Here is a 48645-nt window from a genome sequence, read left to right as displayed (position 1 = left end):
GCGTTCATCCTGAGCCAGGATCAAACTCTCCAATAAAGTTTGTCTAGCATCATAAATAAAAATTGACGTTTCACGTTGTTTGTTTCGTTCAGTTTTCAAAGAACTCGTTTGCCGCAGAAGCGACTTTACTAATATAACATTTCGTTACATTTTCGTCAACAACTTTTTTTATTTAAAAGTTGTTTTCTTTTTTGTTTCTTGCGTTGTCTCTCGTGACAACGAATATAAATATACCAGTTCGGTTATTAAAATGCAATAGTTTTTTTAATAAAATTTTTAACCTAATAAAAAAGTATGAAATCAATACTAATCCACTATATAAAAATACCTTTCTCATAAAGTGAAACTTGAATCATTCCCCTCTATCTTCTTCGTTTTTTTAAATCTTAAGATAAGAGATCTTGCTCACTATAAATAGTAGGATTAAAAAAAGCTTTGGAGAAATCTCCAAAGCTTAGTCTTGTTTATGACGCATTGTAGGGAATAACAATACATCACGGATAGATGGTGCATTTGTTAATAACATAACAAGGCGATCAATACCGATACCTAATCCACCAGTAGGAGGCATACCATATTCAAGAGCTTCGATATAATCATCGTCCATCATATGCGCCTCATCATTTCCTTGTTCACGCTCTTTTAATTGAGCTTCAAAACGTTCTTTCTGATCGATTGGGTCATTTAATTCAGTAAATGCATTTGCATGTTCGCGAGCAACAATGAATAGTTCAAAACGATCTGTAAATCGTGAATCCTCATCGTTCTTTTTCGCAAGAGGCGAAATTTCTACTGGATGACCGTAGATAAATGTAGGTTGAATTAACTTTTCTTCTACTTTTTGTTCAAAGAATTCGTTAATAATATGACCAACTTCCATTGTATCTTTAATTTCTACATCATGTTCTTTCGCTAATGCACGTGCTTCTTCCACGCTCATTGGTTTCCAGAAGTCCACTCCACAATATTGTTTAATTGCATCCACCATATGAAGACGTGTCCATTCTGGCTCTAAATTAATTTCATGTTCACCATATTGAATTGTTGTTGTACCCAACACTTGTTTCGCAATATGAGCAATCATATTTTCTGTTAGTTTCATAATGTCTTTATAGTCAGCATACGCTTCATATAATTCAATCATTGTAAATTCCGGATTATGACGTGTTGATACACCTTCATTACGGAAAACACGGCCAATTTCATATACTTTTTCTAGGCCACCTACAATAAGACGTTTTAAATGCAACTCAATTGCAATACGCATATATAATTCCATATCTAATGCATTATGATGCGTAATGAACGGACGAGCAGATGCACCACCTGCAATTGCATGCATCATTGGTGTTTCCACTTCAAGATAGCCATTATCATCTAAGTATCTTCTCATTTCACGGATGATTTTACTGCGAGTAACAAATGTTTCGCGACTCTCCATACTTGTGATTAAATCTAAGTAACGTTGACGATAACGTTGCTCAATATCTTTCAATCCATGGTATTTATCCGGAAGTGGACGAAGAGATTTCGTTAATAATGTAAATGATGTTGCTTTTACAGAAAGTTCTCCAACATTTGTTTTGAAAACTTTCCCTTCGACTCCTACTAAGTCACCTAAGTCAGCTGTTTTAAACAATTCATATTCTTCATCTCCAACAGCATCCTTACGAACGTAAATTTGAACTTGTCCATGTAAATCTTGAATATGTGCAAAACCAGCTTTCCCTTTACCGCGTTTTGTCATAATGCGCCCAGCGATAGAAACAGAAATTGCTTTTTCCTCTAATTCTTCTTTAGAGAACTCTTCATACAAGCTCAGTAACTCTTTTGATGAATGTGTACGTTCAAAACGTTTACCAAATGGATCGATACCTTGCTCACGTAAGTTATGTAGTTTCTCACGACGAACAAGTAATTGGTCGTTTAATTCTTCGTGGTTCATGTTATCCATGGTATTGATATCACTCCAGCTCTATTTAATTTTACAATATATACAGTATATCATTTTCTATCCAACTAGAAAAACTGCCAGTAAGTAACTGACAGTTCTTCTTTCTTTCACGTAATTATAGGAAGCAAAAGAAAGAATGTCAATCATTCCCTCTCGCTTCTTAACCGATCTGAATATTTTCTTGTTTCGCTTCTACTTCTTCTACAAATGCACCTAATAGCGAAGCAAGATCTTCACGAGTATTACAAGCATTGATCCCATTGCGCACTCTCGCATTTCCGCGAACACCTTTTAAATACCAAGCTGCATGCTTCCTCATCTCACGTACTGCAATATGCTCATTCTTTAATTCGATGAGACGATCTAAGTGCAGCATACATACATCAATTTTCTCACGCGCTGTTGGTTCTGGCATTAATTCCCCAGTTTCTAAATACTTCACAGTGCGATAAATCATCCAAGGATTTCCAAGTGCCGCACGACCGATCATAACTCCATCTACACCAACTTCATCTAGCATACGCTTAGCATCTTGCGGAGTTTCCACATCACCATTACCGATAACAGGAATATTCACCGCTTGTTTCACTTGTTTAATAATATCCCAATCTGCTTTACCCTCGTACATTTGAACACGCGTGCGTCCATGAACAGCTACAGCTTGACCTCCTGCCCGTTCAACCGCTCTAGCATTTTCAATTGCGAAGATATGATCTTCATCCCAACCAATACGCATTTTAACCGTAACTGGTTTTTCCACCGCATCAACAACTGCTGCTACCATTTCATATATTTTATTTGGGTCTAAAAGCCATTTTGCTCCCGCATCACATTTTGTAATTTTCGGAACAGGACACCCCATATTAATATCAATAATATCCGCTGTTGTATTTTGATCTACATATTTTGCGGCATCAACAAGCGTCTCTTTCTCGCCGCCGAAAATTTGTAGACTTAACGGCTTTTCTCTCTCATCAATATATAACATATCTAATGTTCTTTTGTTATTAAATAAAATAGCCTTATCACTTACCATTTCAGCACATACTAATCCCGCACCAAATTCCTTAACTGTTAAACGGAATGCAGAATTACATACTCCCGCCATCGGTGCTAGTACCACTGGGTTCTTCATCTCAATGTTTGCAATCTTTAACACTCGACTAGCCCCTTTCTTTATCCTTACTTCGGCATTAACTCATCTATTGAAATGTTCAATGTCTTTGCAACTTCTATAACAAAATCTTGAGAAGGTGATCTATTTCCTCTCTCAACTTCTCCTAAAACTGATACAGATACCCCTAATTCCTTCGCAAAACGTTCTTGCGTATAACCTTTCAACTTCCGAAAAGCGCGAATGCGTCTTCCCCATTTTTCTGCTTCCATATCGTTACTCCCTCTCGCCTTTTCATTTCTTCTACTTGTGAACGTGAAATATTTTGTTCTATATCTTGATTAATTTCTAACAACGGAACGATAACAAAAGCTCTTTCAAACATCCGCGGATGCGGAACAATAAGATTCTCTGCTTCAATATTGTCTTGATTATAAAGTAGAATGTCAAGGTCGATAGTCCTTGGACCCCACCTTATTTCCCTTTTTCTTCCTAATTCAATCTCAATCTTTTGTGTTACTGTTAATAGTTCTTGCGGCAATAAATTGGTAGAAATTTTTATGACTAAATTTAAAAAGCGATTTTGATCTGTATATCCCACTGGGTCTGTTTCATAAACTGAAGAAACATCTTCCACTTGAATATTAGAATTCTTATCCAATAAATTAATTGCTTGTGTTAAGTACGTATAGCGATCACCCATATTTGATCCTAAAGCAATATAAACTGTATTTTTCATGTTCTTTCTCTCGTTATCTCTACTGCTACAGAACGATAATGTCCTGGTATAGGAGGATCAGGTTTGATAACCTTTACTGTGCAACGCATCACACTTCCATACTGTTCCAATATATTTGCAGCTATATTTTCCGCTATACTTTCCACAAGTTTATATGTTCGTTCTTCTACAATCTGTCTACACAGTTCAAACAGCTCCCCATAATTGACAGAATGCTCTAAGTCGTCACTTTCACCAGCTTTTTTTAAATCTAGCTCTACCGTTAAATCCACCTTAAATCTTTGTCCTAATTTATTCTCTTCCGGGAATACCCCGTGATAGCCGTAAAATTCCATGTCATGGATATAAATTTTATCCAATCACTTTCCCCCCTTACCAATCATTGCATCCATCATCTTTGCCATACGGGCCATTTCTTTCACATCATGAACGCGAATCATTTCACAACCTTTAGCAATCCCAAGACAAATTGATGCTCCTGTTCCTTCAACACGCTCTTCTACCGGTAAATCTAAAACATATCCGATAAAAGACTTCCTTGAAGTTGCAAGAAGAATCGGATACCCTAGTACATTCAATTGCTCTAAATTGCGCATAACTTCTAAATTTTGTTCAGGTGTTTTAGCAAAACCAATACCTGGATCTAAAATAATATTTTCATCGCGTACACCTGCATTTTTCGCAATCTTAACACTCTCATATAAATCTGCAATCATATCAGACATTACATTACGATAATTTGTATGATCACGATTATGCATTAAAATAATCGGTACATCATAGTGAGCTGCTACTTCTGCAATTTTCGGCTCCGCTTTCGCTCCCCAAACATCATTAATAATGTGAGCTCCAGCTTCAATAGCTTGCTTTGCTACTTCCGCTTTATAAGTATCAATAGAAATAGGCACATTCGCTTCCTTCGAAACAGCTTGTATAACGGGTAATACACGCGCTAATTCCTCTTCTACTGAAACTTTTGCAAAACCTGGACGCGTTGATTCTCCACCTATATCAATTAAATCCGCACCAGAAATCACCATTTCCTTCGCATGGCGAACAGCTGTTTCTAATTCATTATAACTTCCGCCATCAGAGAATGAATCTGGTGTTACATTCAAAATCCCCATGACTAATGTTTTTTCATTTAAATTTAATGTATATTCACCACAGCGCAAATCATAGTTCCATTTCAAGTTCTATATCTCCCCTCTATAATTCGTTTCGGCTCCAAAGATTCTCTCTATGCATCTCATATGCACCAATTAATTTTTTTGTAATCTCTCCCTCTTTCCCTGGGAAATCTCTTCCTTCCATATGGAGAAGTGGCACAATTTCTTGAATCGAATTTGTTACAAACACTTCTTCCGCTGTAAGTAATTCCTCTTTTGTAAACAAACCTTCTTTTACTTTTATATTTAGCGTTTGAGCAACCTTTATAATAAATGCACGAGTAATTCCATTTAGAATTCCTGTATGAAGAGAAGGTGTATATAAAGCACCTTCTTTTACAAAGAAAATATTTGACACAATCCCTTCTGCTACGTAACCTTCCTTCGTAAAGAAGATCCCTTCTCTATTCACTGCATTTCCAATTTCACGTTTTCCTAAAATATTATTTAAATAATGATGCGATTTCAAACGAAAATTCCCCTCGGGTGTATTTCGCACCTGTTTTAAAATAACCCCTTCCTTTTCTACTACTATGTCTTTAGGAGTTAAAGGTTTGATAAATACAATGACAGATGGATTTTTGTATACATCTGTTTGTAATCCTATTTCATCTATCCCAGCTGATACATTAAAACGAATATATGCATGCTTGCATCCGTTCCTTAAGAGCAACTCTTTAAGGATAGCAAGTATATCTTCTTTCGTCATATCCCATTCGATTTGCAAAGAAGCAAGAGCACCCATTAAACGTTCATAATGATCATCTAGTAAAAACGGGTGCCCATTATAAATACGAAATGTCTCAAAAACACCAAGCCCATACAAATATCCGTGATCATAAGGAGAGATTTTCGCTTCCATATCTTCTACATATGTACCATTCACATAAATTAACATGACAATGCACTCGAGCTATACTTCTGAATAAAGTTTTCCAATAGCTCTTTCCCATGAGAAGTCATTATCGATTCTGGATGAAACTGCACGCCTTCAATCGGCAATGTCTTGTGGCGAAGCGCCATAATCTCCCCTTCTTCTGTCCAAGAAGTTACTTCTAAACATTCAGGCAATGTCTCTTTCTTTACAATTAAGGAATGATAACGAGTTGCTGTAAACGGATTGGGAATTTCAGAAAAGATCGTTTTTTCATCATGATACATTTGTGAGGTTTTCCCATGCATGAAACGTTCCGCACGAACTACTTCTCCTCCAAATACTTGTGCAATTGATTGATGTCCTAAACACACACCGAAAATAGGAATCTTCCCAGCAAAATGTTTAATAACCGCCATGCTAATACCAGCTTCATTCGGACTACAAGGACCAGGTGAAATCATTAAAAAATCAGGTCTCATATTTTCAATATCCGCAATGGTAATTTCATCATTACGCTTTACGACAAGTTCTTGTCCAAGCTCCCCAAGAAACTGTACTAAATTAAATGTAAAAGAATCATAATTATCGATCATCAATATCATTTCTCTCACCTAACCGTTCCTTCGCTACGTTCTTTCGCACGCCATAAAGCGATTGCTTTTTTCAATGATTCTTTATACTCATTCTTCGGATTTGAATCAATGACAATTCCCGCTCCAGCTTGCACATATGCTTGACCATCTTTTGCAAGCAACGTTCGAATCACAATATTTAATTCCATATCTCCGGAGTACCCGATCCAACCTATTGATCCTGTATAAATACCGCGTCTTACAGGTTCTAATTCTTCTATAATTTCCATCGTACGTATTTTAGGTGCTCCCGTAATGGTACCACCAGGAAATACAGCTCTTACTAAATCAAAAGCATCCTTATCTTCGCTAACTATACCGCGAACATTCGAAACAATGTGCATAACATGCGAGTATTTTTCGATTACCATAAATTCATCGACTTCAACTGTCCCATACTCACAAACTCTTCCTAAATCATTCCGCTCTAAGTCAACAAGCATTACATGTTCGGCACGTTCTTTTTCATTTTCAATTAGCTCCTTCGCTAATCTTTCATCTTCTTGTTCATTTTCCCCGCGAGAACGAGTTCCTGCAATCGGTCTTGTACTCACCTTATTTCCTTGTTTTTTAATTAATAATTCCGGTGATCCGCTCACAATTTGAAAATCCCCAAGTTCTAAGTACCCCATGTATGGGGATGGATTGATTTCCCTTAAGCTTGTATAAATTTCAAAAGGATGTGTTTGTAATGTTTTTTCTTGTCTTGTAGAAAGGTTCACTTGAAACACATCTCCAGCTCCAATATACTCTTGAATCCGCTCAACAGCATGTATAAATCCTTCTTCTGTGAAAGCTACAACTTCTTTTTCGTTCGCCTGGATTTCAAATGGAATTTTCACTTGAGGGGCTTCCTTCATCCAACGTTCTTCCCAGTCTCTCAAGCGTTGTTCTGCAGTTTCACGTTCCTCTACATAATGCGTAATAATCCATAATACTTTTTCATCATGATCATATACAAACACATCATCAAATAATAGAAAGAATATGTCAGGTATATCCACATCATCCTTTGCAATTGAAGGCAATTTCTCAATGTAACGAATACAATCATAACTAAAATATCCGATTGCTCCCCCTTGAAATGGCGGATAATCCGGATTGTGATCTGTTTTCCATTGCTCCATATATTTTTGCATTAAATTTAATGGATTACCGTATTCTATTGTTTCCTTACCATTTTCACTTATATGTAACGTTTCATTCTTCCCACGAATTACCGCTACAGGATCGAGCCCTACAATACTATAGCGACCTCCGCGCCCACTTTCTAACAAAATATGTTGTGCCTTATACTGAGAGAGAAACTTATATTGCTTAAAGAAATCAAAATGATATGGAATAGAAAGTGCTAAAGATTTTCTTTGCTGCATATCAACACCCCATCTTCTTTTATCCCACTCCCCTAGTCTAATCATCTCAAATCACCAACAACTGATATGAAACACTCATCCTTGAGAGCCAATGAAAATAAATTAACTTTACTACTTATTTTACATGAAGTTTTCTAGTCATTCACTCTTTTCCTATTTCCAAAAGAAAAAAGCACCCCCTTTCAGGAATGCTTTTTTCTAGCGACACAAATTATGATTCAAATTGGTAAAGGGGAGTGCTTAAATAACGTTCACCGTTACTTGGAATGATTACAAGAACCTTTTTCCCTTTGCCAAGTTTTTTTGCAACTTCTGTTGCAGCATAGATAACAGCACCTGAAGAAATACCAACTAAAATACCTTCTTCACGAGCTACTTTTCTTGCATATTCAAATGCTTGTTCTGTCTTCACTTGAATGATTTCATCATATATTTCTACGTCCAATGTTTCTGGAACAAATCCAGCTCCAATTCCTTGGATTTTATGTGGACCTGGTTTTCCGCCCGATAGTACAGGAGAGTCTGCTGGCTCTACTGCATAAATTTTAATGTCTTTATACGTCTCTTTTAATACTTCCCCAGCACCTGTAATTGTACCACCAGTACCAATTCCTGCGATAAATGCATCTAATTGGTCACCCATCTGCTCAACAATTTCTGGACCTGTTGTTAAACGATGAACTTCTGGGTTTGCTGGATTTTGGAATTGTTGTGGCATGAAATAACCGTTCTCTTTCGCTAATTCAGTCGCCTTACGAATTGCGCCACCCATTCCTTCTGGACCTGGAGTCAATACCAATTCAGCCCCGTAAGCACGAAGTAAATTACGGCGTTCCATACTCATTGTTTCCGGCATTACTAAAATTGCTTTATATCCTTTTGCAGCTGCCACCATCGCTAAGCCAATCCCTGTGTTACCACTTGTTGGCTCAATGATTGTATCGCCTTCTTTTAATGAACCTTTCTTCTCAGCAGCTTCGATCATAGATAATGCAATACGATCTTTCACGCTGCTTCCAGGGTTCATAAATTCTAATTTTAAATATATATCTGCACTGTCTTGCTCTACGATGCGGTTCAACTTAACGATCGGCGTTTTCCCGATTAATTCTGAAACTGATTGTGCCACTCGCATTCCTGTCACTCCTAACACCGAGTATTTTTATTGGTTTTCTCTATATTAATATCTTGTCAGAAAATTCTTCATTTGTCAATCTATTTGAACAACATGTTATCCATATATATTACTTATATTATAGTGTTTCAATTAACTGCTTAATATCATCTTTAGAAAATTTATATCGCTCATTGCAAAAATGACAATGTACTTCCGTTTCCTCTTCTTCCTCACGTATTTGTTCTAATTCTGCCTTACCTAAACTAATGAGTACACTTTCAATACGCTCTCGTGAACATGTACAATTAAATTGTACATCCATTGTTTCTAACACTTTTACGTTTTCTTCTCCTAACACTTCATTTAAAATCCCTTCAGGAGAAAGCCCTTTTTCAATCATTGTTGAAACAGGAGGAATTTTTTGTAGACGCTCTTCAATAAATGAAATTGTCTCTTCTTGCGCTCCTGGCATAATTTGCAAAATGAAACCGCCCGCTGCTAATATACTATCATCACCATTCACAAGAACGCCAACTCCTACTGAAGAAGGAGTTTGTTCAGAGACAGCAAAATAATACGTAAAATCTTCTCCTAGTTCACCTGATACAATCGGAGACTGTCCAATAAACGGTTCACGCATACCGATATCTTTAATTACTGTCACATTTCCTTCTGTACCTACAGCTTGATATACTCTCAATTTCCCTTGTTCTGTGGATTCAAAATCAACATGCGGATTTGTTACATATCCGCGCACATCACCATTCGCATGCGCATCGATGACAATCGGGCCAATCGGGCCATTCCCCTCTACTTTAATTGTTAGCTTTTGCTCCCCTTTTAGCATAGCCCCCATCATCGCACCAGCTGTTAAAGAACGCCCAAGTGCAGCAGAAGCTGTTCTCCATGTATCATGTCGTCTTTGCGCTTCACTGACTATATTTGTTGTACGCACACTATATGCACGAACTTCTCCATCAAACGCTAACGCTTTTACTAAATAATCTTTCATCATTTATTCACCTTTCTCATGTTGTAAATTTGCATTACGTTCATATAACATGTATAAACCTTTTAATGTTAAAAACGGATCGACAATATCAATTACATTAGATTCTTCGGCAATCAATTTTGCTAATCCTCCTGTAGCAATTACGGTAGGTTCTTGTTTAGCTTCTTCTTTCATACGCTTCACAATACCTTCTACTTGTCCAACATACCCATAAAGAATTCCCGCTTGCATTGCACTTACAGTATTTTTACCAACAATGCTGCTTGGTTTTGTTATTTCAATACGGGGAAGCTTGGCAGCTCGGCTATATAAAGCTTCTGCAGAAATCATAATTCCAGGTGTAATAACACCACCCATATAATGTTTCTCTTCGTTAATATAGCAATATGTAGTAGCCGTACCAAAATCAACAATAATAAGTGGGCTTCCGTATAATTGAATACCGGCTACAGCATTTACAATGCGATCCGCTCCAACTTCACGTGGGTTCTCATATTTTATATTTAAACCTGTTTTGATTCCCGGACCTACTACAAGCGGTTTGATTTTAAAATACTTCTCACACATACGCTCTAAAGCAAACATAATCGGTGGTACAACAGAAGAAACAATAATCCCTTTTATATCTCCAAAAGAAAGGCCTTCATGCTCAAGAAGTTGCTTTACCAGCATGCCATATTCATCTTCTGTTTTATGACGGTCTGTTTCCATACGCCAATGCTGCCGAAGTTTCCCTTCCTCAAACACACCAAGTACCGCATTTGTATTCCCTACATCCAATACAAAAATCATATTCTCACCACTTATCTTATTTAATCTATATTTGTGTAGTATGTACAAAACTTATAATGCCATCATATCACACATACCCGTATAGTCGGCTTCTCCATCTTCCCCATTTTACAAAAAGATTGTTCATCATTTCAATTTTTAATATAAGCAATTTTAAAATATATGCACCTGTATGGTCACATATCCAAAATAAAAAGGAGTGACAATTGTCACTCCTTCGTTTCACCTTTATCCTCTGCATTTTCATCATCTTTTTTCATCGTAATGTTTACCTTTACATCACTTTCAGATGATTTTTTACGCTCAGGTAAAGTGCCATGTTCATATAAATGATTGATTTGCTCTGCATCTAACGTTTCTACTTCAAGTAACGTTTTAGCGATAATATCAAGCTTATCTCGTTTTTCAGTCAGGATTTGTTTTGCACGAGCATAACATTCTTTCATAATGCTTTGCATTTCCATATCAATTTGATGTGCAATTGCATCACTATAGTTTTGCTCAGAATGGAAGTCTCTTCCTAAGAATACTTGACCACCCTGCGAACTACCAAATTGCATTGGGCCTAACTTATCACTCATACCAAATTCTGTTACCATACGTCTAGCAATACCAGTTGCACGTTGGAAATCGTTATGAGCTCCTGTACTTACTTCACCAAATACAATTTCCTCGGCAACTCGACCACCAAGTAAACCAGTAATCTTATCAAGCAATTCTGGTTTTGTCATGAAGTAACGATCTTCTTTTGGAAGCATTACTGCGTATCCACCAGCTTGACCGCGAGGAACAATTGTTACTTTATGAACGATATCTGCCTCATCAAGCACAACACCAATGACAGTGTGTCCTGCTTCGTGGAAGGCAACGATATTTCGTTCTTTCTCAGAAATAACACGACTTTTCTTAGCCGGACCTGCAATAACTCGATCCGTTGCTTCATCAATATCAGACATGTCAATTTTCTTCTTATTTTGACGCGCAGCCACTAATGCCGCTTCGTTTAATAAGTTTTCAAGATCTGCACCAGAGAAACCTGGCGTACGAGTTGCAATTGCTCTTAAGTTGATATCTTCATCAAGCGGTTTATTACGAGCATGTACTTTCAATACTGCTTCACGTCCATTCACATCTGGACGATCCACTGTAATTTGACGGTCAAAACGTCCTGGACGTAATAACGCTGGATCAAGAATATCTGGACGGTTTGTCGCAGCGATGATAATAATACCTTCATTCGCACCGAATCCATCCATTTCTACAAGAAGTTGGTTTAACGTTTGTTCACGCTCATCATGACCACCGCCAAGACCTGCGCCACGTTGACGACCTACTGCATCAATTTCATCGATGAAAATAATACAAGGTGCATTTTTCTTTGCATTTTCAAATAAGTCACGTACACGAGAAGCACCGACACCAACGAACATCTCTACGAAATCAGAACCACTAATAGAGAAGAACGGCACGCCAGCTTCACCTGCAACGGCACGCGCAAGCAATGTTTTACCAGTACCTGGAGGTCCAACTAATAGAACCCCTTTCGGAATGCGAGCACCTACTTCAGCGAACTTACGAGGATCTTTCAAGAATTCAACAACCTCAACAAGTTCTTGCTTTTCTTCGTCAGCTCCAGCTACATCTCTGAAGCGTACTTTTTTCTTTTCGTCATTGTATAACTTCGCCTTACTTTTACCGAAGTTCATAACACGACTACCGCCGCCCTGCGCTTGGTTTAGTAAGAAGAAGAATAAAATGAAGAGAATAACAAACGGAATGATTGAAGTAAAGAACGTCACCCAAGCACTTGTTTCTTCTGCTGGTTGATACTTCACTTCTACCCCTTTCACCTTCTCATTAATTTTCTTTTGTAATTCCTCAGTATTCGGTGCATAAGTAACGAATTGTTCACCTTGACTAGAGTTAGCGAATTGTCCTTTTACTTCAAATACACCATTTTTTGGTTGAAGTTGCACATTACGCACTTCACCTTGTTCAAGTCTAGCAATGAATTTGTCGTAGCTAACTGAAGTCGTTTTTTGCGTTGAACCATTGAAGTAGCTCACGATTCCAATTACTACTAAGAATATCAGTAAATAAAAGATGGTATTACGGAAGATACGATTCATTCCTAACCTCCTCTCACGGCATAAACACTATAGTAAATCGTAACATAGAAAAACTTTCCTATACAATTATAACGCCTGTATTTGATTAATTTGAGTAAACGCTTGGTTTTAATACTCCTACATAAGGCAGATTACGATATTGCTCTTTATAATCTAAACCGTAGCCTACAACAAATTCATGCGGAACAGTAAATCCAACATAATCCGCTTTAAGGTCTACTTTTCGACCAGTTGGCTTATCTAGAAGCGTAATAATTTTTACAGATTTTGCTTTGCGATATTTGAATAAATCTACTAAGTAGCTTAATGTCAGACCGCTATCAATAATATCTTCAACGATTAAAATATCGCGACCTTCTACAGAAGTATCAAGGTCTTTCAAAATCTTCACTTCACCTGTTGAAACTGTAGAATGACCGTAACTAGATACAGCCATAAAATCCATTTCAAGATATGTATCTGTTCTCTTTAATAGATCTGCCATAAAAGGCATTGCCCCTTTTAATACACCAATTGCAAGAGGTACTGTATTCTTATACTCCTCCGCAATGATCGCACCTAGTTCGCGCACCTTTTCCTGTATTTGCTCCTCAGAAATTAATACTTTTTCAATATCTTGATTCATCATTTCATTATCCTCCCGGAAGACTCCTTGCTTTTGTAGTGAATAATTATATATTTATCCTTGTTTGCTACTTTTTGCGAAATAGCAAATGCAGATCGTTTCAACAAGGGAACCCAAATAATGTTTCCACTTGCATCACAAACAATCGGCCACTCTTCTCTTTTTTCCTTTGGTACTTTCGCTTCGATAAAGATAGTTTTTATCTTTTTTGTACCGCTCATACCTTGTATTGACATGCGATCTCCATTTTCTCGAGAGCGAATCAAAAGAGGATATGATATATCATTATACTTAGCGACAAATATCATTTCATTCATGTCACTCGGTATTTCCTCTATTACTTCTGCTATAAGCTTATCTCCATTCGCTAATGTAACTGCACCAGGTACGGATAAAACTTCGGAAAAAGGGGTAACAAATTCTTGTTTAAATCGGAAACTGCATTCTTCATATGCACGAACAATTTTTAAACCTTCTGGAAAATCTAGTGACCCTGATGGTTGTATTCGTTTGAAAAACGCAATTACTTTGTCAATATGTATAGAAGAAAGCGAAGATGGAATCTTATATTCATAAAGATAGTTTAATATTAGTTGAATCCCTCTCCTTTGTAAAGGCATAGACAAGGATTCAAAGGCAGGAATTGATAAGACAAGATATTTATCACTTTTTTTTGTAATTACTTTATTCATCTTTTCAAAAGCTAATTCCTGCAAATAGGCCTCATCCTCTTGCATAAGCTGACTAAATTTTTGAAATCGCTCATGCACCTGAGGATTTTCTTCTTTTAAATAAGGCAAAACATACTTACGTAGTCGATTTCTTGTATATACTTCTTTTTTATTACTTGGATCTATACGCGGTATAATGCCTAACTTGTCGCAGTAATCCAAAATTTCTTCCTTTGTCACTGCCAATAAAGGCCTAATTAAATATCCATTATGAAAAGGGCGTTTCACAGCAATACCAGCATATCCTTGCGGAGTACTCCCGCGCACGAGACGCATCAGAATCGTTTCTACTTGATCATCTCCATGATGACCAAGCGCTACATACCCTGCATCATATTTCCTCATTATTCTTTCCAAAAATGCATATCGACATTCCCTTGCAGCTACCTGCGCATTCTTTCCATATTGCTGTTGATATTGCGAAACATTAATTCTTATCGTTTCACAAAGAATCCCAAGCTCATGGCAAAGATTTTCTACAAATTGTAAATCTTCGTAGGATTCATCTCCTCTAAACATATGATCTACATGCGCGACTACAATTGTTAAATTCTTTGCTTCTCTTTTTTCTAACAAATAATATAGTAGAGCTAAAGAGTCGGGCCCTCCTGAAACTCCTACAACAATGGTCGAATGTTCCTCTAATACATCATGCTGCTTTGCAAATCTATCCACTTTTTCAACAAATGAATTTTTCAACTTCGCATTCACCCTTCATTAAAACCAAACAATAACATACTTTACCTTGATTATAATGGTACAACTTTTACAAACTTTGTGCAAAAAAAAGATGTACAAAATTCATATTTTTATCTTACATCCTTTATTATAATAAAAACCAGATTTCTCTCATACAAAAAGGCCTAGAGCTTCTAGGCCTTACGATAATTTACTATTGCGCCTGCATACCTACAATGGGGATTGTAGCCCATTTTGGCATATTTTTCTTCACCTTTGCAACTACAATCGTCATATCATCATGAATATACCCATCACCCGAGCGAATGACTTCTTCCATAATAATGTCAGCAATCTCTTGTGGGTCATCTGTTTGTAACTCTTTAATTTTACGCTTCATCCATACTTCATGATTTTCAACATGTTGCGCCCCTTCGAAAATCCCATCGCTCATCATAATGAGAATATCCCCTGTTTTTAGTTGTTCACCTACAACATCTACTTCAACATCCTCAATAATCCCCATCGGTAAATTACTTGCTTCTATTTTTATAATATTATTTCCACGCTTCACAAAGCTTGGTGTTGAACCAATTTTTAAAAACTTAGCGCTCGCATCTCGCAAATCTACCATAGCTAAATCAAGCGTCGTAAACATTTCTTCAGTTGTTCTTAAAGAAAGAATCGAATTAATAGATTTAATTGCAATCTCCTCATCAATACCAGATTGCAATATTTTGTGTAGTAGTTTTACCGTCTCCTTACTTTCCAGATGAGCTCTTTGTCCATTCCCCATTCCATCGCTTATCGCTAAAGCATATTTCCCTACACTTAAATCCATCATTGCATAAGAGTCTCCAGATACAAATCCTCCCCCCTTAGCTGCTGTGGCAAGTCCTGTATCAAGCGAAAATGTTTTTGCAGATCCAAATGAGATAAGACTATGACCATTTGGATAAGCAGATCGATCTTCATGTTTAACAATAATATTCTCTTTTAAAATATCAGAAAGCATCGGTGCAACTAATTTTTCACATTCACCATGCTCGTTAGACATAGCTGGAATCATCATTTCAATATCGATACTCCCCCTATCTAAACAATAAATATCTACGTGCTCTATCTCAACACCAAAATCTCGTAATGCTTGTAAAATTTGTTCCTCTTGTGCTTGATGATTCTCTCTTTCTTTCTGAATTTCTTTTGCAAAGTCCTCCATGACCTTTGAAACACCTAGTAGCTGCTCCGCAACAATTCTACGATTTTCCTTCATTTGTCTTCGTAATTTTTGTCCTTCATAAAAATGATCTAATTCACTCGCTACTAAATCCGTCACTTTCTTTCCTCTTACACAATACTTGTCCCACCCACGAACTAATTTACGGTTATGTTGAAGTGTCCCAGCCTCGGTTTCATCCATAATCTGTTTCATATAATCATACGTCTTATCAAAATTCACAACCCAACATTGATCTTTTTTAAAGCAAGTTTGACATGTTTTTGCAGTAATGGTACTTAAAAACAAATCCGCTTCTGCTTCTTTATCTTCTTCTTCTACATATCCATACACCGAAAAACTATTTGACAATGCGGAAAATACATTTGCAAACTGATTAATTTTATTTGCTGTAACGTCACGCATTCTCCGTAAATATTGCTGCTGATCCTGTGAATGTTCTTGTGTCCCTGGCATAAACTTAGCAATTCGATCTATAATTGTTTTTGGCGTTAACATAAACAATGCAATTGCTATACCGGATTCTATTAAAGTTGTAATAATACTTGTTTGTTTATCTACATACAATGTAATTAAGCTTGTACCAATTAATAATCCTAAACTTACTCCAATTCGCTTTCCTTCTCTTAATAATCCTCCAAGCAGTCCCGAAAAGGCTAATAAACTCAGTTGGGATAAGCTGGCTACATTGGCCAAACTTAATATCAATCCAGTTACAACACCCACTGTTGAACCAGTCGCTGCTCCTGCAACGAAAGCAAACAATAACACTAAATATCTCGTAAAAATATGCTGAATAGAAGCATCATAAATAAACCAATCTGTTGTACCTGTAAGTACAGACGCCAATAATATAATCAAGCAAACAATTTCTTCGGTTTCTAGAGCTTGTTGCTTTCCCCTTCTTTCTGTTAACAACGGAACACTTTGTAAAAAAATCATTGTCAATACAAAACTAAGTCCTGCTTCTATTGTACTTACAAGCAAATCATACATGGTAACTGTTTGTTGCGCGAAATAAACAACAATAAGATGTGCGGTTAATGCGGAGATAAAAACTTGAAACGGTACAAGTCCAACGGTTTTGCGTGTAAATCGCTTAAAGAAGATATTATAAATGAAGAAAGTAAAAATAGATGCAAAAGTAAAAAGGAAATTATCGATTGAAACAGAAAGCGCTCCACCCATAAGAGCTAAAAACGCAAGTGCCATCTTATCCCGTTTCATTACATATACGGCAGCAAAAAATGGTAATGCGAATGGTAAAATATTCGTTAATATATATGCTCGTCCTAAAAGAAAACCGATTAAAACGATTACAAACCCCCATCTAAAAAAAACATGCTCCAACTTCATCCTTATCTTACTTGTCCATCCTGTTGTACTAAGCTGACCATCACCCATTGCTAATACACTTGTATTCATTGTATTCCTTCCTGCTTTAGGCATATTTTTAACACCACCTGCATAGTTTAATTATTGTCATTATAAAAGATGATGTTCAGGATTTTTGTCAAAACAACAGATATTCCCCTCAAAATCGTTCGACTTTTTATTCAAAATAAATCTATATATATACAAATAGTCGGAAAAATAAAATAGGAAATAATAATTTTTCTGAAATTAAATGGTGTTTTTGTAGAATTATCGAATATATTTATAAAAAAAAGATCATGCTAATTTGCATGATCTTTTTTGAGATGACCCGTACGGGATTCGAACCCGTGTTACCGCCGTGAAAGGGCGGTGTCTTAACCACTTGACCAACGGGCCGTTAAATTAAAATATAGCGGCGGAGGGGATCGAACCCCCGACCTCACGGGTATGAACCGTACGCTCTAGCCAGCTGAGCTACACCGCCATGTCGTCTTATTTAACGGACAATTAGTATCTTATATCAAATCCATTTCAAAGTCAACATATTTGAAAAAGTTTTTTATTCTTTTTTTAACAAATATATTCATATAAAAAAGCGCCCTGAGTAAATGACTCCGGGCACCTCTCTATATGTTAGAAATAAAATGGTTTTATCCGCGACGAGCGCCTCGGCCACCACGTTTAGATTCTGTATTACGCTTCAAAGAAGTTAATCGATCTTCACTATCTTTTAAAAAGCGTGCCATTTTTTGCTCAAACGTTTCTTTCTGGTTGCGGCTATCATTACCACGGTTATCTCTGTTAAAAGAGCGATTACGTTGTGGACGTCCAGAACGTTGTTCACCGCGTGGACGATCGCCCTCAGTTTTTTCACGTTCTTTAGCTTTCTTTATAGACAGGCCAATTTTCCCATCTTTTTCAACATTAATAACTTTTACTTCTACTTCGTCGCCAACTTTTAAATGGTCATTAATATCTTTCACATAATTATCAGCAACTTCACTAATATGAACAAGACCCGTTAAGCCTTCTGGCAGCTCCACAAAAGCCCCAAAATTTGTAATACCTGTTACTTTACCCTGTAACTTGCTGCCTACCTCAATTGACATAAAAAAAATGCTCCTCCTTAGTGGTTAAAAAGTCAAATTTTACTTTATTATATATAATCCTAAAATATAGTGTCAATAAGACATACTCTACTTAGAAACAGGAAAAATTATCTCTCCTTTTCCAGAGAAGAAATAATCCCTTCTAGCAATCTTTAAAACGTACTCTTCATCATTCAACTTTTGAATATCACCTTTTAATTTTTTTTCTTCTTTCGTTAATGCTTCCAATTCCTTCTTCATGTCTTCAACCTTTGCTTCTCGCGCTTTAATAGAACTATTTTGCTGATAAAATGTTACACTAACACTTACAACAATTGTAAAAGCGAAGACAAGAAAAACCGTTAAACGGCGATAAAGTCGCTTCCTGTTGTCATTTGTTTGTATTATATGTCCCTTTACAGAATTTGGATTCTTTTTTTCAATCACTCTTTGTTTCAGTTCCCTCATTTCCGAGGTCCCCCTAACTTCTGTTTTAGCCGCCTCCATACCTTGAAAATATATTCTTTCCATTTCTTCACATATTCTAGGAGTCCCGCATATTTCTCTATAAAAAGTTTAACACGGTTAGGGAGAAGTTTCCATATGAGTGACGCAATAAATCGAAAAGGCCAGAAAAAAACTTTCCACACAAAAAGTACGATTAAAGTCAAGAACTTCCATAAAACATGTCCAACAGAAAGTAGCATACGAAATAAAAATAACATAAGTGCAATCATAAGCTGCATTATAACAACAACCGGCTTGATCAGGAGTTGTTTCATCATTTGAATAGCAAATTGGATTATTTGCATAGAAATATAAATGAGAAAGTTCAATACTTTCATGTACAATGATTTCAGTAGACCTTGATATGCAGCAAAACCACATAGTAACGCAACAAATACATACACACGCAGTTCTGCTTCATTTACAAGTAATAATACATAAAAGACAAATAGTGCTTGGACAATCCAAAATAGTATATCATTCATAAATACAGTCCATCGTTTACGCTGTGGGCGTTTTAAAAAACGTTGGTATGTATCTAAAGATGCGCCAATCCAAGCGCCCATCCCAATCATCGAAAGCATTGTATACAATTGCACCGTTAGACTCATTTAAACAACTTACTAAAGAAGCCTTTAGCTTTCTCCCCTTGATTCTCATCAATATAAAGCATCTCATGAATCTTACCTTTAATGGATACAATCCCTTTTTCAACATCTAAATTTTTCATCTGCAAATTTTGACCGCGAATCGTTAAAAACCCCATGACAGTCTCTAACAAAAATTCTTCACTATCAAAACTCTCTACTTGTTTTACGCCGGTAATGTCAATTACACGTCTCCCACGCATAATAATATCATGCTCTACAGACCCGTTTTGCTGGTTAGAAGATATAGTTGAATAACTATTATTCACGAAGAATCCCCCCATAGCTTGATATTAGCTAATAGTAATGTATGAGGGGAGAAATAAATTTAGAACAAGCCTTCTTCAGCTTTTACTTTTTCTTCACGAATGACAGTATACATATTAGCAGCATCTTCTTTTTTCGTCGTTTCTTTTAACTCATTTATTTTCACAGTTACTACTTTTTGACCAAATCGAATTGTAAGTTCATCTTCAACCTTTACAACTGAACTTGCTTTTGCAACTTGTCCATTAATTGAAATTCGTCCTTGATCTGCTACTTCTTTTGCTAACGTTCTTCTCTTAATTAAACGTGATACTTTTAAAAATTTATCTAATCGCATCTCATTTCCCCCTATTTATTCTCTACTTGTTTTGCTTCCTCCCACAAAACGTCTAATTGTTCTAATGTGAATTGTTGTATTTCTTTATTCATCTCACCTATTTTTGCTTCCATATATAAAAAGCGGCGCATAAATTTTTCATTTGTGACATGAAGCGCTTCTTCTGGATTTAAATTATAATAGCGAGCTATATTAACAAATGCAAACAATACATCACCAAACTCACCTAACATTTTTTCTCGATCCATTTTCTCTACTTCTTGTTGAAACTCTTCCCATTCCTCTAATGCTTTCTCTTTCATCGGCTGAACATCAGCCCAATCAAACCCAACTTTCCCTGCCTTCTTTTGGATTTCATAAGCACGCATTAGTTGCGGTAAACTTTTCGGTATACCTGCTAAAACAGACTCTCTTACATTTCCTTTTTCTTGCTTCTTAATTTCTTCCCAATTCGAAAGAACGTCCTCTGCATCTTTAACCTCTACTTCACCAAATACATGCGGATGACGACGCACCATTTTCTCAGATAGTGTTTGAATGATGTCATCGATAGAGAACCAACCTTCATCTTCTCCAATTTGAGCATGAAGCATAACTTGTAATAATACATCACCAAGCTCTTCAACTAAGTGATCATCGTCCTCTTCATCAATCGCCTCTAATACTTCATATGCTTCTTCTATTAAGTATTTCTTTAAGGATTGATGCGTTTGTTTTTTATCCCAAGGGCAACCATTTGGCCCGCGAAGCTCCGCAATAATTTCGCGTAGCACATCGAATTGTTGATACAACACTTTCCGTTCTTTCACTGGAGGTACATACACACTCGTTAAATTGTTCAGCTTTGTTTCATGATCTAACATATATAACGGTACTTTTTTCACTTCTTCAAAAGATGTCCCTGCCGCTGTTACAATATATACCTCATATTCATCAGGTAACATTTCCATTAATGTCAATTTTACGTCCGATGCGACGAATGCATCATATACTTGACAAAAAATCAAATGGTGTCGCAATTCCAATTGTCCACGTTCAAAAGATGTAGCATCAACAAATTGAAATCCTTCAATCGGATCAATTTTCAGGCTAGAAAACATCGGATCGAGAAAGCTTTGTCCACCTTCAATCCGAATTTCAACTTGTTCTTGTTTTCCCTTTTCTAACAGTAATTGAACGGTTCTTTCCGCAACAAGCGGATGTCCAGGCACAGCATAAATAATTTCCGTATTTTGCGCTTTTTCTAGCAGGACATTTACAATTGTTTCATATACAATTTCAAATGTATCATGCGCTTCATATATATGATCAAAAGCTGTGTACTGAATTCCTTCTTTTTCTAATTCCTCAATAACAGGATGTTCTTTTGTGCGTACATACATATGCGACGCTTCTTTTATCTTTTTATATACACCCATTGTTAGCTGGTCTAACTCACCAGCTCCTAATCCTAACACTGTAATTACTCCACTCACAGAAGTCACCTCTATCCACTCTTCTTCAAGGAATCTTTTATTTTATCTTGCTTCATAAAAGCTCCAAGTTCTTCTTTTGTAAAAACAGACATTTTCAAAATGAAAAATCCGTATATCAAAACACCAATTCCTACTCCTAATAAAGCCTCAATTGATGCAAAAATTCGGCTCATACGACCTAAGCTTTCAAATATATTTATAAAAACCATCAATATAACAGCCATACCTACACCGCTAATCACGACTTTCGTCAATTGCTGCTTTTCAATAATTGCTTCTTCTACAACTCGAACAAGTAAACCACCGTTTAACAACGCGATACTAAGAAGTGCTAATAAAGTTGCAATCGCAGCCCCTGCTATCCCTATATATGGCATCAATATATAGTTAAGTACTAACTTTAAACAACTTCCTAGTACAACAAAAAGCGCTGGCTTTAACGTTTGTCCTAATCCTTGTAAAATAGAAGCCGTTGTAATAGATAATGAACTAAATAAAATGGATATAGCTAAAATCGCTAATACGCCTGACCCATTACTATTCTCAAATAACATCGTATTGGTTGGCTTTATAATGCAAGCTAGTCCAACTGCTGCTGCTAGTCCAATGACAATCGTTATTTTTATCGCCAACTTTACCTTTTCTCTAATAAATACGTAATCTCCTCTTTCTCTCGCCGCTGTAATAAGCGGGATAAGTGAAAGCGAGAACGATGTCGTTACAACTGTCCCAAGCTGCATTAACGGAATACTTCTATCATAAACCCCTTTTAACATTTTAGCGATTTCTGCTGGTTCTCCAGCATGAATAAGCAAAGTATAAAAAGAGAGGGAATCTGCCATTTGAATAAAAATTAAAACTAAATTACTTACGCAAATACCAATTCCTTGCCAAAAGAGCATACGAATAATGGCTTTTTTATTTCGAAGCCTTTTCCACCTTTGCAAGAAAATTGATTTGAAATCTTGGCGCATATATAGAAACAGTACAATCATACCAATCAGCCCACCAGCAACTGATCCAAACATCGCTCCAGCCCCAACTGTATATAAATCAAATCCATGAGCCATAAGAAATAATGATAACAATACAATAATGGATACACGAACGCTTTGTTCCATTACCTGCGAAACAGCTGTCGGCATCATCTCATTAAACCCTTGAAAATATCCTCTTGCTACAGATAAAAAAGGCATTAATAAAAACGAAAACGAAATAACTCTCAGCAATTTATATAGTTGTATATCACCCATCACTAACGCAATAGTATGGGCACCAAAAAATAAGGTAAAAAAGCCAATGCTACCAATTCCTAATAAGAACCAAAAAGAAACACAAATGATTTCTTCTGCTTCCTTTCGCCTACCTTGTTCCAAACGTTCCGCTACCATCTTAGAAATAATGATTGGAAAACCATACGTAGCTAGGATTAGGCAAAATCCATAAAAGGGATAAATCTGCTGATAAATATAAAACCCAATATCCCCTGCTATATTTTGATATGGAATACGGTAAAAGGCGCTTAACACTTTTGTAACAAAACTGGCAACCGTCAATATAATTGCCCCGCGCCAAAAGGCTTGATACTTCTTCGCTTCCATACGAGAAAACTCCTTTTCTATTCTCATCTTCCGTATTATATCACAAAGAAAAAAGCAGAATTCTATTTGAAACAATCTCATCCTGATCGAATAAAAAATAATAAATATACCAGGAATATAAAAAAAGGTAGCAAAAGTAGCTACCTTTTTTTATATTATTTATCTTCACGCAACAGTTACATTTTCTAATAAGGAAAAATGATAATTAGGAAAGGTTGTTATTTATAAATGATTGTATTTCTTATTGCTCCATTTGCTTAGCTAAAAAGCTTGCAGCAGTATCTACAGCTTTATGCTCTACCTCAGTTATAACTGTATCCTTCGAGAAAATGATAACAGCTCCAATCGGATCTCCATTGGCGACAATAGGGCCAACCGTATAAGAATGAGCCTTTTCCGTTACCCCTTCAATAATTGAAATTTCACTTTCATCTGTCATAATAACAGACTTTCTTTCTTCCATTATCTTTTCAACTAAATCCCCAATACTTTTATTTAAGTATTCTTTTTTAGATGCCCCCGCTACAGCAATAATGGAATCTCGATCACAGACGAGTACATTATGTCCTAAGCTATCATATAAAGCATCTGCATATTCTTTTGCGAAGTCACCTAATTCACTAATTGGTGAATATTTTTTTAAAATCACTTCTCCATCGCGATCGACAAATATTTCTAGTGGATCTCCCTCGCGAATACGTAAAGTTCTACGAATTTCTTTTGGAATTACTACCCTGCCTAAATCATCAATTCGACGTACGATTCCAGTTGCTTTCATTCTAATGCTGCCTCTCTTTCTACTGATGATGAAAGTGGTGAAATTACCTGTTCATGTAAAAATCACCAACTGTTAAACATAGTATTTTACACATTAGTTCTTCTATGCACGCCGAATTGCATTTTTTATTTTATTTTAAGCATTTATTGCCTCTTTCTTCACGTCTGGTAAGCCTTTTAATAAATTTTCAGCAATCGTTAACCATTTTGATGTTTCTAATCCATTTATTTTCATACTAACTTTCAAATGTGGCCCTTCCATTCCAAGTCCAATCATACGTCCAAATTTATTTCCAAGCATAAATAGTTTTCCACCATCAATATTTTGACTTGCTTGTTCCGAGAATAAGAAAGTCACTTCAAACTTCGTTTGTTTAATTAATTCAATCTGTTCTTTCATTGCCAACACTTTAATATTTGCAATTTGTAATAAATATCCTACCTCTTGCGGATAATCACCAAATCGATCAATCATTTCTTCTTGTAATTCTTCAATATCTTCCAGTGTAGAAACACCTCTAAATTGTTTGTACATCATAATCTTTTGTTTACTATCCGATATATAGCTATCCGGTAAATATGCATCTACTTCTAAATCAATTTCAACATCAATTGTATTTTCAATGCCCTGTTTTCCTCTTCTTTGTTCAATGGCATCTTTTAACATTTGAGAATATAGATCAAATCCTACTGAATCAATAAATCCATGTTGTTCCGCTCCTAATAAATTCCCTGCACCACGAATAGATAAATCTCGCATTGCAATTTTGAAGCCTGATCCAAGCTCTGTAAATTCCTTAATTGCTTGCAGGCGCTTCTCAGCAACTTCAGATAACACTTTGTCGCGCTTATATGCAAAATATGCATAAGCAACACGATTTGAACGCCCAACTCGGCCACGAAGCTGATACAGCTGCGATAATCCCATACGATCTGCATCATACACGATTAATGTATTTACATTTGGAATATCAACGCCCGTTTCAATAATTGTCGTACTTACCAGAACATCGTGTTGTCCCTCTAAAAATGACAGCATGACAGATTCAAGTTCACTTTCATTCATCTTCCCATGCGCATATGTTACACGAGCATCTGGAACTAACATAGAAATTTCATCTGCTTTTCTTTCAATATCCTCTACACGATTATATAAGAAGTAAACTTGACCACCTCGGGCAAGTTCTCTTTCTATCGCTTCTCGAATTAGCGCCGGGTTATATTCCACCACATACGTTTGTACTGGAAAACGATTTTCTGGCGGTGTTTCAATAACCGATAAATCCCGCACTCCAAGCATGGACATATGAAGTGTACGTGGAATTGGAGTTGCTGTTAACGTTAAAACATCAATATTCGCCTTCAATTGTTTAATTTTTTCCTTATGTGTAACACCAAATCGTTGTTCTTCATCAATAATAAGAAGGCCTAAGTCTTTATATGTTACATCTTTCGATAAGATACGATGTGTCCCAATAACAATATCGACAGTCCCATCTTTCAACCCTTTAATCGTTTCATTTTGTTCTTTACGAGTACGGAAACGACTTAATAACCCGATGTTAATCGGATAGTCTTGAAAACGCTCTCGAATTGTTTCATAGTGCTGTTGTGCAAGAATGGTTGTCGGTACTAAAATGGCAACCTGTTTTTCATCCATAATCGCTTTAAATGCCGCCCTAATAGCTACTTCTGTCTTTCCATAACCAACATCACCACAAAGAAGACGATCCATTGGTCGACTGCGTTCCATATCTTTTTTAATCTCTTCAATGGAGCGCAATTGATCTTCTGTCTCTTGATACGGGAAAGAAGATTCAAACTCCTGCTGTTCTGCAGTATCTGGTGTAAATGCATATCCTTTTGACGCTTCACGTTCTGCATATAATTTAATTAAATCATCTGCAATATCTTGTACAGATCTTTCTACCTTTGTTTTCACCTTTTTCCAATCATTACCACCAAGTTTATAAACTTTCGGGTCTTTACCTTCCGACCCTACATATTTTTGAACTTGATCAATTTGTTCAATTGGAACATATAATTTATCATTTCCTTGATATTTAATATTTAAATAATCTTTATGAACACCATTAATCTCTAATGTTTCTATTCCTAAGAATTTACCAATACCATGGTTTACATGAACAACATAATCCCCGACTTTTAGTTCAGAATAGCTTTTAATTCGCTCGGCATTTGATAACTTTTGCTTGCGCTGCGACTTTTTCACCTTTTTATGGAACAACTCTTTTTCTGTAATGACAACAAGCTTTTGCATCGGCATTTCAAATCCTGCATGTAAATCACCTACAGCAATTTGCAAACGTCCAGGAAGTAATATATCTGTCGATTCTATAATATCTGCCTCAATATCATAATCGCTTAATATATGTTGTAATTTCTTAGCACGCTCCTCATCTGTTCCTAAGACAACTGTTGTAAATTGCCCCTCATTCCATCGATCAATTTCTGTTTTCAAGAGTTGCATTTGCCCATGAAAATCCTGCATTGTTTTACATGTCACATTGACAATATTTTGCGGGTGCGTATGTGCAATGTGACGTAAAAATAATGTTAAATACACAAACCTTCTTTTTTTATGGTGTAAAAACTCTTCAAAGGAATGAGAGAATACCAAATCTTGAATGATAGCCCCTTCACTAAGAAGTGATGTATACCACTCTGCCTCTTCTGTCTCAAGATGCGATGCTGTCTCTTGAACGCGTGAAATTTCATCTAAAATAACTACACCGTTTTCAGGTAAATAATCTATTAGACTAGCAGGTTCTTTGTAGAAAATAGATAAATACTTAAACATTTGCTCTATATTTTGACCATTCTTTAATAACTCTATCTCATGACTAACTGTTTCTAATACTGCTGTTTTAATTTTGTCATCAGATAATTTTTGCATCGTCTTTATTAATCCTTTTTCAAGATGCCCTATACCTAACTGCAACTCTTCTGGTGAAAATAAAAACTCCGTCGCTGGTCCAAACTTTACACTTTCTCTTTTATCTTGAGATCGTTGTTCCTCAACATCGAATAAGCGAATCGAATCAACCTCTGTATCAAAAAATTCAATACGAAACGGCAATTCCTCTGTTAAAGGATAAATATCTAATATTCCTCCGCGTAAACTAAACTCTCCCGGAGCCTCTACCATTGATTTACGCTCATAGCCAATATGATGTAAGGTATGAAGCAATGTATCTAAATCAACCTCTTGCCCTAGATTGATTTCAATTTGTTTTTGCTTCCATAACTCCTTCATAGGCAAAAATCTTCGTAATCCAGCAACAGGAGCAACAATGATACCAGTCTCCCCCATCGCTAAACGATTTAATACTTCAATTCGCTGCGCTTTAAGTTCAGGGCTGGCAACACCAACTTCTGATGCAATCAATTCATTCACAGGATACAGCCAGACGTCCTTTTCACCAAGTAATGATACTAAGTCTTCATATATTTTTTGTGCTTGATATAAATTGTGTGTCACAACAAGTTGAGACTGCTTTGTCTTTTTATATAAAGCAGCCATTAATAAAGAACGGGAAGAGGTTGCCATCCCTGATACCAGTTGCTCTTTTAATCCTTCTTCTAAACCATTTATAATGGATTGAACCTCTTTATTTTTATAAAATTGCTCTAATAATCCTATCATTTTCAAAACTCCTCTCAACGCAAAGAGCAAGTTACTATATTTTTATGCAAATATTTTGGAAAAAGAAAATAGAAAAATGCTTTGGACACGCCAAAGCGATACGATTTATTGCAAAAACTTTTCATATTCATAATACTCAGGATAAGATGCGAGTGTTTCTTGACATAGTTCACAAATTGTTTTTATATATATATTTCCATTCTCATGAAAATGAATCATATTCACTCTTTCTTGCTCTGTCAGTTGAAACAAAACATCGCTGTATACTTTTTCTACGGTAATGGAACCTACGTGACAACCACAATGCCTACAGTAATAATGTCCGTCCATACTATCCTCCTAAAGGTACAATTACTACTAGTATGGATCAAAACATGATAAAATATTCCAATTCATAAAATTAGTTATTAAAATCGTTCATTACTTGAAGAAACGATTTGTTAAGCCACTCCTCGCACGCGTCAGCAGCTTTCTTAATAGAATGATTTACATCTACCATTTCTTCCGCTGTAAAACGTCCTAACACATAGTCTACTACCTTCATTCCATTTTTAGGGCGATCAATTCCCATACGAATACGTTGGAACTCTTGTGTTCCTAAATGAGCGATTGTCGACTTTACTCCGTTATGACCACCCGCACTTCCTTTCATACGAAGGCGTAATTTCCCTACAGGGATATCTAAATCATCATACATAATAATAAAATCTTCTAAATCAATCTTATAATAATCCATAAGTGGACGGATACTTTCTCCAGACAAATTCATATATGTAAGCGGCTTTAATAGAATCACTTTTTCACCATTCACAAAACCTGCTCCAAACATCCCCTTAAACTTTTGTTCATTTAAAGAAATGTTCCATCGCTTCGCAAGTTCATCAATCGCCATAAATCCAATATTATGCCTTGTTAATTCATATTCTCTACCCGGGTTCCCAAGTCCTACTATTAATTTCATTCTTCCACCACTACTTTCTTTCTACGATACGAAAAGACGTAACCAAATTTGGTTACGTCTCATTCTATCCAATTAATTGAATAATACACTTACAGATTCTTCTTCGTACACACGAATGATTGCTTCTCCGATTAATGGAGCAACAGAAAGTTCGTGTACTTTGTCAATTTTCTTCTCTTCTGGTAATACGATAGAGTTCGTTACTACCAACTCTTTAATATTTGAATTTTCAATGCGCTCAATTGCTGGACCAGATAAAACTGGGTGTGTACAGCAAGCATATACTTCAGAAGCACCATTCTCAACAAGAGCGTTTGCTGCTAATGTAATTGTACCAGCTGTATCAATGATGTCATCAATTAAGATGGCTGTTTTTCCTTCGATATTACCGATAATGTTCATTACCTCAGCTACGTTCGGACGAGGACGACGCTTATCAATAATAGCGATTGGCGCTTTTAAGCGATCAGCCATTTTTCTTGCACGTGTTACACCACCGTGGTCAGGAGACACAATTACGATATCTTTAAGACCTTTGGACTCAAAGTAATCAGAAAGAATTGGTACACCCATTAAGTGGTCGATTGGAATATCAAAGAATCCTTGAATTTGTGGAGCGTGTAAATCTAGAGTAATTACACGAGTTGCACCTGCTGTTTCAAGCAAGTTTGCTACAAGTTTCGATGTAATCGGTTCACGAGAACGCGCTTTACGATCCTGGCGTGCATAGCCATAATAAGGCATTACAATATTAATTGTTTTTGCAGATGCACGTTTTAATGCATCAATCATAATAAGTAGTTCCATGATATGTTCGTTTACTGGAAAACTTGTAGATTGAATAATGAATACATCACAACCACGAATACTTTCTTCAATGTTAATTTGAACTTCTCCATCACTAAAACGGTCAACAGAACATTTCCCTAACTCAACTCCAATATGCTTTGCAATTTGCTCAGCAAGTTCCTTGTTAGAGTTTAAAGAGAATACTTTCAAATTAGAATTTAGATATTGAGTTGACATCTAGATTAACCCTCCACATTATGATTTTTTCTTATTCAGCAATTGATCAACATAATCTTCTTTGTTAACTTGACGCGCACGTGCAATTGATAATGCTTTTGATGGAACATTCTCTGTAATTGTAGAGCCTGCTGCCACATACGCACCATCTTCAACTGTTACAGGAGCAACAAGGTTTGAGTTACAACCAATAAATACGCCGTCTCCAATAACCGTTTTGAATTTATTCTTGCCATCATAATTCACTGTAATTGAACCACAACCAAGATTCACGTTTTCTCCAATTTGTGCATCCCCGATATAACTTAAGTGTGAAGCTTTACTTCCATTACCAAAAACGGTTTTCTTAATTTCTACGAAGTTTCCAACGCGTACTTCATTGCCGATAACGGAATCCGGACGAATGTGTGCAAATGGACCAACTGATACTTCTGTACCAATCTTGCTGTCATGCACAGTAGATTGACGAATTGTTGTACCGTCTCCAATTTCACTATCACGAATGACTGTATGTGGCCCAATTTCACAATCAGATCCAATTACAGTCTTACCCTCAATAATTGTACCTGGATGAATAACTGTATCACTACCAATCATTGCATCTGCAGAAATATATGTGTTACTTGGATCTATAATTGTAACACCATTTACCATGTTCTTATGATTGATACGATTCTTCATAATGACTTCCGCTTGCGATAGAGCGACTCTGTCGTTTACACCTAACGTTTCATCAAAATGCTCCGTTTGATAAGCCGATACAATATGACCTTCACCTTTTAAAATTTCAATAACATCTGGAAGGTAGTATTCACCTTGTGCATTATCATTTGAAACTTTAGAAAGTGACGCAAATAGTGCTTTATTATCAAAACAATACGTACCTGTATTAATCTCTTTAATCGTTAGCTCTACTTCATTTGCATCTTTGTGCTCAACAATTTTTTCAACATGACCATTTTCATTACGAACAATACGACCATATCCAGCAGGCTCTTCGATGTATGCCGTTAGCACTGTAGCTTTAGCTCCTGCTTCCTCATGATGTTTTAACAATGCTTCCATTGTTTCTGCAGTTATAAGCGGTGTATCACCACAAATAACCAAAGTTGTTCCTTCTTCATTTGCAAGGATATCAGCAGCCTGATCGACAGCGTGTGCTGTACCAAGTTGTTCTGCTTGCAATGCAAATTCACTTACGTTTCCTAGTTGTTCTTGTACTTTTTCAGCACCATGTCCAACTACCGTCACAAGTTTCTGCAATCCTAATTGAGATACTTGATCTACTACATGCTGTACCATTGGTTTTCCGCATACAGGATGAAGCACTTTGTATAGCTTGGACTTCATACGCGTGCCCTTACCTGCAGCAAGAATCACTGCAAATCTGTTTGACATATAGACCCTCCATCGCAACCTATTTATCCATTAAAGATATTATCCTAAATCATTATATATTTCAAGAAACACAGCATAACTATTAAATTTTACCATAATTCTTATAAAATGTTTTACTCTTGCGTATCTTTTTTTAGAAATAAGTCATACTATTTTAATGGAATTGAACTCTCCCCACCTTCTCTTCGTTTTGAAATAGGAATTTCCTCGGTTGAAATGGTAAAAAAAAACAAACCCCTGTAAACACTTACAGGAGTTTGTTACAAAATTATAGAGCTCTCATTTTATGAAAAGAGCCCTTTTTATTCGAATTTTACGAAGCTCCAGCTTCTTCAAACTCAACTTCTTCCAACTCGCCTAAACGGTGATACTCAGTTAAAACCGCATCTTGAATTTTTGAGCGTGTGTTAGAATTAATTGGATGAGCAATATCACGAAACTCTCCATCCGGAGTACGTTTACTTGGCATTGCTACAAATAATCCATTATTGCCATCAATTACACGAATATCATGAACAACAAATTCATGGTCTAGAGTAATAGAGGCAATCGCCCTCATACGGCCTTCTGTGTTTACGCGGCGTAATCTTACGTCAGTCACTTCCATCTTGTGTTCACCACCCTTTTCTAAATAAGCGATATGTTTGTATAAATTCCACAAATTTTCTATTTCTCCTCCAATTTTTTAAAAATTTTTAAGATAAAAATTTCTAAAAGAATAGAATATAAGGATTAACAATAGATACCGCTTACAAATATTCATTTCACAAGGGCGATTACTTCTATCTCGACAGAAACATCTTTCGGCAATTTTGCAACTTGCACACAAGAACGAGCTGGTTTATGTGTAGAAAAATAAGATCCATATACTTCATTCACATCATTAAAATCATCCATGTCTTTCAAAAATACAGTCGTTTTTACTACCGTATCCAATGATGCTCCAGCTTCTTCTAGTACAGCTTGTAAGTTTTGAAATACTTGTTCAGTTTGTACTTTTACATCTCCTGTTACAAGTTCCCCATTTGCTGTTAAAGGAATTTGGCCTGAACTGTAAAACATATTGTTTACAAGAATTCCTTGTGAATATGGTCCAATTGCTTGTGGCGCCTTATTTGTTTGAACAATTTTCATCACTTTCCACCCTTTAACTTTTTATTGTTATACAAATATCCTACCTACACAAATTCATGAATCTATAAGCAGAATGCAACTTGCTAGTAGGCGATAGAGCTTTCGTTATTCCAGAAAGTCCTATCGCCTACTAGCATCTTTAACTATAAAAAAGATAAAGCCCTTTGCTTTACCTTTTTATTCTGCTTCCACAAGTTCCTCATCAAATGGAACAAGTGAATAGTTTCCCTTCTCCACTTGAATTGTTTTTTCTTTAATATCTACTTCTGATAAACGAATTAATGAGACAAAATTGTTAATAAGTCTTTCCTCAATGTCTGTAGATTCTACTAATACACCAATTCCGACTACATTTGCCTTAAACTCTTCTAACATGCTAATCATACCTTGAATCGTTCCGCCAGCCTTCATAAAGTCATCAATAATTAACACATTAGCTCCTTCTGGTAAACTGCGTTTTGCTAATGTCATTGTTTGAATTCGCTTAGATGAACCTGATACGTAATTAATACTAACTGTCGGTCCTTCTGTTACCTTATTATCTTTCCTTGCAATGACTACTGGTACATCTAAGTAGTTTGCTACTGCGTAAGCAAGTGGAATTCCCTTCGTTGCTACAGTCATAACTGCATCGATAGGTTGTCTTGCAAAAACAGAAGCAAATAAACGCCCTGCCCCATTAATATGACGCGGATTACTCAAAAGATCAGTCATATATAAGTATCCACCTGGTAAAATACGATCTGGATTCTCAAATAAACTACATAGTTCACTAATAATCAGATTCGCCTCTTCTTCACTTATATATGGAATATATTTCACTCCTCCTGCTGCTCCTGGTATCGTTTGCAATGTGCCGACCCCTTGCTGTTCAAACGTTTGCTTAATAATAACTAAATCTTCACTAATAGAAGATTTAGCAGATTGATACCGTTCAGCAAAAAAAGTGAGAGAAACTAGCTGACGAGGATTTTGTAGCAAATAATAAGTCATATCGACTAATCTTGTACTTCGTCTAATTTTCACACTCTCACCTCAAATCACGAATATTCTAAACAAATAATAACGTATTATACGCCTTTATTCAAGCGTTTCTCGCTCCCCTAATAGGCGTACAGCATATACCTGTTCACAAAAACCTTTTAATCCATTATAGATTCGATGCATTCTCGAATCATGATGCACAAGCCCAAACACCGTTGGACCACTACCACTCATTAAAACTGCATCTGCCCCAAATCGCTTCATCTGTGCTTTAATCCGTGCAACTTCAGGATGCATTGCAAATGTCACATCCTCCAATACGTTGCCAACAGCATTACAAATTCCCTTATAATCACCATGATTAATCGCTTCGACCATTTGATCGACGTCAGGGTGTGTAACACGATTCAGCTTTAAATTTCCATATACGTCAGCAGTCGATACACCGATATGCGGCTTCGCTAAAATAACCCAGCAAGATGGAGGTGTTTTTATATGCTCAATCTTCTCTCCTCTTCCTGTTGCAATTGCCGTTCCTCCATACACACAAAAAGATACATCGGATCCAATCTCTGCGCCAAGTTCTGCTAGTTCATCTATTGTAAGTCCTAAATTCCATAGTTTATTAAGGCCACGTAATGTAGCAGCTGCATCACTGCTTCCACCTGCTAATCCCGCTGCCACCGGAATTGTTTTTTCAATCACAATAGATACACCTTGTTTTACCTGAAATTTTTCTTTTAATAATTTTGCTGCCTGATAAGCCAAGTTACGTTGGTCGTCTGGGACATATCGATTATGAGACACGATTTCAATACGATCTTCCGTTAACTCTGTTAGCTCTAAACGATCAGCTAAATCGATTGTTGTCATAATCATTTTTACTTCATGATAGCCGTCTTGTCTTTTTCCCAGTACATCTAACGACAAATTAATCTTTGCTGGTGCTTTCACTAGTAGCTTCAATCTATTCACCCACTCTATGTACTCAATCTTTTATCGTTTATTTTACCATAAATTTATAGTAAGACGATGACACTTCCCTAATTATAACGAAAAGCATGTAGAATGAAACTACTTATGCAAAATGATAACACCTTTTGGCGTGCAAAAAGCCGAGGATTTTCACCTCGGCTACCGCAGCATAGGAATATGTTACAACTACTGATTTTGTTTCATCAATTGCTTCTCAGCAATTTCAATAGCCCGTTTCACCATATTACCAGCATCTTTCGCACGAATTCCGCCCCATCCTTCTTTCTGAACAACATCGTAAAATCCAAGCTCTTTTGCAAGCTCTTCTTTAAATTGATTTGACATGACTCCTCTTCGTCTACTCAATGCAGATTACCTCCTTATTTTGCTACGGTATAGTTAGTATGCAAAAACATATAGCGTTTCATTTGTGGGAAAATATGTAACACGTCATATAATTAACCTAAAATCACCTCATTATGAGGGTCATCATAAAATGTTAATTCCACCGTTTCTGTTAAAACATCTGCATAACTATAGGAAACACGCTGTAATGTATCTTCTTGTTGATCGAGCTGCACAACAAACACAGAACGATATGTCTCTGCTAATACACCCGATTGCTCTACCGTTTTTCTTCTACCACTATTCGCCTTTAACATAAGACGCTTTCCAAGATGATGATCTAATTCGTTTTTAATTTCATCTAAACGTTTTGCCATATGCTTAGCTACACCTCGCTGTAATTTAGAGTGAATACTTAAGAACACATGATCTCTCTATCCTAATGATAAAGTGAAACTTTAATGAGCCCACACCAATCGGTCTGTTACAGGCAGTGAGGCTCCCACCTATCTTCCTTGCTTCTCCACTGGTGTTAGCCAGCTTGTCCCTTTAGGGGTAGGGGTGGGAGTGTAAAAACTAACAAGCCCTATTATTAGCTGCACTTACTGCCTTTGAATAGATAGAAGAAGTACTATATTTAAAAGTATTAGTAATAGTGTGTTCGTTCCTATCTTCTTTTATCCAAACACCCATAAAACATTAAGTATAGATATATAATTATAAGCATTATATTCCACCTACTAAAAAAGCAAGATACCTATGTACCTTGCTTACTCATCATAATATTGAAATGGTAGCCCTGTTCGTAAAATACCTCGCGTTTCAACGCCACCAAGACCTTTTTCACCAGTAATTGTATTACGCACAACATCCCATACGTTTACACGTTCCATAAAGGAAGTAAAACTAACTTTTCCTACTACATATACAGGATCTAGAGCATGAATATTAATACGGGAAGGAGAACTAGCAAAATTAGCACCCGCTCGAATTAAAGCTTCAAAATGCGATTGACACGCTCCCGCAAAAATAACAAGCTGATCTAATGATGGGTATTTTTTTCTTACTTCACGAACTGCCTGTACAAAATGTCTAGAATGCCTGTAAGCTGCTAAATCTCCCATTACCCCTTTTGACTTTGTATACGCATCATGACCTGTTATGACTAAAATATCTGGTCGAAAATGATCGATTAAATCCACTACCTTTTCATGCATTTCTGTTTCCTTACAATGAATTCCTTGCACTGGCACTCCTATCTTTGTATATAAATCTAAACATTTCCGTAAATATAATGGATCCCCATCTATATGCAATACCCTTCCCGGCATTTGAAAGTAACTCACCTCATTCGTATAGCCACCTGTGGAAGTATGTTCATGCCGCTCCTTCATGAGTACATAATCTTGCTGAAATAGACGATATGTGCGCTCCATCTTCTCCTTTTCACGCTTTTCCCTTTTTTTATACTCACGCTGATTAATAATGATTAAATCTTCAAGTGGAGCGTCCGCAACAAGCCTAACTTCTTCTCCAAATAAAATTGCCATTTCTCCTTTTATCTCTATAATACGAAAAAGTATATCCCGATTATACGATTGTCGTTCTACTAAATCTCCAACATGTACAGCCATTCTCCTACCTCCAAACTCATTAGGCCATCTCACTAACCATCTTCTGTTCATAACCTATGAGTTTAGGAGAGAAAAGGTGACAAAAAGGACAGCTCTATTTAAGCTGCCCTTTATTATTTATTTAAAATTTCATCCGCTATTTTATAGTAGCCGTTTGGTACGAGCTCATAGTCAGTGAAGGATAAAGCTCCCCCACTGATTCATGTTTTACTTCGTCTTATGAGGAACTAGCGCATTACTTAACATTGCAAATTCTTCAATGGATAACGTTTCCCCTCGACGTTTCGGATCAATTCCTATCTCTGTTAAAATTCGCTCTAACAATTCTTTATCTTTCGGAAAATCATTTAAGTTATTTGATAAATTATTCATTAACGTTTTGCGACGTTGTGCAAAACTTGCGCGTACTACCTCAAAGAAAAACTTTTCATCTATTACTTCTACAATTGGCTTCGGACGTTTTAAAAGACGAATAACAGCTGAATCCACATTTGGTTGTGGAACAAATACCGTACGCGGAACTGTCATAACGGTCTCTACTTCTGTATAGTATTGAATTGCAATGGATAAAGAACCGTAATCTTTTGTTCCCGGCTTAGCAGCCAAACGATCTCCTACCTCTTTTTGCATCATCACTACAAATCCACGAACAGGTAGCTTTTCTTCAAGTAATTTGAACAAAATTGGCGTTGTCACATAATATGGTAAATTAGCTACCACCATTACGTCTTGTCCCTCTTCGAATTGTTCTTGAAATACTTCGTGCACATTTGCTTTTAAAACATCTTTGTTAATAATTGTCACATTACCATATGGAGCTAACGTCTCATCTAAAATGGGTAATAGTCTTTGATCAATTTCAAAAGCCACCACTTTTTGGGCACGTTTCGCTAATTGCTCTGTTAGAGCTCCAATACCAGGACCAATTTCAATAGCTCCGCCTTTCGGTCCGATCTCTGCATAATCAACAATGCGATTTAATACATTTGTATCAATTAGGAAATTTTGTCCCAAACTTTTTTTGAATGAAAATCCGTACTTTTCAACAATATCTTTTGTACGATTTGGCGTTGCGATATCCTTCATTTCTTTTCCTCCTGTAATACTTGTTTATAAGCTGCTGCAAATGCCTCCTTAGAAACTTGAAACATTTGTAACCGTTTATGTAACTGCTTCGCATTTGTATAACCAATCTTTAATAGCTTACCCATTCTTTCTCGACGACTTTTTGCCATCTCTCCGCCTACTAGGCCAGCATCAACTAGATCGCTCCAACTAATTTCACTTGTGTAATCTTCCATTTCCTCATGAACATTTTCTAACGCACGGCGAATAGATTCATTAGAAGCATGCTCAATTCCGACACCTTTTTTTCTCTTAGCAAGTGCTTCCTCTTTTGGTAAAAAAGCATGCTTACAGCCCGGTACTTTTTCAGATATGATTTTTCGAATACGCTCTCCAGGATAATCTGGATCGGTAAAAATAATAACGCCCCGTTTTTGTTGCGCTAATTTCACTTGTTCAATAACATGATCACCAATTGCTGAACCGTTCGTTTCAATTGTATCTGCATCTACAGCGCGTTTAATGGCAACTGTATCATCTTTACCTTCTACAACGATAATCTCTTTTATTTTCATGACTGCCTCCACACTCATTTCGTCTCTACTTAGTAAAACAAAAAAACGGATACTTTTCCATTATTATTTTCACATTCACACAATTAAAAAAAGGAAAAGAATGGGCATCCCCATTCTTTTTTATTTCACACCAAACAAAGCTTTTGCATTCTCCGTTGTTATTTTTGCAACTTCATCATATGAAATGCCTTTTAGATTTGCAATTTCTTCTGCTACAAGCTTAACATAACTTGGTTCATTTCGCTTTCCACGGAACGGATGTGGCGTTAAGTATGGACAATCTGTTTCTATTAGTAATTTTTCCATTGGAATTTCCGTAGCAACTTCCTTCGGTTTTTTTGCATTTTTAAACGTTACTGGTCCTCCTAATGAAATGAGGAAATTCATATCAATACATTGTTTTGCTACTTCTACACTTCCACTAAAACAATGCATAATGCCTCCTACTTCAGCGGCATTCTCCTCTTGTAAAATATCTACAATATCTTGTGTCGCTTCACGATTATGAATAATAATCGGTAATTTCACTTTCTTAGCTAATTGAATTTGTTTGCGAAATACTTCTTTTTGCACTTCTTTCGGAGACTTGTCCCAATGATAATCTAGCCCCATTTCACCAAGGGCAACCACTTTCGGATGAGCAGCTAATTCTTCTAACCAAACGAGATGTTCTTCCTTCATATCAATTGCATCGACAGGATGCCAACCAACTGCCGCATAAATAAAATCATATGTTTCTGCAAGTTCAATTGCCTTCTTTATCGTTACTTCATCAAAGCCAACGACAACTGTATATGCTACCCCAACCTCTTTCATCCTAGCAATAACTTCCTGCAAATCCTCTTCAAATTGCTCTGCGTTTAAATGTGAATGCGTATCAAACAACATGTCAAATAACTCCTTTTATTTAAAATAAATGCTACTAAAAAACATTTTCCTAACGATAGAATGCCAGTAATATTACAATATAAATCAAAAGGAAATTCCTTAGTAAGAAAAAAGATGCTTCACGAATGTTACACGTGAAACACCTCTTTCTTTGTCATAATTACTTGATTTTTGTACCATTTGGTAAGTTTTGATCAACTGTTGCTAACGATAGGACACCGTCTTCTTCACCCGCTAAAATCATACCTTGTGATAATTCACCACGTAATTTTACTGGTTTTAAATTCGTTACACAAATAACTTTTTTACCTTTTAAGTCTTCTGGTGTATAGAATTTCGCAATTCCAGATACAACTTGGCGTTTTTCTGTTCCTAAATCCAATTGAATTTTTAGTAATTTATCTGCTTTTTTCACTGGTTCTGCTTCGATTACTTCTGCCACACGCAATTCTACTTTAAAGAAATCATCAATCGTAATTTCTTCTGCTTTCGGTTCTTCTTTCTTCTCTTCAACTTTAGGTGCAGAACCCTTCATTTGTTCTTTAATATAGGCAACCTCTACTTCTACTTCTAAACGTGGGAAGATTGGTTGTCCTTTTACAACTTTTGTACCAGTTGGGATACATCCAATTGTAGAAAGGCTCTCCCAAGATTGATATGCCTCATCAGTAATACCAAGTTGTTCAAAGATTTTACCTGGTGTTGCTGTTAAGAATGGCATAAGCATGATACCTGTTTGACGTAGCATTTCTGCTAAATGCGCCATAACAGATGCAAGCTTCTCTCGATCTTTCTCATCTTTCGCTAATACCCATGGCTGTGTTTCATCAATATATTTATTCGTACGACTAATTAATTGCCAAATGGAACTTAATGCTACCGAGAATTCCATGTTTTCCATTGCTTCTTCTACTTTTTGTAATGTATCTGTTGCAAAATTTACTAACGTTTCGTCAAATTCTGTTACCTTTGCTTTAAATGCAGGGATTTGGCCGTCAAAGTACTTATCGATCATTGCAACTGTACGATTTAATAAATTCCCTAAGTCATTTGCAAGGTCAAAGTTAATACGTTCAACAAAACCTTCTGGTGTAAATACACCATCTGATCCAAATGGAACTTCACGAAGTAAGTAATAACGTAATGCATCTAATCCATAACGATCAATTAATGTAACAGGATCAACGACATTCCCTTTCGATTTGCTCATCTTTCCATCTTTCATTAAAATCCAGCCATGAGCAAATACTTTCTTTGGAAGTGGTAAATCTAGTGCCATTAAAATAATTGGCCAATAAATTGTGTGGAAACGAACAATCTCTTTTCCTACTAAATGAACATCTGCTGGCCAAAACTTTTTATACTTCTCTGCATTTTCTGTTCCATATCCTAATGCTGTAATATAATTTGATAATGCATCTACCCATACGTAAATAACATGTTTAGGATTTCCTGGGACACGAATTCCCCAGTCAAATGAAGTACGTGAAACAGCTAAATCTTCTAATCCTGGTTTAATGAAGTTATTAATCATTTCGTTTTTACGTGATTCTGGTTGAATGAAATGAGGATTCTCTTCATAGAACTTTAATAGTCGATCTACATATTTACCCATTCTAAAGAAGTAGGATTCTTCACGGACAAGTTCTACAGCATGTCCACTATCAGGGCTTTTTCCACCAACTACTTTACCATCTTCCATAATTGGATCAACTAATTGATGTTCCGTATAGAATGTTTCATCTTGTACAGAGTACCATCCTTCGTATTCATCTAAGTAAATATCACCTTGATCAACTAACTGTTTGAAAATCTTTTCTACTACTTCTTTATGACGATTTTCTGTTGTGCGAATAAAATCATCATAAGAAATATCCATTTTCTTCCATAAATCTTTAATTCCCGCAACGATGTCATCAACGTATGCTTGTGGTGTTACTTGTAATTCTTCTGCTTTCTTTTGAATCTTTTGTCCATGTTCATCAGTACCTGTTAAATAATGAACATCATACCCTTGCATGCGTTTGTAGCGTGCCATTGCATCTCCTGCTACTGTTGTATAAGCATGTCCAATATGGAGCTTTCCGCTTGGGTAATAAATTGGAGTAGTAATATAAAAGGATTTCTTTTCCTCTGTCATTATTTTGAACCTCCCAAATGACCTCATATGTATTTATAAACAGTATATCAAAAACTGACGCATAAAAACGAATTAATGCTCGATATCTTTATCATCTATTACTCATATTTCACAAAAATATACAAAAAGGAGAAGAAATATCATAATTATAGAACTCTCCCTACCTTCTATTCACTTAGAGGTGGGAACTTTTCGGCTAAGATGATAAAATCAGAAAATGCTTGCGCAAATATTGTCGATTCTATTATAAATAAGAAGTATAAAAAATCTAGAAATCTTTTATAAAATCTAGAATTTAAGAATTGACGGAAATGTAAATGATTGGTATCATATGTTCATAGGGTATTTTGTCGAAAAATGACGAATTAAAATATAAGCTCGAAAAATTACAAACTATGAGGAGGATAACGAATATGAAATCTACTGGTATCGTTCGTAAAGTTGATGAATTAGGCCGCGTGGTAATTCCGATCGAACTACGTCGTACATTAGGTATTGCAGAAAAGGATGCTCTTGAAATTTACGTTGATGACGAAAAAATCATCCTAAAAAAATACAAACCAAACATGACTTGCCAAGTAACTGGTGAAGTATCAGATCATAACTTATCTTTAGCTGACGGTAAAATTATCTTAAGCAAAGAAGGCGCTGAGCAAATCTTAAACGAATTACAACATTACATTCAATCAGCAAAATAAGCTTCTCAATTATGAGAAGCTTATTTTTTATCAATATGATAGATTTGATAGACATCTCGTTTCGACAGGTTTCGATCTTTTGCAACTTTTTTTATTGCATCCTTTGAGGACATTCCTTGCTCGTTTATATACTGTTCGATATGATCATATACTGAAATAGTTTCCCACCATTCTACCTCAGAAACAGCTTCCTCTTTTGATCCAGATACTAATATACAAAATTCACCACGTACTTCGTTCTTCTTTGCCCATTCGATTGCCTCTTCAATCGATCCTCGAATAAATTCTTCAAATTTCTTTGTTAATTCTCGGCACAATACAATTTCCCTATTACCAAATACTTCTTTCATAGAAAGCAACGTATCGTCTAATCGGTGCGGTGCTTCATAGAACATCATCGTAGTTGAAACATAACGTAGTTTTTCTAATTCTGCTTTACGTTCTTTTTTATTTCTTTGTAAAAATCCATAGAAATAAAAATGTTTCGTTTCTAATCCCGATGCAATGAGTGCTGTAAGAGCAGCATTTGCTCCTGGAAGTGGAATAACGTGATATTGTTTTCCCACAGCTTCTACTACAACATCGTATCCTGGATCAGAAATACAAGGCATACCAGCATCACTTACAAGGGCTATTGTCTTTCCCTCTTCTAGCTTAGCTAAAATCTTTTGACCACTTACTTCCTTATTATGTTCATGATAGCTCATAACTGGCGTTTCAATTTCAAAGTAGTTACAAAGCTTTCTCGTCTGCCTTGTATCTTCAGCAGCAATAATATCAGCCTCCTTCAATATTCGAACCGCTCGAAATGTCATATCTTCTAAATTGCCAATTGGAGTTGGTACTAAGTATAAAACTCCCTCTTCAGTCTGTTGAAAGCTTTTTTGCTGCCACATAACGTTCTCCTTTTTTCATATATTCTTCTTTGTCTTTCCTCTTTAACTGCTTAAAATAATATTCAGCTTGCATAGCTGTTCGTTTTTCTTCATGAACTTCGAGATATTTCAATGCAACTGGAAGCCTAGCACGCGTATATTTAGCTCCCTTTCCATTGTTATGAGTTTGAATTCGTTTTTCTATATGATTTGTATAACCTGCATAGTAGCTACCGTCTGAACATTCCACTACATAAAAATAATGTTTATTCTTCTCCATACAAAATGCTACGAATCTCCTTTGTATATTCATTGTTCTCATCATATACAAAAAGCGGTGGTAAAATCTTCAAATCAGCACTACCATCCTTCATTCCTTCAATTAATAATGTATTTGCTTCCTTACCTGCTTTTGGATATACAAATTGTACACGTTTTGGCTCGATTTTATATTTCCTCATTAATGTTACAATATCGAGCAATCGGCCTGGTCGATGTACAAAAGCCACTTTTCCGCCTTGTTTCACCAATTGACTACTAGCACGTACCACATCTTCTAACGTACACATAATTTCATGACGTGCGATTGCTAAATGTTCATTTATATTTTTCTCCGATGATTTTGGTGTTTGAAAATAAGGGGGATTGCACGTAACAACATCATATTGATGATGACCTAATGTTTGCGGCATGTCCTTTAAATCCCCATGAATTAAATGAATTCGTTCTTCTAAACAATTGTATTGAACACTTCTTATTCCCATATCATATAATCGCTCTTGAATTTCTACACCAGTGATTTTCCCTTTTGTTCTTTTACTTAATAACAGTGGAATAACTGCATTCCCCGTACATAAATCAAGCAAATTTCCTCTTTGAATCGGAACCCAAGCAAAATTTGCAAGTAACACTGCATCTAAAGAAAAATTAAATACAGATGGACTTTGAATAATTTTCATTTCTTCATTTAATAAGTAATCTAAACGCTCATCTCCATATAAATCCATATATGATATCCTTTCTTCCAATTAACCTATCCTACTTCATTATCTATTAACGTAAAATGAAAGCTTATTCTTTCCAATCTTACGCTCATGTATAAAAAATTACCTTTCCAATACATTGGAAAGGTAATTTTATTTTTTATTTAAAAATGACAGACAGAATAAACAATCTCCTTCTTTACGTACACTTCCATAATGTAAATTACAAATATGAAATCCCTCTTGATACAAGCGAGCTAAATTATCATATCCTTCACCGATATCTGTTTTAGGTTTTACTTCTTTACGTTTTTGAGTTTTTTGCTTTTCCTTAGTCTGCGCTTCCTCAAAGCGACGTCGCAAATTCTCATTTTCCATTTTAATATGTTGGTTTTCTTCCAATAACTCGGCAAGATGTTGTTTTAATTCACCCAACTGCTTATATAAATGTCCAATTTGCCCTTCCATGCTAGAAACCGCTGCAAAAATATCTTTTTTCTCCACAAGCACCCACCTCGTTAATCTGTGGTTTGACTCGAAACGACCCCTTCATTTATTAATTCATCTAACGTATATTCAACTATCCGTTCCTTGTCTACTAGTTCCACCTGTATTAATCTTTCTAAAATATTTAATCCGATGACACGTCCAAGACCATTTGGTGTTTGTATACGTTGATCTAAATCAGGAAGTTGCTCCTTTGCCGCCTCATATTCATCATTCTCGTATTTTAAGCAACACATTAAACGACCACATAAACCTGAAATTTTTGCAGGATTTAATGATAAATTTTGATCCTTAGCCATCTTAATAGATACTGGTTCAAAATCTCCTAAAAAAGTAGAACAACAAAGCATACGACCACATGGTCCAATGCCGCCTAGCATTTTAGCTTCATCTCGAACGCCAATTTGTCTTAGTTCAATTCTTGTTCGGAAGATTGCTGCTAAATCTTTTACAAGCTCACGGAAATCAATTCGCCCATCCGCTGTAAAATAGAAAATAATCTTATTGCGATCAAACGTATACTCTACGTCTACCAATTTCATATCAAGATTGTGGTCCGCCACCTTTTGTTGACAAACTTGATATGCTTCTTTTGCAGCATGCTTGTTCTCTTCAACAATGGTCCGATCATTTTCATTTGCAATGCGAATAACTTTCTTTAGTGGTAATACAACATCATTTTCATCTACTTGTTTTTTTGTAATAACCACTTTCCCATATTCAATCCCTCTTACAGTTTCTACGATTACAAACTCATTTTCCGAAATATCGAATTGATTGGGATCAAAGTAATATACCTTTCCGGCCTTCTTAAAGCGAACACCTACTACATCATACAAAACGGTCATCCCTCCTGTAACCGCAACACTAACTGCTCGAACACAAGCTGCGCATTTACATTAGCGTTGATTCTATTTTTTGCCTCTAATATATAAAAAAGGGCTGATACAATGCGCTTCTGAGCATAAGAGAAAGTTGCAAACATCTCCTTTTGCTCTTGAAAAACGAGACGATCTTCCTCTCCTAGTTGAACATATAATAAATCCTTATAAATAAGGAGTAACATATCTAAACCTAGTTGTAATTGTTCCTTCTCTCCAAAGTGTTTCCCCCATTTTTCTTGTACAAAAAAAAGAGAGGTTTTATCTTTTTCGAGCGCTTCACATAATTTTATCACTAAAGTTCGTGCTTGTGCAAACCATTCATCATTACAAAGAGCTAATGCTTCCTCAAAACTATTCGTAATTTGAGCTGCGAGAGTAGATAAGGAAACCGTTATTCCTTCATCCTGTAATCTCCTAATTAAAGATTCTGTAGGAAGCGGCCGAAAAGTCACTACTTGGCAGCGAGATAAGATGGTATTTAATATTTGATGACTTTGTTCTGTAAGCAAAATTGCAGTTGTATCACTACTTGGTTCTTCTAAAAACTTTAATAGAGTATTGGCAGCATTTGCCGTCATTCGGTCTGCATGCTCAATAATATATATCTTCTTATTTGCTTCTAAACCTGTTTTTGAAAACTCTTCTTGTAAATCATGAATTTGTTGTTTTTTAATTGATAGACCGTCTGGCTTTACAAGATGTAAATTAGGATGATTCCCTGAATCAATCCGACGACAATTGATACATGTATGACATGGTTCTACACCACTTCTTTGCATACAAAGAAAACTTTTTGCCATTTGAATTGCCGTTGCAAATTTTCCAGTTCCTTTCGCACCTTCTAACAAATAAGCATGGGATATACGCTCTTTTGCAATACTATTGATTAACATCTTTACACCAATGGGTTGTATAGCAGAAAGCTGCTCCCACGTCTTCGTCATAATGCATACCTCACTTATCCTATACTTTCCTTCTATTATAACAATTTACTTTCTATAAGCTGAATAACCTCTTCTACAACGTTCTCCATTGGCTGATCTGCATTCACTACCACGATACGATCTTTGAACCGTTCTACAATTTGTAGATAGCCCTCACGTACAAGGTGATGAAATGCAACACTTTCCATATCTAAACGATTCACTTCTCTTGCAGCATCTTTTTCAATACGTGCCAAACCAACTTCTGGTGCAATATCTAAATAAATTGTTAAGCTCGGCATACAGTCTTCTGTAGCAAAGCGATTCATTTCATATACTTTATCAATTCCTAATCCTCTTGCATACCCTTGATAAGCAAGAGAGCTATCAATAAAACGATCACACAATACAAGCTGATCTGCCTCTAATGCTGGCATAACTTTTTCTACTAAATGTTGTCTCCTTGCTGCTGCATATAATAGCGCCTCTGTACGAGCTTCCATCATTGTATACTCTTGTTTATGTAAAATCGTTCGAATTTCTTCTGAAATAACAATTCCACCTGGTTCCCTTGTTGCAATTACTTTCTGTCCCTTATTTTCAAAATATGGTAACAACTTTGTAATTAATGTTGATTTTCCTGACCCTTCTGGTCCTTCAATTGTTACAAATAATCCCTTCATCCTAAAACCTACTTTCTCTCTATAACATATACCTTTATATACGTTGGATTCCCTTGAAAACGAGCCCCAGTTCTTTCTAAATGAGCAATCTCTCTTATATGCTCTAAACGAATTGTTTCCCCATACATAATGAGTGGTATTCCAGGTGGATATGGAATAACCATCTCTGCTGCTATCATACCAACAGCTTCTTCTATAGGTACTCGTTTTATCTCATATTCCTCTAAGTGCTTATATGCAAATGGTAAAGGAGAAATCTCCCCTTTATAAGTATAACGAATAGAAGGTCTATTGTCTGTTACCTTATAATGCCTTAGCAATAATCGTATGATTTCTATTCCTTTCATGTATTTCTCATTTACTTGTAACGGTAAAATAAAAAGTACGTTATACGGATCTGCCATTTCTGCATATATACCAGCCTGTTCAAATAGGGACTGTAATTCATACCCAGACAATTCACAACGACTTTGGACAGTAACCTTGAGTTCATCCTGTAATGGATATTGCAAAACCTTTATTTGCGGAATAGAATGTAATGCTTCTTTAAATTGATTGATGAACTCAATAATGGAATGATAACCCTTTTCTTTCATATTTGCTAATGCAAAACGAGCAATATCCAAAGAAGCCATAATTGGATAGGATGGGCTACTAGATTGTAACATATTTAAATAACTAAAAACTTTCTCTCTATTTATTAAGTCACTATTTATATGTAAATAAGATCCCATCGTCATTGCAGGTAATGTTTTATGTGCAGACTGTACTACAATATCCGCACCATACGCCACTGCTGATTGAGGAAATGGTTCTCCTAAGCAAAAATGTGCGCCATGTGCCTCATCTACTAATACAGGTATTTGATGCTGATGCGCATAGGCGATACTTTCTTTTAAATTGACGCCCATACCGTAATAATTAGGATGTGTTAAAATAAGTGCTTTAGCATTTGGATACTGGTCAATAGCCTTTTTTATGATTTCATTATGGATGCCAACAGGCACATGATATACCTCATCAATCCATGGGTCTAAAAATACTGGATTAGCACCTGCTAACTTTAAAGCATTTATAACGGATTTATGACAATTTCTTTGTACAAGAACAATGTCATGTTCCCCGCAGCAAGATAAAACCATTGCTAAATTTCCAACTGTAGAGCCACTAACTAAAAAGTAACTTTTCTGTACTTCATATACGTCAGCCAGCAATCGTTGTGCCTCATCTATACATGCAGAGGGACTATGTAAATCATCTAATCCTGTTAATTCAGTTACATCAATAGAAAGTATATCTCTAAAGCTGTCGATTGCTTCTTTAGGGAAATTCAAACCATTTTTATGACCTGGGACATGTAAAGATAACGGTTGTTGCTGTTTAAAGCGCACTAATGCTTCGTATAACGGTATTTGATTTTGATTCATATGTTACCTCTTCCTAACTTTTCTTTCTTCATCTATTATACAGATATCAAATCAAAAAAAATAATAGGCATATGCCTATTTAAAAATATGATACTTCTATTTTCTTTAGTTGTTTCAAATAATATATATATTTTGGATCATTTGTCTCAGTATTCACCATATCCTTTTCACATTCATCACAGATGAAACGATTCTGAACATATATCCCTTCGTTTCTTTTATGCTCACATATAATGCAAATTTCATTTAGCGATTCCATAACTTATCCTCCTCCCAATTTAACTGAATATATTTTACATTTCTATTCCTTAACACTTTTCAGAAAAATATACGTCCTTTTGTTATATATAATATGAAGTGCTTCTAGGCAATGTGTTTGTATTTCATACAATGCTGAAAAACTTCTGCTATATTTTTTATCAAATTCCTTTTCAAAACAAAAAAACACGAATCAATCGATTCGTGTTTGAATTGCTTGGCGACGTCCTACTCTCACAGGGGCAAGGCCCCAACTACCATCGGCGCTAGAGAGCTTAACTTCCGTGTTCGGTATGGGAACGGGTGTGACCTCTCTGCCATCGTCACCAAACTACCAAAGGCATATTCCTTCAAAACTAG

50 protein-coding genes, 2 tRNA genes and 1 rRNA gene are annotated in these 48645 nt (G+C 36.1%); 1 reads left to right on the top strand and 52 read right to left on the bottom strand.

Going from position 1 to position 48645, the window contains the following annotated elements; all coding sequences use genetic code 11:
* Positions 1-454: 454 nt before the first annotated feature.
* From lysS to metG, 42 genes are all read right to left on the bottom strand, one after another.
* Positions 455-1954, bottom strand: a complete 1500-nt coding sequence (gene lysS, locus MR058_RS21285) for a lysine--tRNA ligase (RefSeq protein ID WP_242145728.1) — start codon at positions 1952-1954, stop codon at positions 455-457.
* Between the two features lie 160 nt (positions 1955-2114).
* Positions 2115-3113 carry a tRNA dihydrouridine synthase DusB gene (gene dusB / locus MR058_RS21280; RefSeq protein WP_242145727.1) on the bottom strand — a complete coding sequence of 333 codons (999 nt, stop codon included), beginning with the start codon at positions 3111-3113 and terminating at the stop codon, positions 2115-2117.
* Positions 3114-3136: 23 nt separating this feature from the next.
* Positions 3137-3340, bottom strand: coding sequence for a helix-turn-helix domain-containing protein (locus MR058_RS21275; protein ID WP_242145726.1), 204 nt, complete (start codon positions 3338-3340; stop codon positions 3137-3139).
* A complete protein-coding gene (folK, locus tag MR058_RS21270) occupies positions 3292-3807 on the bottom strand; it encodes a 2-amino-4-hydroxy-6-hydroxymethyldihydropteridine diphosphokinase (RefSeq protein WP_242145725.1) in 516 nt (171 codons plus the stop codon). The genes MR058_RS21275 and folK overlap by 49 nt, the downstream gene beginning before the upstream one ends.
* The gene (gene folB / locus MR058_RS21265; protein WP_242145724.1) at positions 3804-4166 is read right to left on the bottom strand and encodes a dihydroneopterin aldolase; all 363 of its coding nucleotides are present in this window, start codon (positions 4164-4166) and stop codon (positions 3804-3806) included. The genes folK and folB overlap by 4 nt, the downstream gene beginning before the upstream one ends.
* Positions 4167-5000, bottom strand: coding sequence for a dihydropteroate synthase (folP, locus tag MR058_RS21260; RefSeq protein WP_242145723.1), 834 nt, complete (start codon positions 4998-5000; stop codon positions 4167-4169).
* Between the two features lie 16 nt (positions 5001-5016).
* Positions 5017-5874, bottom strand: a complete 858-nt coding sequence (pabC, locus tag MR058_RS21255; protein ID WP_242145722.1) for an aminodeoxychorismate lyase — start codon at positions 5872-5874, stop codon at positions 5017-5019.
* A complete protein-coding gene (pabA, locus tag MR058_RS21250) occupies positions 5868-6455 on the bottom strand; it encodes an aminodeoxychorismate/anthranilate synthase component II (protein ID WP_242145721.1) in 588 nt (195 codons plus the stop codon). Before pabA ends, pabC begins: the two co-directional genes overlap by 7 nt.
* A gap of 5 nt (positions 6456-6460) precedes the next feature.
* Positions 6461-7858 (bottom strand): anthranilate synthase component I, encoded by a 1398-nt coding sequence (gene trpE, locus MR058_RS21245; protein WP_242145729.1) that lies wholly within the window; start codon positions 7856-7858, stop codon positions 6461-6463.
* Between the two features lie 211 nt (positions 7859-8069).
* Positions 8070-8993: a cysteine synthase A gene (gene cysK, locus MR058_RS21240; protein WP_242145720.1), complete on the bottom strand. Its 924-nt coding sequence runs from the start codon at positions 8991-8993 to the stop codon at positions 8070-8072.
* Positions 8994-9111: 118 nt separating this feature from the next.
* Entirely contained in the window at positions 9112-9987 is an 876-nt protein-coding gene (hslO, locus tag MR058_RS21235; protein ID WP_242145719.1) for an Hsp33 family molecular chaperone HslO, read from the bottom strand.
* Positions 9988-9990: 3 nt separating this feature from the next.
* Complete coding sequence (locus tag MR058_RS21230; protein ID WP_242145718.1) at positions 9991-10779, bottom strand: type III pantothenate kinase; 789 nt, start codon at positions 10777-10779, stop codon at positions 9991-9993.
* Positions 10780-10988: 209 nt separating this feature from the next.
* Complete coding sequence (gene ftsH / locus MR058_RS21225; RefSeq protein ID WP_242145717.1) at positions 10989-12908, bottom strand: ATP-dependent zinc metalloprotease FtsH; 1920 nt, start codon at positions 12906-12908, stop codon at positions 10989-10991.
* An 85-nt stretch (positions 12909-12993) separates the two neighbouring features.
* Positions 12994-13536 carry a hypoxanthine phosphoribosyltransferase gene (hpt, locus tag MR058_RS21220; RefSeq protein ID WP_242145716.1) on the bottom strand — a complete coding sequence of 181 codons (543 nt, stop codon included), beginning with the start codon at positions 13534-13536 and terminating at the stop codon, positions 12994-12996.
* Positions 13533-14963, bottom strand: coding sequence for a tRNA lysidine(34) synthetase TilS (gene tilS / locus MR058_RS21215; RefSeq protein ID WP_242145715.1), 1431 nt, complete (start codon positions 14961-14963; stop codon positions 13533-13535). The genes hpt and tilS overlap by 4 nt, the downstream gene beginning before the upstream one ends.
* A gap of 193 nt (positions 14964-15156) precedes the next feature.
* On the bottom strand, positions 15157-17628 hold the full coding sequence (gene spoIIE / locus MR058_RS21210) for a stage II sporulation protein E (protein ID WP_242145714.1): 2472 nt from the start codon (positions 17626-17628) through the stop codon (positions 15157-15159).
* A 252-nt stretch (positions 17629-17880) separates the two neighbouring features.
* Positions 17881-17952: transfer RNA gene (locus MR058_RS21205), tRNA-Glu, on the bottom strand.
* A gap of 14 nt (positions 17953-17966) precedes the next feature.
* A tRNA-Met gene (locus tag MR058_RS21200) sits at positions 17967-18040 on the bottom strand.
* Between the two features lie 166 nt (positions 18041-18206).
* Positions 18207-18665, bottom strand: a complete 459-nt coding sequence (locus MR058_RS21195; protein ID WP_011983200.1) for a S1 domain-containing RNA-binding protein — start codon at positions 18663-18665, stop codon at positions 18207-18209.
* 87 nt (positions 18666-18752) lie between these two features.
* Positions 18753-19112, bottom strand: a complete 360-nt coding sequence (divIC, locus tag MR058_RS21190) for a cell division protein DivIC (RefSeq protein ID WP_242145713.1) — start codon at positions 19110-19112, stop codon at positions 18753-18755.
* Entirely contained in the window at positions 19109-19762 is a 654-nt protein-coding gene (gene yabQ / locus MR058_RS21185; RefSeq protein WP_242145712.1) for a spore cortex biosynthesis protein YabQ, read from the bottom strand. Before yabQ ends, divIC begins: the two co-directional genes overlap by 4 nt.
* Positions 19759-20067 (bottom strand): sporulation protein YabP, encoded by a 309-nt coding sequence (gene yabP / locus MR058_RS21180; protein ID WP_242145711.1) that lies wholly within the window; start codon positions 20065-20067, stop codon positions 19759-19761. Before yabP ends, yabQ begins: the two co-directional genes overlap by 4 nt.
* 59 nt (positions 20068-20126) lie before the next feature.
* Positions 20127-20402 (bottom strand): RNA-binding S4 domain-containing protein, encoded by a 276-nt coding sequence (locus MR058_RS21175; RefSeq protein WP_011983196.1) that lies wholly within the window; start codon positions 20400-20402, stop codon positions 20127-20129.
* A gap of 11 nt (positions 20403-20413) precedes the next feature.
* Positions 20414-21877, bottom strand: a complete 1464-nt coding sequence (gene yabN, locus MR058_RS21170; RefSeq protein WP_242145710.1) for a bifunctional methyltransferase/pyrophosphohydrolase YabN — start codon at positions 21875-21877, stop codon at positions 20414-20416.
* An 11-nt stretch (positions 21878-21888) separates the two neighbouring features.
* Positions 21889-23478 carry a putative polysaccharide biosynthesis protein gene (locus MR058_RS21165; protein ID WP_242145709.1) on the bottom strand — a complete coding sequence of 530 codons (1590 nt, stop codon included), beginning with the start codon at positions 23476-23478 and terminating at the stop codon, positions 21889-21891.
* 241 nt (positions 23479-23719) lie between these two features.
* A complete protein-coding gene (spoVT, locus tag MR058_RS21160; RefSeq protein ID WP_242145708.1) occupies positions 23720-24256 on the bottom strand; it encodes a stage V sporulation protein T in 537 nt (178 codons plus the stop codon).
* A gap of 135 nt (positions 24257-24391) precedes the next feature.
* Positions 24392-27922 carry a transcription-repair coupling factor gene (gene mfd / locus MR058_RS21155; protein WP_242145707.1) on the bottom strand — a complete coding sequence of 1177 codons (3531 nt, stop codon included), beginning with the start codon at positions 27920-27922 and terminating at the stop codon, positions 24392-24394.
* A gap of 105 nt (positions 27923-28027) precedes the next feature.
* On the bottom strand, positions 28028-28252 hold the full coding sequence (locus tag MR058_RS21150; protein WP_242145706.1) for an anti-sigma-F factor Fin: 225 nt from the start codon (positions 28250-28252) through the stop codon (positions 28028-28030).
* Between the two features lie 70 nt (positions 28253-28322).
* On the bottom strand, positions 28323-28883 hold the full coding sequence (pth, locus tag MR058_RS21145; RefSeq protein WP_242145705.1) for an aminoacyl-tRNA hydrolase: 561 nt from the start codon (positions 28881-28883) through the stop codon (positions 28323-28325).
* A gap of 72 nt (positions 28884-28955) precedes the next feature.
* Positions 28956-29909 (bottom strand): ribose-phosphate diphosphokinase, encoded by a 954-nt coding sequence (locus MR058_RS21140; RefSeq protein ID WP_242145704.1) that lies wholly within the window; start codon positions 29907-29909, stop codon positions 28956-28958.
* 18 nt (positions 29910-29927) lie between these two features.
* Positions 29928-31307, bottom strand: coding sequence for a bifunctional UDP-N-acetylglucosamine diphosphorylase/glucosamine-1-phosphate N-acetyltransferase GlmU (glmU, locus tag MR058_RS21135; protein ID WP_242145703.1), 1380 nt, complete (start codon positions 31305-31307; stop codon positions 29928-29930).
* Between the two features lie 313 nt (positions 31308-31620).
* A complete protein-coding gene (spoVG, locus tag MR058_RS21130) occupies positions 31621-31914 on the bottom strand; it encodes a septation regulator SpoVG (protein ID WP_000454042.1) in 294 nt (97 codons plus the stop codon).
* A 152-nt stretch (positions 31915-32066) separates the two neighbouring features.
* Entirely contained in the window at positions 32067-32441 is a 375-nt protein-coding gene (locus MR058_RS21125) for a RidA family protein (protein WP_242145702.1), read from the bottom strand.
* A gap of 177 nt (positions 32442-32618) precedes the next feature.
* Positions 32619-33467, bottom strand: coding sequence for a pur operon repressor (purR, locus tag MR058_RS21120; protein ID WP_242145701.1), 849 nt, complete (start codon positions 33465-33467; stop codon positions 32619-32621).
* A gap of 54 nt (positions 33468-33521) precedes the next feature.
* On the bottom strand, positions 33522-34391 hold the full coding sequence (gene ispE, locus MR058_RS21115) for a 4-(cytidine 5'-diphospho)-2-C-methyl-D-erythritol kinase (RefSeq protein ID WP_242145700.1): 870 nt from the start codon (positions 34389-34391) through the stop codon (positions 33522-33524).
* Between the two features lie 195 nt (positions 34392-34586).
* Entirely contained in the window at positions 34587-34766 is a 180-nt protein-coding gene (gene sspF / locus MR058_RS21110; protein ID WP_080377448.1) for an acid-soluble spore protein SspF, read from the bottom strand.
* 92 nt (positions 34767-34858) lie between these two features.
* Complete coding sequence (gene veg, locus MR058_RS21105; protein ID WP_242145699.1) at positions 34859-35122, bottom strand: biofilm formation stimulator Veg; 264 nt, start codon at positions 35120-35122, stop codon at positions 34859-34861.
* A 393-nt stretch (positions 35123-35515) separates the two neighbouring features.
* Entirely contained in the window at positions 35516-36379 is an 864-nt protein-coding gene (gene yabG / locus MR058_RS21100; protein WP_242145698.1) for a sporulation peptidase YabG, read from the bottom strand.
* A gap of 207 nt (positions 36380-36586) precedes the next feature.
* Positions 36587-37465 (bottom strand): 16S rRNA (adenine(1518)-N(6)/adenine(1519)-N(6))-dimethyltransferase RsmA, encoded by an 879-nt coding sequence (rsmA, locus tag MR058_RS21095; RefSeq protein ID WP_242145697.1) that lies wholly within the window; start codon positions 37463-37465, stop codon positions 36587-36589.
* Complete coding sequence (gene rnmV / locus MR058_RS21090) at positions 37462-38019, bottom strand: ribonuclease M5 (RefSeq protein ID WP_242145696.1); 558 nt, start codon at positions 38017-38019, stop codon at positions 37462-37464. The genes rsmA and rnmV overlap by 4 nt, the downstream gene beginning before the upstream one ends.
* A 120-nt stretch (positions 38020-38139) precedes the next feature.
* A complete protein-coding gene (locus tag MR058_RS21085; protein ID WP_242145695.1) occupies positions 38140-38907 on the bottom strand; it encodes a TatD family hydrolase in 768 nt (255 codons plus the stop codon).
* A gap of 160 nt (positions 38908-39067) precedes the next feature.
* Positions 39068-41047 carry a methionine--tRNA ligase gene (gene metG, locus MR058_RS21080; protein ID WP_242145694.1) on the bottom strand — a complete coding sequence of 660 codons (1980 nt, stop codon included), beginning with the start codon at positions 41045-41047 and terminating at the stop codon, positions 39068-39070.
* A gap of 413 nt (positions 41048-41460) precedes the next feature.
* On the opposite strand from metG, the gene MR058_RS21075 reads away from it, so the two are divergent.
* Positions 41461-41745, top strand: coding sequence for an AbrB/MazE/SpoVT family DNA-binding domain-containing protein (locus tag MR058_RS21075; RefSeq protein WP_011983177.1), 285 nt, complete (start codon positions 41461-41463; stop codon positions 41743-41745).
* 20 nt (positions 41746-41765) lie between these two features.
* Here the strand turns inward: MR058_RS21075 and rsmI are convergent, their stop codons facing one another.
* From rsmI to rrf, 10 genes are all read right to left on the bottom strand, one after another.
* Positions 41766-42641: a 16S rRNA (cytidine(1402)-2'-O)-methyltransferase gene (rsmI, locus tag MR058_RS21070; protein ID WP_242145693.1), complete on the bottom strand. Its 876-nt coding sequence runs from the start codon at positions 42639-42641 to the stop codon at positions 41766-41768.
* Complete coding sequence (locus MR058_RS21065) at positions 42610-42900, bottom strand: GIY-YIG nuclease family protein (RefSeq protein ID WP_242145692.1); 291 nt, start codon at positions 42898-42900, stop codon at positions 42610-42612. The genes rsmI and MR058_RS21065 overlap by 32 nt, the downstream gene beginning before the upstream one ends.
* Positions 42887-43627 (bottom strand): tRNA1(Val) (adenine(37)-N6)-methyltransferase, encoded by a 741-nt coding sequence (locus MR058_RS21060; RefSeq protein WP_242145691.1) that lies wholly within the window; start codon positions 43625-43627, stop codon positions 42887-42889. The genes MR058_RS21065 and MR058_RS21060 overlap by 14 nt, the downstream gene beginning before the upstream one ends.
* 129 nt (positions 43628-43756) lie before the next feature.
* Entirely contained in the window at positions 43757-44107 is a 351-nt protein-coding gene (gene yabA, locus MR058_RS21055; protein ID WP_242145690.1) for a DNA replication initiation control protein YabA, read from the bottom strand.
* Between the two features lie 14 nt (positions 44108-44121).
* Positions 44122-44949 (bottom strand): PSP1 domain-containing protein, encoded by an 828-nt coding sequence (locus MR058_RS21050; protein ID WP_242145689.1) that lies wholly within the window; start codon positions 44947-44949, stop codon positions 44122-44124.
* A 5-nt stretch (positions 44950-44954) separates the two neighbouring features.
* Entirely contained in the window at positions 44955-45938 is a 984-nt protein-coding gene (gene holB / locus MR058_RS21045; RefSeq protein WP_242145688.1) for a DNA polymerase III subunit delta', read from the bottom strand.
* A 35-nt stretch (positions 45939-45973) separates the two neighbouring features.
* Positions 45974-46600, bottom strand: coding sequence for a dTMP kinase (gene tmk, locus MR058_RS21040; protein ID WP_242145687.1), 627 nt, complete (start codon positions 46598-46600; stop codon positions 45974-45976).
* An 8-nt stretch (positions 46601-46608) separates the two neighbouring features.
* Positions 46609-48027 carry an aminotransferase class I/II-fold pyridoxal phosphate-dependent enzyme gene (locus MR058_RS21035; protein ID WP_242145686.1) on the bottom strand — a complete coding sequence of 473 codons (1419 nt, stop codon included), beginning with the start codon at positions 48025-48027 and terminating at the stop codon, positions 46609-46611.
* 79 nt (positions 48028-48106) lie between these two features.
* The gene (locus MR058_RS21030; protein ID WP_242145685.1) at positions 48107-48286 is read right to left on the bottom strand and encodes a sigma factor G inhibitor Gin; all 180 of its coding nucleotides are present in this window, start codon (positions 48284-48286) and stop codon (positions 48107-48109) included.
* Between the two features lie 214 nt (positions 48287-48500).
* Positions 48501-48616: ribosomal RNA gene (gene rrf / locus MR058_RS21025) — 5S ribosomal RNA — on the bottom strand.
* Between the last annotated feature and the right edge of the window lie 29 nt (positions 48617-48645).

It is taken from the genome of Bacillus cereus group sp. BfR-BA-01430, assembly GCF_022663115.1.
Taxonomy (GTDB): Bacteria; Bacillota; Bacilli; order Bacillales; family Bacillaceae_G; genus Bacillus_A; species Bacillus_A cereus_BD.
This window is presented reverse-complemented; position numbering and strand designations above follow the sequence as displayed.

Excerpts from the sequence above, each read along its gene's own strand:
- MR058_RS21125 (WP_242145702.1), bottom strand. The coding sequence starts at position 32,441 with ATGAAAATTGTTCAAACAAATAAGGCGCCACAAGCAATTGGACCATAT.
- MR058_RS21035 (WP_242145686.1), bottom strand. The coding sequence starts at position 48,027 with ATGAATCAAAATCAAATACCGTTATACGAAGCATTAGTGCGCTTTAAA.
- rsmI (WP_242145693.1), bottom strand. The coding sequence starts at position 42,641 with ATGTGGCAGCAAAAAAGCTTTCAACAGACTGAAGAGGGAGTTTTATAC.
- holB (WP_242145688.1), bottom strand. The coding sequence starts at position 45,938 with ATGACGAAGACGTGGGAGCAGCTTTCTGCTATACAACCCATTGGTGTA.
- spoVG (WP_000454042.1), bottom strand. The coding sequence starts at position 31,914 with ATGGAAGTGACTGACGTAAGATTACGCCGCGTAAACACAGAAGGCCGT.
- MR058_RS21085 (WP_242145695.1), bottom strand. The coding sequence starts at position 38,907 with ATGTTGTTTGATACGCATTCACATTTAAACGCAGAGCAATTTGAAGAG.
- glmU (WP_242145703.1), bottom strand. The coding sequence starts at position 31,307 with ATGTCAAACAGATTTGCAGTGATTCTTGCTGCAGGTAAGGGCACGCGT.
- MR058_RS21075 (WP_011983177.1), top strand. The coding sequence starts at position 41,461 with ATGAAATCTACTGGTATCGTTCGTAAAGTTGATGAATTAGGCCGCGTG.
- yabG (WP_242145698.1), bottom strand. The coding sequence starts at position 36,379 with ATGGCTGTACATGTTGGAGATTTAGTAGAACGACAATCGTATAATCGG.
- divIC (WP_242145713.1), bottom strand. The coding sequence starts at position 19,112 with ATGAGGGAACTGAAACAAAGAGTGATTGAAAAAAAGAATCCAAATTCT.
- hslO (WP_242145719.1), bottom strand. The coding sequence starts at position 9,987 with ATGAAAGATTATTTAGTAAAAGCGTTAGCGTTTGATGGAGAAGTTCGT.
- MR058_RS21230 (WP_242145718.1), bottom strand. The coding sequence starts at position 10,779 with ATGATTTTTGTATTGGATGTAGGGAATACAAATGCGGTACTTGGTGTG.
- cysK (WP_242145720.1), bottom strand. The coding sequence starts at position 8,993 with ATGCGAGTGGCACAATCAGTTTCAGAATTAATCGGGAAAACGCCGATC.
- tmk (WP_242145687.1), bottom strand. The coding sequence starts at position 46,600 with ATGAAGGGATTATTTGTAACAATTGAAGGACCAGAAGGGTCAGGAAAA.
- MR058_RS21195 (WP_011983200.1), bottom strand. The coding sequence starts at position 18,665 with ATGTCAATTGAGGTAGGCAGCAAGTTACAGGGTAAAGTAACAGGTATT.
- lysS (WP_242145728.1), bottom strand. The coding sequence starts at position 1,954 with ATGGATAACATGAACCACGAAGAATTAAACGACCAATTACTTGTTCGT.
- pabA (WP_242145721.1), bottom strand. The coding sequence starts at position 6,455 with ATGATATTGATGATCGATAATTATGATTCTTTTACATTTAATTTAGTA.
- metG (WP_242145694.1), bottom strand. The coding sequence starts at position 41,047 with ATGACAGAGGAAAAGAAATCCTTTTATATTACTACTCCAATTTATTAC.
- pth (WP_242145705.1), bottom strand. The coding sequence starts at position 28,883 with ATGAAATTAATAGTAGGACTTGGGAACCCGGGTAGAGAATATGAATTA.
- yabQ (WP_242145712.1), bottom strand. The coding sequence starts at position 19,762 with ATGAGTCTAACGGTGCAATTGTATACAATGCTTTCGATGATTGGGATG.
- folK (WP_242145725.1), bottom strand. The coding sequence starts at position 3,807 with ATGAAAAATACAGTTTATATTGCTTTAGGATCAAATATGGGTGATCGC.
- rsmA (WP_242145697.1), bottom strand. The coding sequence starts at position 37,465 with ATGAAGGATATCGCAACGCCAAATCGTACAAAAGATATTGTTGAAAAG.
- veg (WP_242145699.1), bottom strand. The coding sequence starts at position 35,122 with ATGGCAAAACGTTTAGATGAAATTAAAAACGAATTAGATCATCATCTT.
- rnmV (WP_242145696.1), bottom strand. The coding sequence starts at position 38,019 with ATGAAAATAAAAGAGATTATCGTTGTAGAAGGTAAAGATGATACAGTT.
- MR058_RS21060 (WP_242145691.1), bottom strand. The coding sequence starts at position 43,627 with ATGGATTTATATGGAGATGAGCGTTTAGATTACTTATTAAATGAAGAA.
- spoVT (WP_242145708.1), bottom strand. The coding sequence starts at position 24,256 with ATGAAAGCAACTGGAATCGTACGTCGAATTGATGATTTAGGCAGGGTA.
- MR058_RS21140 (WP_242145704.1), bottom strand. The coding sequence starts at position 29,909 with ATGTCAACTCAATATCTAAATTCTAATTTGAAAGTATTCTCTTTAAAC.
- MR058_RS21065 (WP_242145692.1), bottom strand. The coding sequence starts at position 42,900 with ATGGAGAAGAATAAACATTATTTTTATGTAGTGGAATGTTCAGACGGT.
- MR058_RS21030 (WP_242145685.1), bottom strand. The coding sequence starts at position 48,286 with ATGGAATCGCTAAATGAAATTTGCATTATATGTGAGCATAAAAGAAAC.
- MR058_RS21175 (WP_011983196.1), bottom strand. The coding sequence starts at position 20,402 with ATGCGATTAGATAAATTTTTAAAAGTATCACGTTTAATTAAGAGAAGA.
- spoIIE (WP_242145714.1), bottom strand. The coding sequence starts at position 17,628 with ATGCCTAAAGCAGGAAGGAATACAATGAATACAAGTGTATTAGCAATG.
- trpE (WP_242145729.1), bottom strand. The coding sequence starts at position 7,858 with ATGCAGCAAAGAAAATCTTTAGCACTTTCTATTCCATATCATTTTGAT.
- mfd (WP_242145707.1), bottom strand. The coding sequence starts at position 27,922 with ATGATAGGATTATTAGAGCAATTTTATAAAAATAAAGAGGTTCAATCC.
- pabC (WP_242145722.1), bottom strand. The coding sequence starts at position 5,874 with ATGTTAATTTATGTGAATGGTACATATGTAGAAGATATGGAAGCGAAA.
- MR058_RS21275 (WP_242145726.1), bottom strand. The coding sequence starts at position 3,340 with ATGGAAGCAGAAAAATGGGGAAGACGCATTCGCGCTTTTCGGAAGTTG.
- MR058_RS21165 (WP_242145709.1), bottom strand. The coding sequence starts at position 23,478 with ATGGAAGCGAAGAAGTATCAAGCCTTTTGGCGCGGGGCAATTATATTG.
- hpt (WP_242145716.1), bottom strand. The coding sequence starts at position 13,536 with ATGATGAATCAAGATATTGAAAAAGTATTAATTTCTGAGGAGCAAATA.
- ftsH (WP_242145717.1), bottom strand. The coding sequence starts at position 12,908 with ATGAATCGTATCTTCCGTAATACCATCTTTTATTTACTGATATTCTTA.
- MR058_RS21150 (WP_242145706.1), bottom strand. The coding sequence starts at position 28,252 with ATGGACGGACATTATTACTGTAGGCATTGTGGTTGTCACGTAGGTTCC.